Raw genomic sequence first — 56,203 nt, forward strand, 5'->3', positions numbered from 1 at the left:
AGCAACGCAAATCGCGCTTGAACCGTCATCCTGAGGAGCCGCGTAAGCGGCGTCTCGAAGGATGAATCGGCCACCAGCCGGGCCGTGCATCCTTCGAGACGCGCTGCGCGCTCCTCAGGATGACGGTCGGTCATTAGGTTGGTGAACTAGGCCTTCTCATCGCCCGCCGCCAGCTCGGCGAGCTTGGCGATGGTGTTGAGATTGCGCGCGGTGCCGCTCGCGGCGGCGGGGATCTTCAGCTTCGAACGGCCCATGCCGCTGCCATAGGCGACGTAGATCTCGCGCTTGCCGAGCCGCATCTGCTCGTCCTGCTGGCCCTTGACGTCCTTCAGGGCGTCCTTGGGCGGCGGCTCGTCGAGGAAGATCGCAACCGTAAAATTCGGCGGCGCTTTCGGAAACGGATTGGCCTTCAGCACCGCGGCGATCTCGTCTGCGCTCCTGACGGCAACGCCGACCGGCTTACCGGCATAGGCCTGCAGCCGCTGCTCCAGCGCGGCCTTGACCTTGGCCGCGCCGAGTTTGGACGAGAACACGACATTGCCGCTGGCGATATAGGTCTCGACGTCGGCAAATCCGGCGTCGACGCACGTCGCCTTCAATTCGGCCATCGGCAGCTTGCCGGTGCCGCCGACATTGACCGCGCGCAACAAAGCGACGTAACGCGGCATCACGGCCTCACGTCAGCAGCAGCGCCATGCCGGGATCGCCCTTCTGCATCGCGCGCTGATAGGCCGGGCGCGCGGCGATGCGGCCGAGATAGTTCCTGATGTTGGGGCAGCGGCCGAGGTCGTAGGGCAGGAAATAACGCATCGTCGTCAGCGAGAAGCCGATCATGATGTCGGCCGTCGTGAAGGCCTCGCCCGCGAGATATTGGGCGTCGCGCACCCGCGCCTCGATCAGGTCGAACGAACGGTCGACCCTTGCTTTGGTCGCGACCAGCATCGGATTGTCGGCCGCGAGATTGAGCCGATGCAGGATCATGCTGCGGCCCATCTGTGCCTGGAGCGTGCCGTTGGCGAAGTGTAACCAGTACAGGAACTGGGCGAAGTCGGGATGGTCGAGCTGCAGGGTCAGCCGTCCATTGCCGTATTTGGCGACGATGTATTCGACAACAGCGCCGGATTCGGCAAGCACCAACTCGCCGTCGGTGATGACGGGCGCAGCGCCGATCGGATGCAGCGCCTTGTAGTCGGCCGGCGCCAGCATCGTGACCGGATCGCGCGCGGTGCACTTCAGCTCATACGGGATCTCCAGCTCCTCGCACAGCCAGACGATCCGCTCCGATTGCGACTTACCGAGATGGTGGACGGTGAGCATGTGGGGCTGCCTCTCTTGCGTCCTATTTCTTCTTCGCCGGCTTCTTCTCGGATTTCTTGTCGGGTTTCATCTCAGATTTCTTCTGAGATTCCGTGGCCGGCGGCGGCTCTTCCATCGCCTTCTTCATGGCGCGGGCATAGGCGTCGGCGGCGTTCTCGGCCGAATTCTGCAACCGCTTGGCGGTCGCGGTCGCGGTCAGGATCGTGCTCTTGGCGAGGTGGCGGAAGCGCGCCTTGGTCTCCTTGTCCTTGGCCTTGGCGGCGCGCGCGACCCACACGGCCTGGCGCTTCTTGGCAGCCGCCATCACGGCCTTGGTCTGCGCTCTTGCGGTTTGCCGGATGACGGCGTCGAGGTCGGCTTCGGCCATTCAGATACACTCATTGACTGGACATGCGCCGAGCGGGCGCACGGAAGGAGGGGAGCTATCACTAGCTCAACCGGCGCGGTTTGAACATGCCGATCCTCTCGCGATGCCCCCGGGGGGCGGCCACACCAGCGGCTGGCGTGCCGGTCAAGCGAATGAACGCCCTACCGGGCGTACGGTTCAGCATGATATCACGCTCAACCGGTTCGCCTCCGGGTGCACCGGCAAGCGGCCGGCGGTGTTGATGCTGCACGGCTCGCGCGGCTTCGATCTCAGGCCGCAGGCCTATGAGCGTTATGCCAATGCGCTGACGGCAGGCGGCATCGACGCCTATTTCGTTCGTTACTACACGCCGGCGACGAGCAGGCGCTTGCGACGATGCACACGAGCGAGAGCCGGGCGCCCTATGAAGCCGGGCGGTTCGACGCCTGGCCCGCGCGCGTCTCGTCGGTGCTGTCAAGGGTGCTGGCGGGCGCGGACAGTGCCGGCCGGATCGGACTGCTCGGCTTTTCGCTTGGCGGTTACGTGGCGGCGGCCGCGGCGGCGCGTGACGAGCGGGTATCCGCGCTGGCCGTGCTGTACGGCGGCATGCCCGACAAGATCGCGCCTCAGGTGAAACATCTGCCGCCGATGATCGAGCTGCACGGCGAGGCCGATCGCAACGTGCCGCTTGCCAGCGGTGAGCAGCTTGTCAGGCTGGGCAAATCGGTCGGTGCCGCGGCGGAGATCGTCCGGTATCCGGGCAAGGCGCACGGTTTTGATTTTGCGGACAATGACCCAATGACCGCTGACGCGGTCAGCCGTGTTGCCGGATTCTTCCAGGCTCGCCTGCGCGCGGCGTAAGTCTATTCCGCGGACGGACCCGGCGGCACCTTGGCGCCGGCGAGCAGTCCGGCCAGCTCCACCTGCCGGCCGAGCCCGGTCTTCGCCAGCACGGCCTTGAGCTGGTTGCGTACCGTTTCGCGGGAGATTCCGAATGCGACGGCGATGGCCTCGACGGTGCGTCCCTCGCCGATGCCGCGCGCGACGCGCGCTTCTGCCGGCGTCAGGTCGAACAGGCCCTGCAACACTTCCGCGGTCGGCACCTCTGATGGCACCACCGGCGTCACGATCACGATCGCCACCGCGCGGTCAAACAGGTCGCGCGCCGCGCCCTGGATCGGGACCAGATGCACGATCAGTGGCGGACGATCGGCCTGTGCCGCGATCGGGACCGAGCGGACCTCCACGCTGATGAGGCCGTGATCGAGGGCTCCGACCGCCTGCGCGAACAGCGCATCGGCGGCAGGCACTGCCAGCGTCAGGCGATCGGTACGATCCTGCATCACATCGGGCACCAGGCGGTCGAACAGCGTGTTGGCCGCCATCAGGCGACCGCCGCGCCGCAGCACCGCCGCGGGCAGGCCGAGCATCGCCAGCGACTCGGTTGCCGCCCTGGCGCGCTCCATCCCGAGCCGGGCCGACAGCAGCGCGGCCCGCGCCAGGTGCGGGCGCAGCGCGTCGAGCTGTTCGATCGCTTTCGGCTCGATCGGCCCGTGCTGGTACTCGCGCTCGACGCTGAAGATCAGCACGTCGCCGCTCGGCACCGGGATCGCGGTACCGGCGCCCCATCCGAGCCCCCGCGGCCGGAAGAATTCGCGGATCTGGAAATCCTGCTGCACTTCCTCGGGCGTATCGAACACGTCGATGTCGCGCAGGAAGCCGGCATGATTGGCCGCGAGCAGGCGCGGCAACCGCCCGTTGCGCTCGTGCCAGCCGCCTTCGACATAGGCAACCGTGTCGTCGTGCATGTCGGGGGAGGCGACCCAGCGGACGTCGTGCGGGTCTGCCGTCAGCAGCACGATACCGCGCGCCCGCGCGATCCCACCGACCTGATGCAGGACGTTCGGCCACAACTCCGGGAAGACCGCGGCCTCATAGGCCAGCTCAATCAGATGCTCGTGCAGGTCGTTCGCCATCGGCCATTCCAGAAATGCTGTTGCCCAACAGATAACCCTTCGATCGCGGATTTATTGCCTAGAGCAATTCAGTGTGGCCCACGAGTCCGGGCTATTCCGGTGCGACCAGCCGTATCACGAGGAATTCCGGTGTTTGGCGGGTCTTGCGGGTGAGCGTCGCGGCGGCGTGTCGGGCCTCGCTCGCTTGGCGGCGACCCGGCGTGCGGCGGCCCGACGAGGTCCAGCCCTGAGCGCTCAACGTGCAGATCGGCTTCCAGAAGAAGCTCGATTTCGGCGACGCGCCGAATGCTCCGATACCAAGGTCACCGAGATCAAGCCGAAGACTTGATGACTCGATGGTCGGGACTTGGTGATCAAGCTCGATGGCTGGGACCTGACGATCGTCGGGGGTTGTGGCGAAATTGAACCGGCGTGACAGTCAGACATCTTTCCGAAGCGTCTCGAAACGCACTCGCCATGAATTGCCGCAGCGCCCGGCGCGGCAGCGTCACACGTTTGCAACGCTGCGCGCGATCGTTCGACCATGAACATCCTTTAATTTGTATCCGCGCGATTTGTTGCGCCTGCTAGGCGGCCATCTTGTGATAGTCAGTCGAGCCATCGCCGGCTCGGGGAGGGCCGATGATCAGCCGCAGGGCGCTTTCCGGATTGTTGATGACGCTGGTCGGCCCCTCATCGGTCACCGGCAACACGCTGGGGCTGGGGCATTGCCGGGGATCGTGCGCGAATGTCGATCTGCCGGCGCTCGGCTACGATACGTTCTGCCGGTCGTTCTTCGATATCGCGGCGAAGGGAAAACTGCGCGCGATCGCAACTGGCCCGGACATTCGGCGGGAGATGCGGTCGCTGTTCCGGGAGCGGCGGCTCTATCGGCCTTCCCGCGATGACATCCGGATTCTCTGGCGCGACACGGCGGACGGATTCTCGGTCGCGAAAGTCGAGTTCGATCTGGAATGCGGCGTGCCGGTGCGCGGATGTCTCGGGATTCCCGACGGCGCGTTCAAGGGATTGATCCTGCTCGGTCACGGCATGGCAAGCACGCCGGAGCGATGCTTCGATGATGCCGACAAGGACTACATGAACGCGCTCGGCAAGCAGCTTTGCCAGGACGGCTATGTCGTCTGGTGTCCCTACATCGTCCAGATCGGAAATCAGGAGAGCCAGAACAACATCGCCGCGATGCTGGCATCCCATGGCGTCTCCGCGCACAACGTGTCGTGCGCATCGGTCGACGCCGGCGAAACCGTCTGCCGGAAGCTGACCGGCGAGTCCGGTCTGAATATCGGCGTCTACGGGGTGTCCTCCGGCGCATTTCTCGCGCTGCATCTGGAAGCCGCGACGGGGCGGATGCGGCCGACCGTCGTCTCCGGATACATGCGTGACGAGAAGAAGTTTCTGATGTCGTCCACCATCAGCAAGAACCTCGGCATCGAACTTGCGGCCTACATTCATTTCGCCAACAGCCGCGCCAAATACACCGGCGCGGAGCTGGCGTACCTGGTCTCTCCGTGCCCGCTGTTCGTCGAGATCGGCAGCCGCGATAGTGCAAACGCGATCGAGCTCGGGCGCGACGAGAAGTTCGCCGAAATGCAGTCCGTCTACGCGGCGTCGGATCATCCGCATTCGATCGAGATGGCGGTGTTCGATGGCGTGCACGAGGTCAGCGGCAAGCGCGCGGCCATGGCTCTACGAGCAGCTGGCATCACCTGCCTACCAGGTCACCTCGCGCCTGAAGAACGCTGTTGCGTTGTGATGATCCGCGGGTGCCGTCCTTGCCGCGCCCCGCGGCGGATGGGGCATCGCCAAAACCGTTGATCATCGGTCGGCCGCGGCGCGCCGCCTGGCCAGGCTGGATTCGACCAGCGCGATCAGTTCCCGTCTGAACAGCGGCGAGGCGAGCAACCCGAGCCGTGTCGCATCGTGGACGGCGCCCGCCACCGCGGCAGCGAGGACCTGAGCGGCGATCGCGCTATCCACGGCGGTGTCGCCTCGCCTGTTGGCCGTGAAGAACGCGTCGCATCCCCTGCGATATTCGGTCTCGAACCGGCGGTGTGTGGCCTCGCTGGCTGTGTCGCGGGGGGCTTCCTCGAGCAGCACCCGGTGTGCGGCGGGAAAGCGACGATGCACCGCGATCATGCCGTCGACGAACGCGGCGACACGGCGTACCCGAGGCGTCGCGGCGTCGGTCGCTGCGCGCAGCACCGCCAGCACCTCGTCGAAGTGACGGCGTCGGACCGCCTCGACCAGCGCGAGCTTGTTGGGAAAATACTGATACAGCGACCCGATGCTGACGCCTGCCGTCGCGGCAACCGCGTTGGTGGTCGTCGCGGCCCAGCCGCGCTCGCCGAGAATGCGAGCCGCGCCCTCGAGGATGATCTCGATGGTGGCGCGCGAGCGGGCCTGTCGCGGGGCTTTCCGCATCGTGCTCGTCGGTTTCGGAATGCGAGTGGTCAGGCGCGCCTCTCCGCCGGTAATGTGAGCATAGTACTCACATTCTGTCCGACGGCGGATCAAGTCAAAGGATATTCATGATGGCGGGGGAGACCGCGCGCGAGGTCAGGCTGACGATCAGGCCCGAGGGACTGCCGGGGCCGCAGCATTTCGAGCTCGTGGAAGTGCCGCTGCCGGTTGCAGGCGCGGGTGAGGTGTTGGTGCGCAATCGCTGCTTCCTGGTCTCGGCTTCGCTCCGCCAGATGGTGAGCCAGGGCGCGGAGGATGTGCCGGGGGTTCCGTTTCCCGCGCTGTGCCCGGGCGACGGCCTGCGCGGCGAGGCGATCGGCGAGGTCGTGATGGCGCCGACAAGCAGCGGGCTGTCACCTGGTGACATGGTGCTGCACATGTTCGGCTGGCGCGATTACGCCGTTGTTCCGGCCGCCCAGTGCCTCCGGCTGGCTGCGCCGTTGCCCGATCCGCTCGGTTACCTCGGCTATCTCGGGCATGGCTGGACCGCCTACGCGGCGCTGACGCGTGGCGTGCAGATCCGGGCCGGCGACACCGTCTTCATATCGAGCGCGGCCGGAGCGATCGGCTCGATGGCCGGGCAGATCGCTCGACTGCTCGGGGCGGGGCGCGTGATCGGCAGCACCAGTGCATCGGCGAAAGCGGATCGGCTGGTCGCGAGCTCGGCTATGACGCCGCGGTGATCCGCGGCACCGACAAGTCGTTCGTTGCGCAACTGCGGGAGGCGGCGCCCGACGGCATCGATGTCTTTCTCGACAATGTGGGGGGCGAGCAGTTGCAGGCCGCCATGGCCGTCGCGCGCGAGCAGGCGCGCTTCGTCATCACGGGGACATTGTCGGGGCAGCTAGCCGCGGCCGGAACCGGGCGTGTGGCGCCTGTCGTGTTGGACTCCACCCAGATCCTGCTACGGAAGATCACCATCCGGGGCTATAGCGCCGACGACTATCCGCAAGCACGCGACGAGTGGTTCCGCCGTCTGGCCGATTGGTGCCGCTCCGGCGATATCGCTCTTCCCCATGTCGTGATCGACGGGCTGGAGCAAGCCACGCTTGCGTTGGCTGATACCGCACAGGGCCGCTACTTCGGTATGGTCGTCATCAGGCTTTGATGGCCTGTCGAGCCGACGGCACTCGATTCATGTCAATCGGTGCTCCGTTGTCGCCGCTCAAATCGAGGCGACTGTGTTGATCGGCGGCCGACACGCATGCTCATGCGGTCCGCCGTCCCTCCAATCCGCTGTCGTCGGCCTAAACCCGGAACCAGGGTTACAGGATTGTCGGATTGGACTCGTTATGATCTGCTGCAACGCATCTTGCCTATTCCTGGCCTTTCCGAGTCGGAGGGAACTCAACGTCATATCCGTCTCGTAGAGCTTGTTGGTAGCCGAAGGGTTGAACAGCATGAGTGGTACGGAACGAAGCTTCGGTGGACTGACGAGGTTTCTGGTATCGGCGGGATTGGCGGTGGCGGGAGTTTCAGCGGCCCATGCGCAGGCGGGGCCGCCCGGGCCTCCCGCCGTTGGCGTGTTCGAGGCCGTGAAGCGGCCGGTCACCGAAACCAATGAGTTTCTGGGGCGCATCGAGGCCCCCAACCGTGTCAATGTGGTGGCGCGTGTCACCGCGTTCCTGGACAAGCGGAACTTCGTCGAGGGCTCCGAGGTCAAGGCCGGCGACCTCTTGTATCAGCTCGAGCGCGGCCCGTTCGAGGCCGACCTCGCATCGAAGAAGGCGCAGGTCGCGCAGTTGCAGGCGACGCTGGTCAACGCCAAGCTGACCACCGACCGCGCCAAGGCCCTGATGGGCGGGCCGGCCGGCCAGCAATCGAACGTCGACGCCGCGGTCGCCAATCAGCAGAGCCTCGAGGCCCAGGTGCAGGCCGCGCAGGCGCAGGTCGACCTGTCCCAGATCAATCTCGACTACACCATGATCCACTCGCCGATCGACGGCAGGATCGGGCGCACCGCGGTCACCGAAGGCAACGTCGTAACGCCGAGTTCGGGAACCCTGACGACCATCGTCAGCCAGGATCCGATGTATGTCACGTTCCCGGTGCCGGTGCGCGAGGCGCTCGATCTGCGCGAGCGCTATGCGACGCGCGGCGGCTTCAAGGCCGTCGTGATCCGCCTGCGTTTGACGGACGGCCGGCTCTACGACAAGGTCGGCGAGCTGAATTTCGTCAACAACACGATCGCTCAGAACACCGACACCATTTCGCTGCGCGGCACGATTCCCAACCCGTCGACATACACCTCGGTCGCAACCGGCGGTGCGGTCCGCGAACTCACCGACAACGAGTTCGTCACCGTTCTGCTGGAAGGCGTGCAACCGGTCGAGGTGCTGGCGATCCCGCGCTCGGCGGTGCTGTCGGACCAGCAGGGCGAATACGTCTACGTCGTCGGCGCGGACAACAAGGCCGAGCAGAAGCGGATCCAGCTCGGGCAATCGACGTCGACGATTGCGGCAGTGACGAGCGGCATCGCGCTTGGCGACAAGGTCATCGTCGAAGGATTGCAGAAGGTCAAACCGGGCGAGGTGGTCGCGCCGGGGCCTGCAAGCGCGCTGATCCAGTCGAGCATGAAGGTCTCGGCGGATGGTGACGCCAGCAGCGCGCCGAAATCGACGGGCAATAACCCATGATTTCCGCTGTTTTCGTCGATCGTCCGCGGCTTGCGATCGTCATCGCGTTCGTGATCACGATCGCGGGCGCGCTGGCGCTGATGCAAATCCCTGTCGCCCAGTTCCCGGACATCGTGCCGCCGCAGGTCACGGTCTCGGCCGTGTTCCCCGGCGCTTCGGCCGAAGTCGTCGAATCGAGCGTCGCCCAGCCGCTGGAAGCGCAGGTCGTCGGCGTCGACAAGATGCTCTACATGAAGTCGACCAGCGGCAATGACGGCAGCTACACGCTGACGGTCTCGTTCGCACTCGGTACCGATCCCGACATCAACACCGTCAACGTCAACAACCGCGTGCAGAGCGCGCTGGCGCAATTGCCGACCGAGGTGCAGGCGCAAGGCCTGACCGTGCAGAAGAAATCCTCGGCCGTGCTGCAGTTCATCGTGCTGTACAGCAAGAGCGGCGAGCAGGACCCGCTGTTCATCACCAACTACGCCATCATCAACGTGCTGGACGCGATTTCGCGCACCCCGGGCGTCGGGCAGGCGTCGCTGTTCGCCAAGCTGAACTATTCGATGCGGATCTGGTTCGACACCCAGCGCCTGACCAGCCTCAATCTGGCGCCGTCGGACGTGATCGCTGCGATCCGTGCCCAGAGCGTGCAGGCGCCGGTCGGTCGCATCGGCGCGCGTCCGATCAGCAACGATCAGCAGTTCCAGTTCAACGTGCAGACCCAGGGCCGCCTGACCACATCCAAGCAGTTCGGCGACATCGTGCTGCGCGCCAATCCGGACGGATCGGTGCTGCGGATCAGGGACGTCGCCCGCGTCGAGATCGGCGCGCAGAATATGGATTCGGAGTCGCGGATCGACGGCAATCCCGGCGTGCCGATGGGCATCTATCTTGCGCCCGGCGCCAACGCCGTGACCACGGCCAAGGCCGTGCAGGCGACGCTTGCGAAATTGTCGGAGCGGTTCCCGCCGGGTCTGACCTACCTCGTGCAGTACGATTCCACGACCTTCGTCTCCGACACGATCAAGGAAGTGATCAAGACGCTCGGCGAGGCCTTCGTGCTCGTCGTGATCGTGGTGTTCCTGTTCCTCGGCAATCTGCGCGCCACGGTGATTCCGGCGGTCGCGGTTCCGGTCAGCCTGATCGGTGCCTTCGCGGTGCTGCTGGCGCTCGGCTATTCGGCCAACACGGTCTCGCTGCTGGCAATGGTGCTTGCGATCGGCATCGTGGTCGACGACGCCATCGTCGTGGTCGAGAACGTCGAACGCGTGATGGAAGAGGAACCTGAGCTGTCGCCGGCCGACGCCACCAAGAAGGCGATGGCGCAGATCACCGCGCCGATCATCGCGATCTCGCTGGTGCTGCTCTCGGTGTTCGTGCCGATTGCGTTCATCCCCGGCATCTCCGGCACGCTGTTCCGCCAGTTCGCGGTGACGATCAGTGCGGCGATGGTGATCTCGGCGCTGAACGCGCTGACCTTGTCGCCGGCGCTGTGCGCCGTGTTCCTGCGCCACGGCGGACCGCGCCGCGGCATGATGGGGCGGGTGCTCGACAGCATCGACTGGGTGCGCGACCGCTATGCCGGCGTGGTGCAGCGGCTGGTCCGCCTTGCGGTACTGTCGCTGGTCGCGGTGCTGGTGTTTGCCGGCGCGGTGTTCGGCGTGTCGAAGATCACGCCGACCGGCTTCCTGCCTGAAGAGGACCAGGGCGCCTTCTTCATCGCGGTGCAACTGCCCGACGGCGCCTCCGTGGCGCGCACCAGCGAGGTCACCAAGCAGGTCGAGGCGCTGTTGAAGAAGAACCCGGCGGTCGATCACGTGCTGTCGATCATCGGCTTCTCGTTGCTCGATGGTGCGAGCGAGCCGAATTCCGCCTTCATGGTGGCGCGCATGAAGGCGTTCGCCGACCGCAAGGCGGTCACCGAATCGGTGCAGGCCGCGATCGGGCAGACCTTCGTCGGCGGATCGCAGATCCGCCAGGCGTCGGTGCTGCCGTTCAACCTGCCGCCGATCATCGGGCTCTCGACATCAGGCGGCTTCGAGTATCAGCTCGAGGCGCTGGAAGGGCAGGACCCGGCGTCGCTCAGCAGCGTGATGGGCGGGCTGATCGGCGCCGCCAACCGCAATCCGAACCTGGCCCGCGTGTTCTCGACCTTCACCGCGACCAATCCATCGGTTTATCTCGACATCGATCGCGCCAAGGCACAGGCGCTCGGCCTCAACATGGCCGACGTCTTCACTGCGCTGCAGGCCACGCTCGGCGGCATCTATGTCAACAATTTCAACCTGTTTGGCCGCACCTGGCAGGTCAATGTGCAGGGCGATGCCGCCAATCGCCGCGACATTCCCGACATCTGGCAGATCTATGTGCGCAACACCGGCGGCGAGATGGTGCCGATCCGCTCGATCGCAAGTCTGCGGATCGTCACCGGCCCGCAGGTGATCACGCGCTACAACAACTATCGCTCGGTCACGGTGAACGGCAGCCCGGCGGCGGGCGTGTCGTCGGGCACCGCGATCGCGACGATGGCCGACCTCTCGAAGACGACGTTGCCGGCCGGCTACTCGTATGAGTGGACCGGCACCGCCTATCAGGAGCAGGCAGCCTCCGGCCAGACCGGCATCATCCTCGCGCTCGCGGTGCTGTTTGCCTATCTGTTCCTGGTGGCGCTGTATGAGAGCTGGACGATTCCGATTCCCGTGCTGCTGTCGGTCACGGTCGGCGTGTTCGGCTCCTATCTCGCGATCAAGCTCGCAGGGCTGAACCTCGATCTCTACGGCCAGATCGGCCTCGTGGTGCTGATCGCGCTCGCCGCCAAGAACGGCATCCTGATCGTCGAGTTCGCCAAGGAGCAGCGCGAAGCTGGCCAGCCGATCGCGGAAGCCGCGACGATGGGCGCGCAGATGCGCTTCCGCGCGGTGATGATGACCTCGATCGCGTTCATCCTCGGCCTGGTGCCGCTGGTGGTCGCGACCGGCGCCGCGGAAATCAGCCGCCGCGCGGTCGGCACCGCGGTGTTCGGCGGCATGCTCGCCGCGAGCTCGATCGGCATTTTCCTGGTGCCGATGCTCTTTGTCACCTTCCAGGGTTGGCGCGAAGCTGTGAAGAACCGCTTTGGCAGGCGGAGCAAGACGGAACAACCGGCGTCGCACTAGATCCGGCCTAATCCCATCGCGCATTAGCGGGACGCGTGAAGCGGGGCTATACTGCCCGCCTCACGATGGAGTTCCGGATTGAGCGTTGCCTTCACCAAGGAAGAAAGTGCCGAGACCGCGTCCGAAACGCTGTTGCCGGACCGTCCCATCTCGCCGCATCCCAATCTGGTGACCGAAGCGGGACGCAAGACGCTGGAGCGCCAGCTTCAGGAGGCGCGCGCCGCCTACGAGGCCGCGCAGCAGCTGGACGACGTCAACGAACGGCGGCGGCAGTCGGCGGTTCCGCTGCGCGATGCGCGCTATCTCGCCGAAAGGCTGCGCACCGCGCAGGTCGTGCCCGATCCTGCTTCGACCGAAACCGTTGCCTTCGGCAGCACCGTGACCTTCAGCCGCGCCGATGGCCGCGTGCAGACCTACCGCATCGTCGGTGAGGACGAAGCCGATCCGAAGGCGGGCTCGATTTCGTTTGTCTCGCCGGTGGCAAGGTCGTTGATGGGCAAGGCCCTGGGCGATGTCGTCGGCACTGGCGATCAGGAGCTGGAGATCGTGGCGATCGCCTAGCGGACAGTGACTCCCAATCACGCCGCCGGCAGCGCAAGCCGCTCGATGGTTTGAATATGCCGCGCGAGCAGGCTGCAGGCCTGCTCGATGTTGCGGGCGCGCAGCGCCTGCAGGATCACGCGATGATCCTGGCTCGGCCGTGGCCGCCAGCCGGCGTTGCGGGCCATCGCGAACACCAGGCGTGAGTTCGCCAGTTGCAGGCCGTCGAGGCTGGCGAGCAGACGCGGCATCGCACAGGGCGCCACCAGCGCGTGATGAAAGGCGCGATTGGCCATCTCGAAGTCCTGCACCGTCTCGGCATTGTCGCCTTCGACCAGCGCGACCTCGATCCGTGCCAGATGGGATGACGTGAATTTGGGCGCCGCATTGCGCAACGCGACCACCTCGAGCGCAGCGCGCATCTCGGCGATCTCCTTCACCGACTTGGTGTCGAGCGGCGCAACCCGCACCCCGCGGCGCGGCACCGCAACGACGAGGTGCTGCGCCTCCAATTGCCTGAAGGCCTCGCGCACCGGGACGTGGCTGGAATGGAATTCCCGCGCGACATGGTCCTGCCGCAGCGGCGCATCCGGCGCCAAGGCGCCGCTGATGATGCGCTCGCCGATCGCTTCGGCGATGCGCCCGGCGGTGGTCGTGTTCTCGCCCTCGTCCATCATAGATTATCTATCACAAAAACGAGTGCGCTCTCGCGGAGCCTCGGCTAGCATCATTCTAAGTCCAAGATCATAGATAATATACCAGATTATCTATAATTCACAGCAGAAGGCAAGCCAAATGGTTGATGTCGTAGAAATCGAACGGACCGAGCGCCGCATCAGCGTAGCGCCCCACAAGCACTGGGAGCGCGCCGAGGCTGAGGCGCTCTATAATTTGCCGTTCGCTGACCTGATGTTCCAGGCGCAGGGCGTTCACCGCGCCAATTTCAATCCGAATCACGTCGAAACCGCGAGCCTGCTCAGCATCAAGACCGGCGGCTGTCCGGAAGACTGCGGCTATTGCTCCCAGAGCGCGCAATACGACACCGGCCTAAAGGCGACGCGCCTGATGCCGCGCGACGAGGTGGTTGCGGTGGCGCAGCGCGCAAAGGACGCCGGCGCAACCCGGTTCTGCATGGCCGCGGCCTGGCGCAGTCCCAAGGACCGCGATCTCGATCAGGTCTGCGACATGGTCAGCTCGGTGAAGGGGCTCGGCATGGAGACCTGCGTCACGCTCGGCATGCTGACGCCGGACCAGGCCGAACGCCTCTCCGAGGCCGGGCTCGATTTCTACAACCACAACGTCGACACCTCGCCGGAGTACTACGACAAGATCATCACCACCCGCACCTTGCAGGACCGCATCGATACGCTGGCGCATGTGCGCGACGCCGGCATCAAGGTCTGCTGCGGCGGCATCATCGGGATGGGCGAACAGGTCGACGACCGCCTCGGCATGCTGATGCTGCTCGCCAACCTCCCGAGCCATCCCGAAAGCGTGCCGATCAATCTGTGGAACGAGGTCAAGGGCGTGCCGGTCAACGACACCGCGGAGCGTCCCGATCCGATCGCGCTGGTGCGATTGGTCGCCACCGCGCGGATCATGATGCCGAACAGCGTGGTGCGGCTGTCGGCAGGACGGCAATACATGACCGATGAGCTGCAGGCGCTGTGCTTCCTGGCCGGTGCGAATTCGATCTTCATCGGCGATGTGCTGCTGACCACCAAGAACCCGCAGCGCGACCGCGATGCCGATCTGCTGGATCGGCTCGGCATCAACTCCGCCCTCGCCTGATCTTCGCCTCCGGCACACGCGCGGCGTCATTCGCCGCGCGATCAACTGCAAATCTGTGAGTGAAGCATGAGCGCAATCCATGCGGCCAACGCCGCTGATTACGCCGCGGCCTTGCACGCCCTGAGCAAGGACGATCGGCTGCGCGGCCTCAAGCCGCGCGCGGGCATCGATTTCGTTTCGAACGACTACCTGGCGCTCGCGAATGCGCCGCGCATCAAGCAGGCGGTCGCGGCCGCGCTCGCAGCCGGCACGCCGATCGGCGCCGGCGGCTCGCGGCTTTTGCGCGGCAATTGCGAGGAGCACGAACGGCTGGAGGCGGAGGCCGCCGCGTTCTTCCGCGCCGAGACCGCATTGTTCTTCGGCGGCGGCTATGTCGCCAATTTTGCCCTGCTGACGACGCTGCCGCAGCGCGGCGATCTGCTCGTGCTCGATGCGCTGGTGCATGCCAGCATCCATGAAGGCGCGCGGGCCGGCCGGGCCGAATTCCGGTTCAGCGCGCACAACGATCCGCAATCGGTCGAGGACACCATTCGCGGCTGGCGCGCCGAGGGCGGAACGGGCCGGGTCTGGATCGTGGTCGAAAGCGTCTACAGCATGGACGGCGACATCGCGCCGCTCGACGACCTCGTCGCCATCGCCGAGCGGCACGACGCGTTCCTGATGGTGGATGAGGCGCACGGCACCGGCGTCTATGGCGAGCAGGGGCGAGGGCTGACAGCGCCCTATGAAGGGCGCGAGAATCTCGTGATCGTTCATACCTGCGGCAAGGCGCTGGGCGTCGCGGGCGCGCTGGTCACGGCCCCGACCGTACTGCGCGACTTCATGGTCAATCGCTGCCGCCCATTCATCTTCGCCACCGCGCCGTCGCCGCTCACGGCGGTTGCCGTGCGCGAGGCGCTGTTGATCCTGCAACAGGAACCTGAGCATCAACAGCGCCTGGCAAGTCTGGTCGCGTTAACGCATCGCGAGCTCGATCGGCGCGGCTGGCACAGCCCATCGCGCTCGCAGATCGTGCCCTATATCGTCGGTAACAATGCGCGCGCGATGCAGCTCGCATCTGCGCTGCAGGCGCGCGGCTTCGACGTCAGAGGCATCAGGCCGCCGACCGTGCCGGCGGGCACGGCCCGATTGCGGATTGCGCTGACCCTCAATGTCGACGAGGATGACGTGCGCGCGCTGCTCGACGCGCTCGTCGCGGAGACCAACGGGTGGCCGCAATGACCGGCCGGATCGTGGTGACCGGAACCGACACCGGGATCGGCAAGACGGTGTTCTCCGCGGGGCTCGCGAATTTTCTCGGCGCGCGCTACTGGAAACCGGTCCAGTCCGGCCTCGACGAGGAGACCGATGCGCAACTGGTGGCGCGGCTTGGCGGTCTGTCCGCCGATCGCATCGTGCCGGAATGCTACCGGCTTCGCACGCCGGCGTCGCCGCATCAGTCCGCCGCGATCGACGGCGTGCGCATCGACCCCGCCGCGCTCGACGTGCCCGACATCTCGGACCGGCCGCTGGTGATCGAAGGCGCCGGCGGGCTGATGGTGCCGCTGAACGACGACACGCTCTACATCGACATCTTCGAGCGATGGCGGCTTCCGGTCGTGCTCTGCGCACGCACCGCGCTCGGCACCATCAATCATTCGCTGCTGTCAGTCGAGGCGCTGCGCAAGCGCCAGATCGACATCCTTGGGATCGCGTTCATCGGCGAAAGCAACCCCGAGAGCGAGCGCGCCATCTGCGATTTTGGCCAGGTGCGCCGGTTGGGCCGGTTGCCCCGGCTTTCACGGCTTACGGAGGACACGCTGCGCATAGCGTTCGAGGCATCGTTCCGGAGCGAAGATTTCAACGCATGACATCGCCCAGGAAGTCGCCGGTCTGGCACCCCTTCACCCAGCACGCGCTGCACAGCGAGATGACGAGGATCGTGCGCGGCGAGGGCGCCTATCTCTACACGGCGGATGACCGTCGCATCATCGATGCGATCGCGTCCTGGTGGGTGGTGACCCATGGCCACTGCCATCCGCACATCGTGCGTGCGATCCAGGAGCAGGCGGAACAGCTCAACCAGATCATCTTCGCCGGCCACACCCACGATCCCGCCGAACAGGTTGCAGCGCAGCTTCTGAAGTTGGCGCCCCGTGGTCTCGACTACGTGTTCTTCTCCGATAGCGGCTCGACAAGCGTGGAAGTGGCGCTGAAGATGGCGCTCGGCTACTGGCACAATATCGGCGTGCCGCGCACGCAGATCATCGTCATGGAGCACTCCTACCATGGCGACACGGTGGGAACGATGTCGGTCGGCGCGCGCGGCGTCTTTAACAAGGCCTACGAGCCGCTGCTGTTCGATGTCGCATCGATCCCGTTTCCAGCCGCCGGCCGCGAGCAGGCGACGCTCGATGCGCTCGAAGCCGCGTGCAAGAACGAAACGGCGGCAGCGTTCATCGTCGAGCCGCTGATCCTGGGTGCGGGCGGGATGCTGATGTATCCGCCGTCGGTGCTCAAGGAAATGAAGCGCATCTGCGAGGCCTCTGGCGTGCTCTTCATCGCTGACGAGGTCATGACCGGCTGGGGCCGGACCGGCACCTTGTTCGCGTGCGAGCAGGCCGATGTCAGCCCGGATATCGCCTGTTACTCAAAGGGCCTCACCGGCGGATCCCTGCCGCTCGCGGTGACGCTGTGCCGCGCCGAGATCTACGACGCGCATTATTCCAATGATCGTTCGCGGACCTTCTTCCATTCGAGCTCCTATACGGCAAACCCGGTCGCCTGCGCCGCCGCCAGGGCGAACCTCGAACTCTGGCAACACGGCGCGAGCGATCGTGTCGCGTCGGTCGCCGCGATGCAGGAGCGCCTGATCGCACCATTCCGTGCCGACCCGCGCTTTGAAAACGTCCGCCGCACCGGGACCGTCACCGCAGTTGATCTGAAGGCAAGTGATGCCGGTTATCTCGCAGGCATCGGGCCGAAGCTTCAGGCTTTCTTCCAACGCAGAGACCTGCTGCTGCGGCCGCTGGGCAATACGATCTACGTCATGCCGCCTTACTGCGCCACGGAGGCGGACCTCGAGGAAATCTATGCCGCGATCGGGGATGCAGCCGACGAACTGGCGTGACGCCGCCGCCCAGAGCGGACGCGCCCTATGCGCAGGGCAAGCCTCGCAACTTCACGCTGGTCTATGCGGCGGGACAGGGAGACGGCAAGCACCGCGGCCTCAACCATTCCGCACATGAGGGACTGGTGCGGCGCGTGATCGGCGGCCATTGAGGAGCGGGTCATCGACTTGATCACGCTGACAGCCGAGCCCGGTGTGATCGGCGGCGTGCCGGCGAGCGGGATCGATTTCGGTGCCGCCGTGAACACGCAGGCGGTGATCGACCAGCCCTATCAGTTCGATTTCTATGACGGCGGCGGTCTCGATGCTGCGTTTCTCGGTCTTGCCCAGGTCGATCGCGCCGGCGATCTCAACGTCAGCAAATTTGGTCCCAAGCTCGCCGGTGCCGGAGGCTTCATCAACATCAGCCAGAACGCCAAGAAGGTGGTCTTCGTCGGCACGTTTGGTGCGGGACGCCAGCGCATTGGCGTCGCCGACGGCAAGCTGGTCATCGCTGAAGAAGCGCAGGCCCGCAAATTCGTCGAGGCCGTCGAGCATGTGACGTTCAGCGGCGCCGTTGCCGCCCGGCGTGGGCAGACCGTGCACTACGTTACCGAGCGCTGCGTCGAAGCCGGGCTCGCCCCGTAGCCGGACCGAAACGGGCACGCGGCGCAGCGTTTCCCCTGACGGAGCGGACACGGGCATTGCCAGGATCGGGATCCGGTTTCATACTCCGGTACAAGCCGGAGGCAACCAGCTAACCTGACGGTACGACCAACCCGAAGAATGAAAGAGACAAAGCCGGGTTGCTGAAAGCGGAGAGACGGCGATGTCGTTTCGTCTCGCATTTGCCCTTGTGTCGGTAGCGGCGCTGCTCGTTGATCCGACTGACGCTGTGTCGCAGGACATGCTGTACGGGGTCGATCTCAACGGTCCCGATATGACGGCGTCGGAAATGACGCGCGCCGAGGTCGACACGCTCCTCAAGGCGGTACCTCAAGGGGACCGAAATTCTGCAGATTTGGAGGGTAAGCGACTGTCGCACCTCGATCTCTCGGGCCTCGACTTCTCCGGTGGCAACCTTCATCTCGCAAGGCTCAACCGGACCAATCTGAAAGGCGCCCGCTTCGATCGGGCCAACCTGAACCAGGCTTGGCTCATTGAAGCAGATTTGACGGAGGCATCCCTCGCAAAGGCATCGCTGCTCGGCACGCAGATGCATCGCGCCAAGCTTGGTGGCGCCGATTTGCGCGGCGCTCGCATAACCGCCGATCTTTCCGGTGCCAGCCTGATCGGGGCCAAGCTGGCGGGCGCCGATTTGAGCGCGGATATGCGCAATCAATCGATGGGCCTGATGCGTGGCGTGCTCAAATCCGCCGATCTCCGCAATGCGGATTTGAGCGGCGCCAATCTCGCCCGCGCCGATCTCGAATTCGCGCGGCTGCAGAACGCCAATTTGACGAATTGCAACCTCAACAAGGCCGACCTTGCGGGCGCCGACTTATCCGACGCCAATGTGGCCGGCGCCGATTTCACCGAGACCGACCTTGCGTCGGCCCTCTTGCCGAGCGCGGCCGCGCTGGCTGAGGCCCGCAATCTGGACAAGGCCCGGAACTTGAACCTGGCGCGGCGCCCACGTTAGGGGCGTTTTCCGGCGAAGTACCCGTTCGCGTGAAGAAAACACGTCAAAACTGGAATCTGGAACCTCGTTCCGATTCAATCGGAACGAGGCTCTAGGGATCGAATTGCAGTGTCCTACGACAGGACTTATGCTCGGTCTTGGGAACTACGCAGCCGCTCATCGTGCGGCGGGGCGGGACCACGGTGGATGGTTGCATATCGCACCGGAGGTGACGCTATGACCATTTCGCCCACACTGCATAAATATCTCGCTGTCGAAAACATCGAGTACGACGAAATCCCGCACGTGCTGACGATGTCGTCCGCGCTTACCGCCCAGGCCTGTCACGTCCCGGGCGATCGGCTGGCCAAGGCCATAGTGCTGCGCCGCAACGGCGGCTATCTGCTCGCCGTGCTGCCGGCGTCGCATCGCCTCAGGCTGACGGATCTAAAGGCGAGATTCGGTGACGATATCGCCCTGGCCGCTGAAAGCGAGATCGATAGGCTGTTCGCAGACTGTGCGCATGGGGCGGTTCCAGCCGCCGGCATCTGCTATGGGCTCGAGGTTATCGTTGATGACAGCATTCAGACGCAGCCCGAAATCTATATCGAAGCCGGCGATCATGAGACGTTGCTTCATCTCGGTCGCGCGCAATTCGATCGCTTGACTGCCGGTTCTCTGCACGGCCGCTTCAGTACCCACGACTGAAACGGTATGATGCCTGGATCATCTGTCGGTGCGCCTGACCAAGGTGCAGCATGCAGTCGCGCCGGCTCTGTTGTATAATTGCCAGCGAGGGGGCTGTTGCCTTGAAAGGGAGGTCCTCCATGAAAGTCAAGGACGTGATGCATCGGGGCGTCGACTGGGTGAGCCCTGACACGCCAATCACCGAAATCGCGAAACTGATGCAAGGGCACGACGTCGGCTGCATTCCGATCGGCAAAGACGACCATTTGATCGGGATGGTGACCGATCGCGACATTGTCTGCAAAGGCCTCGCGAGCAAGGACTTCAACGCCGCGCGCATGACCGCGCGGGACGTGATGACCGAAGGCATTCATTGCTGCCGGGAGGACGACGATCTGGCGAAAGCCGTGCATCATATGGAGACGCTAAAAATCCGCAGGTTGCCTGTGATCAACAAGAGCAAGCGGATGGTCGGCATGATCAGCCTGGGCGATGTCGGCCAATCCGCCACCGTCGATCTGTTGACCCAGTGCGTCAAGGGCGTGTCGGCTCATCACCATTGAGACGTCGATGGCTCTCATATGAAATCGGCGTGCCCTTGCAGGCACGCCGATGAGTTGGATCATGCGTGCCGGTGTGGCGCCGGCCTCGCAGCGGGATGCTGCGGCCGTGGCGCAGGATGAGGCCGCGGTGCCGGCCGCGACACGTGCGGTGCTGCAGGCCGGGGCGGCGGAGCACGATGTACGGCCGCTTGCGCGACGTGCGGTGCCGGCGGATGCGCAGGCGGGTGTGGCGCAGGCGGTGGCGGTGCATGCCGTGCGATCTGCGGCGTCGGCGCATGCACGGCCGGCGCGGCGATGTGCGGCGCCGGGGCAGGATGGTTGCCCGCGGCGGGCAAGGCGTGCTGCCGGGGGCGCGTGCCCTGTCGTTTGAGCGTGTTCCGTCGGTGGAGCGTGCACTGCCGGCAGAGCGTTTCCTGTCGGGAGAGCGTGTCCTGCCGGCGGAGCATTCCCTGCCGGTTGAGTGTGTCCTGCCGGCAGAGCATTTCCTGACGGGAGAGCGTGACCCGTCGTTTGAGCGTGGTCTGCCGGTGCGGCGTGCACGGGCGGCAATGCGTTTCCGGTCGGCAGAGCGTGTCCGGGCGGCACGGCATTCCCCGTCGGCAGAGCGTGGCTTGCTGTCGGCTGCGCATGCCCGGGCGGCGGCGCCGCGATCGGCTTGCCCGGTCGCGCGGCGATCACGCCCGCGCCGCTGAATTGTGCGGCGTGTGCGGTCGCGGCGACCGCCGGATGACCATGGTTGTTGGCGAGCGTCAGCGCCGGGTCTTTCATCGCCGCTGCCGCGTGCCGCGTCTGCTCGGCGGTCGCAGCCACATGCTGCCCGTTCTGGGCGGCGAGCTGCTGCGGCGTCGGCCTCACCGTGGTGCCGCCAGTGCCGCCATTGTAGCTGACGTTGGTCGTGTTGTTGATGACGGTCTTGTTGTAGACGTTGGTGACCGAGACGTTGGAGATGTTGTTGACGGAGCTGTTGTAGAAGAAGCTGCCGCCGCGCCAGTAGCCGCCCTCATAGCCGACGCCGGTGTAGCCGAAGCCGTAGGAGATGCCGCCGTAGAAGCCGACGGTCGCTCCCCAATATCCGGCGTGGAACGCGTAGACGCCATCGTTCCAGCCCCAATAGCCGGGCGTCCACAGCAACTCAGGTGCGGGCGGAAGCACCCATGTGCCGGGCACCCAGTAGTAACCGATATCGTCGCTCCAGGCCCAATAGCCGGGGGTCCAGATGTAGCCGACCGCGGGCATCGGCGGCTGCACATAGACGGGCAAAGGCGGCGGTGCCGCATTCACGGTGATGCCGATGCCGAGCTGCGCGTGTGCAGCGTCGGGCAGCGAGAGACAGCAGAGGCTGAGAGCTAAGGCGAGAGGCAGTCCGGCGATGCGGCGCATGGCACATACTCCAATCTTCTTCCCCCAGCGTTGGAGTCGAATAGTGGCGGCGACATGAACTCGTTGTGAATGTTTGTGGCGATCCGCGATCATCAGGCTGCGTCACTGCGAAATTTTTCGCAGTGGTGAATGCAGTTCAGCTTGGTGTCAGGATGGAACGCGATCGCGCCGGTGCGTAAGCCCTTCGATCCGGCACCGCGAGCCGCCCGCATCATCGACGTTGTGCAGCACCAGTGCGGCTACGCACAATCTCGCATCTCTTGAAATGCCGAGATCCTTTCACAGGCCTGTACGGCAGCCGACCGCTGGTTCCCCGCAGCAACGAATTCCTAACCAACCGTGTTCACCCAATTGAAGGCCGAGGGCAGTATTCCTGTCGCGAGAGGCATGGCGCGACAGTTAAAAAATCCACATAGAAGATGACCCGCGCCAAATTGAGCACATGTCCAACTGGGATTTCGCATTCCTGCAATTGAAACGTAGGGGGACGGCCAACGTAGACGGTCTGAACGGGGACACAGGCATGCTGCACACGCTCGAAGGCGCGCGTGGCAGCTTTGACAGGAGGCTGTCGCTCCGGTTTGCTCTGGTGATCGTATGCACTGCGTTTCTGGCCTTCGTCATCGTCGCGCCAACGTATCGGGACTACACGCTCGCGCGCCACAATCTCTTTGATATGCAGCGTTTTCGGCTGATGCTCGATACCGCCACCCTTCTGGCGGCTGAGCGGGGACCGGCCAACAATGCGATGTCGACCGGCTCCTCGCCCGACGGCGAGAAGGCGCGCCGGCTGGCGGAGTTCCGGGCACGCAGCGATGCCGCGCTTGCACAGTTGACCAACGCGGCCGACGTGCCGCTTGGTCTGCACGACGACGAACTCCCTTTGGAACTGCTGCAAAGCGTACGCGAACAGCTCGCGGTTGCGAGAGCCGAGGTCGACCGTGTCGTGGCTCGCGCCGCAGCCGGGCCATCCCGGGAGGAGTTTCAGCGGGCCATCGACAGCATGTTCGAAGTTTCGAACCGGTTTCGCACCATCGTCGCCTGGAAGGCTAATCACCTTGTGGAGCAGGATAGCGGTCTTGCTGCACCTGCCCTCGTCGGGCCGATGTTGAGTGATCTTCGGGATTATGGCGGCAGGATCGCCTCGCAAATCATGGCGTCGATCGCCGTGGGAGAGCGGCTGCCGCTCGACAACGTGATCGAGGCGAGACGCATCGAGGGCCGCTTGCTCGAGCTCTGGCAGGTGAGCAATAACCACGCCGGGTTGTTCAACAATCCCTCCCTTCAAACGAGCCGCGCCGAAATTCAGCAGCGCTTTTTTGGCGAAGGCTCGGGCTGGTCGACAGTTTGATGCGGGAAGGGCGGCGGGATGCGCGGTATTCGCTGACATCCACTGAACTCACCGAGCGTTTCGTTCCGACGATGCGACCGATCGAAGCCTATCGCCGCGCGTTTCTCGATGCCGCGGTCGATCATTATGCAAAGGCGCGCGACAAGGCCCTCGCGATCCTGGCGACAGTCGCGCTGTTCGCGACCTGCGCACTGGGAATACTGGCTTGCCTGATGGTCTCCATCCGCAAGAACATCTTCCAGCCGTTGATCCGCGTGCATGACGAAGTCATTCGGCTTGCGGAAGACAGACCGGCAGAGCCATTGTCCCTCACCGGCAAGGCAGGGGAAATTCGCAGCCTGTTCAGAGCCATCGAGGTATTGCAGGACAAGCTGCAGGAGCGCGCCTCGATCACGGCGTCAATCACCAGTGAGTTGCAGGCCCAGGCCGACACCGACGGGTTGACCGCGCTTCTCAATCGTCGCGCTCTGGACCGCTACGCCCGGCGCGTCGCTGAAGCAGAGCCTGCGGTCGATGCGGCCTGCCTGATCCTGCTGGATATTGATCATTTCAAATCGGTCAATGACACCTATGGTCACCCGACGGGTGATCGCGTGCTCATTCAGACCGCTGAACTCCTGCGCTCCCACTTGCGCGCCAGCGACCTGGTTGCACGCTTCGGCGGAGAGGAATTCGCCATCCTCGTTCCAGGGAATGACCTCCCGGGGACCGTCGCGATCGCCAGGAAGATCCGGCTCGCGATCCAGGCCGAGCGCTTCACGACGCCGGATGGAACACCGATTCATGTCACGGCGAGCTTTGGTGTGGCGCGCGGTCAGCGCGGCGAGCGCACGTGGCCGGAGTTGGTTGAGCTTGCAGATGAGGCGCTCTACCGGGCCAAATCAGACGGTCGTAATCGTGTGCGCTGTGCGCAAACGGTTGCGGTCGCTGATCTCGGCGCTCCGGACGAAGCTTCCGTTGCGCTGGTTGGAGCTGAGCAGGGCTGAGGTGGCCCGCCACCCCGATGTCGATGATATCTCCATGTGCGGCCCGCGCCTGCTTCGCGTTCAGCGAGGCTCGAAGTGAGGGATTCAAGCTGGGTCCACGCTCCAAGGGTGCACGCCACATGCCGGTCAGACTGTGCTGACGTTTCGCGCAATGCGATGCCGGTCTCAGCTTCATCACTGCGCCAAATAGTCGAATTTTTGTTTTGAATTGGACGACGACCCCCTGCGCGTCATCAATCGATGACCGAAACATCCGGCTCGCGCAAGGCCGGGCAGGGAGGTCTCGAATGACGCGAACCGCCGACATCGACATCAACGCGGGCGCACGCCTCGACAGGCTTCCGATCTGCGGATTCCATTGGCGCATCCTGGCCCTGATCGGGGCCGGCATGTTCCTCGACGCGTTCGATATCTATCTGGCCGGCGGTGTGCTGGGAGCCGTGCTCAAGGAGGGATGGTCGACGCTCGAACTCAACGCCGCTTTCGTCTCCGCGACCTTTGTCGGGATGACGATCGGTGCCTGGTTCTCCGGCATCCTTGGCGACCGCTTCGGCCGCCGCTTCTCCTACCAGATGAACCTTGCGATCTTTGGCCTCGCGTCGATCGCGGCGGCCTTCGCTCCGAGCATGACCGTCCTGATCGGCCTGCGCTTCATCATCGGCATCGGGCTCGGCGCGGAGATCGTCGTGGGTTACGCGACCCTGACGGAGTTCGTGCCGGCGTCTTCGCGCGGCCGCTGGATCGGGCTCTTGGCCGTGATCACCAACTTCTCGCTGTTCGCGTCGTCCATGATCGGCCTGTGGGTGATCCCGACGCTTGGATGGCGCTACATGTTCGCCCTTGTCGGCCTCCTCGCGATGGTCGTCTGGATCCTGCGCAAGTCGATGCCGGAGTCGCCGCGCTGGCTTGCTGCCAACGGGCGCGCCGATGAAGCCGAGACAATTCTATCGGCGATCGAGGCGGAGGCGGCGCGCAAGGGGCCACTCGCTCCCGTCGCCGCCGGCGCGCCGGCGCAGGAACCTCCCGGATCGGTCTGGCGTCTATTCCAGCCGCCATATCTCGCGCGCACGCTGCTCGGCAGCCTGTTGCACGTCGTCGTCGGTTTCAGCCTCTACGGATTCATCGGCTGGCTGCCGACCTTCATGGTCAAGGGCGGCCACAGCGTGGTGTCCTCGCTGGGCTACACCACCGTGATGGCGCTGGGCGGGCCGGTCGGATCGCTGATCGGGCTCGTACTGGCGGACCGGCTCGGACGCCGGCTCTCGATCGTCGGCTCGTCGATCGCAGCCGCCGCGCTCGGCATCGCCTATCCGCACATGGCGGACGGTATTGCGCTCGCGGGCGTGGGTTTCCTGCTCGTCACCGCAATCTACGTCATGCTGGCGACCGGGTTCGCGATGCACGTCCCCGAATTGTTCCCGACGCGCTATCGGCTTCGCGGCACGGCGATCTGCGCCACGTCCGGACGGATCGCGACCGCGCTGGTGCAGTACGTCGTGGTCGCGATCTTTGCCTGGCAAGGGTTGACCGGCGTGCTGACGACCCTGGCCGGCATCCTCGTGTTCCAGGCGGCGGTCTTTCTCATGTTCGGATTCGAGACCAAGGGACGGTCGCTGGAGGACGCATCGGCGGTCACGGAGGCCGAAGCAGGAAGCCAGTCGTCGATCGCGCGAAGGCCGGCGGACATCGGTGCCTAGCCCAGATCGGAGCACGCCGCCCTGAGCCGATCGCGGAGCCAGCGGTTCGCGTTGCTCTGATCGTATCTGCGATGCCAGTACAACATCCAGTCGAACGGCGCGGACTCGAACGGCAGGTCCTCCATCCGCAGGCCGTCGTCCATCAGCACGGCGGCGAGATGTCGCGGCATCACGGCGAGCAGATCGGTGCTCTTCAAGACATGCGGCACGACGAGCCAATGCGGCACATTCAGCGTGATGCGCCTTCGATGACCGCGCTCAGCGAGCACATCGTCGACGAAGCGAAGATCGGTCGGGCTGATCGAGACCTTCATGTGCTCCTAGGCGATGAAGCGCTCGAAAGTCAATTTTCCGCGCTTGATTGGGTGACCGCTCCGCATCAGGCAGACCATGCGGTCGCGCAGCAGCGTCTCGGAACGGATCGATGCCGAATGGTCGAGCCCCATGCTGACCGCGACGTCGATCTCGTCCCGCTCCAGCGCATCGATCGTCAAGGCAGGCGGCAGATGGATGACATTGTAGGAGGTCCGCGCGTCGGGCGATCGCGCCGCGGCGAGCCTCGGCAGCAGCAGGCAGGCGAGAATGTCCGACATCCTGATCGTGAAGCTGCGCTCGGTGCGGGTTGGATCGAAGCCGGCGTCGCTTGCCATCACGCGCTCGACCTGACGCAGCACCTGGCGCAGCGGCTCCGCCAGTTCGGTGGCACGCGGCGTGGGCTTCATCCCGGCCGTCGTCCGCACCAGCAACTCGTCCTCGAACATCGCGCGCAACCGGTTGAGCGCATTGCTCATCGCCGGTTGACTGAGGCCGACCCGGTCGGCCGCCTTGGTGACATGACGCTCGGTCAGCAGTGCGTCCAGCGCGACAAGCAGGTTGAGGTCGATGGATCGAAGGTTCATTCTTCATTCATATCGTGAATAGCGAAAGACCACAAATCCATTTCATCCATGATGGTGCAGGGCGTATCAATCGATCCGAACCAAGGAGGCATCAATGAGCTTTGAGACGATCAAGCGCGACGTGAAGATCTGCATGTTCGACCAGTACGGCACGGTGGTCGACATGCAGGGCGGCCTGACCAAAATCGCCGCGCCGTTCCTTGCAAAAAAGGGATGGAAGGGCGATCCGAATTCCTTCGTCACCTGGTGGCGCCGCACGCATTTCGAGAACTCGATGATCGATGCGCTGCTGCATCGCGAGCACACGCCCTATCGCGAGATCGGGCACCGCGCGGTTGCCCACGTGATGGACCGGGCGAAGATCGACTACACGATGGAAGATGTGCGCTATCTCGTTGGCGAGATCGAGAAGCTGGTGCCGTTTCCGGAAGTGCCGGACGCGCTCGCGCGGCTGCAAAGCAAGTACAAGCTCGTCGTGCTCTCGAACGGCGATCCCGACATGCTCGAGACCGCGAAGCAGTACCACAAGGTCCCGTTCGACCGCGTGATCTCGGTGGCCGAAGCCAATTCGTTCAAGCCGCATGTCGCGACCTATACGAAGGCCGCCGAGATCATGGGCGTGAAGCCGGATGAGGTGCTGTTCGTGGCCAATCACGCGTTCGACTGCATCGGCGCCAAATCTGCCGGCATGCGGACGGCGTTCATCGACCGGCGCAGCCGCCCGTTCGGCATCACGCCGCACCAGCCCGATATCCTGGTGCCGTCGATGAAGGACCTTGCCGATGCGATCGTCTGATCGCGAGCCGCTGTCCAGCATCAGGGTTCTCGACCTCTGCCGGGTGGTCTCCGGTCCGTTTGCGACGATGCAGCTCGGCGATCTCGGCGCGGATATCGTGAAGATCGAGGATCCCAGGCAAGGCGATGAAAGCCGCCGCTACGGGCCACCCTTCGTCGGCGGCGAGAGCGCGTATTTCCTCTCGGTGAACCGCAACAAGCGCAGTTGCGCCATCGATCTGAAGTCGCCGGCGGGGCGCGACGCGGTGCTCGACCTCGCATCCGTCGCCGACGTCGTGATCGAGAATTTTCGCCCGGGCACACTCGACAAATGGGGGCTCGGTTTCGACGCGCTGCGGGCGCGCCGGCCTGACATCATCCTATGCAGCATCTCGGGGTTCGGCCGCACCGGTGCGGACGCCTCGCGCCCCGGCTACGATCTGATCCTGCAGGGCGAATCCGGCGTGATGGACATCACCGGCGATCCGGATGGACCGCCGACCAAGGTCGGCACCTCGATCGCCGATCTCGTCACCGGCCTGTATGCGTCGCATTCGGTGCTGGCTGCCTTGATGCGGAAGAGCCGGACCGGCGAGGGCGGCCGGGTCGACATCTCGATGCTCGACGCCATGGCATCGCTGCTGACGTTCAACGCCGGCATGTACTTCGCATCGGGACAAAGCCCGCGGCGCCGGGGCAACGTGCATCCGACCATCAGCCCGTACGAGCCGTTCGAATCCAGTGATGGCTGGATCAATGTCGGGGTCGCGAACGATAAATTCTGGGCGGCCTTCTGCGACGTCATCGGCCGTCCGGACTTGCGCGAAGACGCGCGCTTCGAAACCGCGCCAAAACGCGCGGCCAGCCGGGACGAACTGGTCGTGATCCTGGCTCCCATCTTTGCCCGGAGAAGCCGCGCCGATTGGCTGCAGGCGCTGGGCGCGGCGGGCATTCCCTGCGGCGCGATCAAGTCGGTCGGCGAGGTCTGCGAAACGCCGCAACTCACGCAGCGCGGCATGGTTCAGACCGTCCGCCATCCGGCCGCGGGAGACGTGAAGTTTATCGCCCGGCCGACACGGTTCGGCGACGAGCCGCCGGCGCCTTCCTCGCCGCCGCCGATGCTCGGCGAACACACGCGCGAGGTGCTTGCGGAATGGCTCGGCTGGACCGACGATCGGCTCGAAAGAGTAGCGGTCGAAGGCGTGTTCGGAGACTTTGGACGGAGCTTCGTGCGACCGGCCATGTGAGTATCGTCAAGAGAATATCGTCATGAGAGAAATCGCCGAGCAGATGATGCGCCGCGCCGTCGAAGACGAGCGGCAGGAATTCGGGTCGTTCTTCCTGTCGCGTCTGTTCGGACTGGAGATCGCCTACCAGGGCGAGACGTGCATCGTGTCCTTTGACGTCGTGAGGCCGCTGTTCAACCCGCAAGGCTCGCTGCACGGCGGGGTGCTGGCGACGGCGCTCGACATCTCGATGGGGCATCTCGTCAACCACGTCGCGGGTGCCGGCACCACGCTCGAGATGAAGGTGCAGTATCTCGCCGCGATCCGCGAAGGTCGCGTCACCTGCCATGCGAGCTTCCTGAAGCGGGGCCGCAAGACCTTCTTCGTGCAGTCGCAGGCATCCAGCGCCGCCGGCGAGCCGATCGCGCATGCCACATCGACCTGGCAGCTGCTGAACCGAAGCTGAAAGCGCGGGCCGGGCGCTCAACGTACCGCAACCTGTGCAGGGCCGGGAAGCGGGGCCGCGTAGGCTACGCCCCCGTGATCTTACGGTAGGGGAAAACGGGACGAGCGTCACCCTTGGAAGCTATTCCGTCGTTGTCGGGCGCTCGCCTCGGTTGCGCTCAGGCGCTATGTTGCGGGGTCACTCATTGGAAGCTTTGAGGGGTGAATACGTGCGAGTCATAAGAAATGGGTTTCTATCGCTTCTGGCCCTGGGAGCGTTGGCTCCGGAAGGTCACGCGCAAACGACGGTCGCAGCATTGGAGTGCGATTTTCCACTCGCTTCAACTGATGACTGGAACATGGCCGCGTCGACCCTGCAATACTACATCGATACGGCAGGAGGCTGGAAAGTAGGCCAGGATTCGTTCTCCTTCGATGGCCCGACAAACGTTACGATCGATGGCAAGGATCGCGTCGCTTCGCTGTCGATCGTTATTTCCCGACAGTCGGGCAAAGCCACCAAGACGCTTTCGTCGGGAGGGAAATCCCTGACTGTCAGCGGGGAATGCAAAAAAATGGAATCCACCGGACGAAAGTTCTGAGCGCGTGTGATGTCGAGCCGCCGACCCATGGCGTTGAGGCCTCGCCGGGGGCGGCGGCGAAATGACCTCGAACAAATGGCATCCCAGCGATGGATGTCTGATGAGACTCGGGCGGTCATCTGACTGGCGATGGCGACAGGATCGCCATCAGCGCTCTCGTCAATCCCATTCGCGGATGTCTCGAATCAAAATGCGGTGTATCCGTGCCCTCAACGGCAACCTTCAGTGGCTGAGCCGTTTTGGCGATGCCGGTTGCGGCAAAAGGCCGTGTTTGGCGCACCCGACACGATTCGAACGTGTGACCTTTGCCTTCGGAGGGCAACGCTCTATCCAGCTGAGCTACGGGTGCGTGCAGGGGTTCATTTAGCTGATTGGCTCCGGGTCGGCAACGGCGTTGTCCGGCCGGTTGAGGGCTGTAGACTGCCTGCGCCAATATGACAGGTCCAAGGAAAAGGGCCGTCTTTCGAGGGAGTTTGCCCATGCGTCCGCTGGAATTCGGCTGGTATCTGCCCACGCACGGCGACACCACGGCCTATGGGCTGATGGAGGCGCAAATCGCCGGGTCGCCGGAACTCTGCGATCGCGTGGTCAAGGCGGCCGAGGATGCCGGGTTTGAATATCTGCTGATCCCGGTCGGCTCGGTGTGCTGGGAGGCCTGGATATCGGGCGCCTTCATGGCGGCGCGCTCGGCGCGGATCAAGCCGCTGATCGCAGCAAGACCCGGCTATATCAACCCGGTGCTGATGGCCAAGATGATCTCGACCTTCGACCAGATGTCCGGCGGGCGGATCTGCATCAATCTGATCGCCGGCCAGAACGAGAGCGAGGTCGAGGCCGAGGGCGTCCGCTACGCCAAGGAGGAGCGCTACGCGCTGATGGAGGAGGAGGTCTCGATCCTGAAGGCGCTGTGGACGACGCGCGGGCCGGTGAACTTCCAGGGCAGGTTTCACACGATCTCGGGCGCGCATATCAGGCCGCGTCCGTTGCAGCAGCCGTTTCCGAAATTCTATCTCGGCGGCGGCTCGCGGCAGGCCTGGGAGGTGTCGGCGAAGCATTCCGACGTCCATCTGTTCTGGGGCGATCTGCCGGAGCGCATCGCGGAGAACATCGCCGAGATCCGGCGGATGGCGCGCGACCATGATCGTGAGGATGCGATCGGCTTCGGCATGCGGCTGCAGGTGATCTGCCGCGAGAACGAGGCCGATGCCTGGGAGGCCGCCGACCAGCTGGTGCGCCACGCCACCGAGCGGCAGAAGCAGGAGATGAAGACGCTCTATAACCGCTCGGAGGCCAACCAGCGCGTGCAGCAGCTCGCGCGCGACTATGGCGATCTCCTGATGCCGCATCTGTGGACCGGCATCACCAAGGTGCGGCCCGGCGCCGGCATCGCCGTGGTCGGCAATCCCGAACAATGCGCCGCGACCTTGCAGCAGTTCATCTATGCCGGCTGTCATTCCTTCTGCCTGTCCGGCTATCTGCACGACGAGGAGGCCGAGCGGTTCGGCCGCCTGATCCGCCCGATCCTTGCCGCGAACAATCGCGGACGGCTTGCCGCGTGAGCGTCGTCCCTTTCCGAAATTTCATGCATGAAGTGAAGTCCAATGCGCCATGATCCGGCCGGATTGCATCGCCGCTCGCGGCACCAACGGAGTTGAACCATGCATCATCGGGGCTGGCTTGCGGCACTGACGCTGCTCATCGCGACCGTTCACGCGCCGGTCGCGTCGGCAACGCAGGCGCAGATCGAGCGCGACAAGAAGCCGGTCAAGGAGGTCGCGAGCGGGCGGATCGCCGTCGACAGCGCGACCTTCCCCGTTTATCTCTCGGCCGACTGGTCCAATCCGCTGCCGGACGTCACCCGCGCGGTGCTGGTGCTGCACGGGGTGCTGCGCAATGCCGACGATTATTTCCGCGCGGCGCTGAGCGCACAGGCTGCGGCCGGCGATGTCGGCAAGAGCACACTGATGATCGCGCCGCAGTTTTTGATCGAGCCCGATGTTGCGGCATTCAAGCTGTCGGCGGAGACGCTGCGCTGGAGCCTCTATGGCTGGCAAGGCGGCGAGCCTGCGCTCGCGCCCAATCCGGCGAGCTCGTTCGAGGCGCTCGACGCCATTCTGGCGAAGCTCGGCGACCGCAAGCTGTTTCCGAACCTGAAGCAGGTCGTCGTGTTCGGCCATTCCGGCGGCGGCCAGGTCGTGCAGCGTTATGCGATCGCGGTGAAGGGCGACCAGGTGCTGCTGCGCGAAGGCATCGGCGTGCGCTACGTGGTCGCCAATCCCTCTTCCTACGCCTATTTCACCAAGGAGCGGCCGGAGCCCGCGATCGCGGCGGCATGCGAGGGCTACAACAGCTGGAAGTTCGGCATGGACGATCGCCCGCCCTATCTCGCCGAGCCTTCGCCGGCTGCGCTGGAACAGGCCTATGTTGCGCGTCGCGTGATCTATCTCTTGGGAACGCTCGACACTAATCCCAATCATCCCGCGCTCGACAAGTCCTGCATGGCGGAAGCCGAAGGGCCGTATCGTTACGCACGCGGGCATTCCTATGTCGCGGCGATGCAGGCCCGCGATGGCGGCACGCCGAACCATAGTGTGTGGGATGTGCCCGGCGTCGGCCATGAGGGCGGCAAGATGCTCAACTCGCCCTGCGGCCTGACCGCGGTGTTCGACATTCCCGGCTGCGAGGCGGCGCGCTAGAGCATGATCCGGAAAAGCGGAGACCGGTTTTCCGAGAAAATCATGCTCCAACAATGAGATGCGATCATGATGCGATGCCATGGAATTGCATCATGGTCATATCGCGCACACTGGAATGTGTGCGGCGGCTCGGTGGCGAGCCGCATCGAGATAGCCTACGCTCAGGTTGCGAATGAAGCATCACGACCGGCAGCTTGATGGAGACCATCATGAGAGCATGTTTGTTCGCGGTTCTGACTGCAGGTGCGTTTCTCGGGCTGACCCCGGCCAACGCCGCGGAGGGGTGTGGCGACGGTTGCCACAGGACCTCAGGAGGCGCCTGCGTGATTGACGGGTGGGGCACCAGCGCGCGAGTCAGGAACGAATGCCCCGCCACCACCCGCGCCCGGCCCCCATGCGGTGGCCATGGATATATCTGGCGGCGTGACCTCCAGGCCTGCTCCCAGACGACGAAGGATTGGCTGTAGAGCACGATCCGGACAGCTGCGAAGCGGTTTCCCTTGCGACAAACGCAAGGCGTTTGCGCGCAGATCATGCTCAAGCAACGAACGAGAGCGGGATGAGGATTCAACCAAATCTCGTCGCGCTCTAGCTTTCCGCGACACCGACCAGTCCGTGTTACGCCGGCACGATCACCTTGCCGATCGGCCACAGTGCGATGCCGGCAAGCTTGAGATGCGCCCAGGCGAAGGGAATGCCGATGATGGTGACCGCGAGCAGGATGGCCGTGATCACGTGGCCGATCGCGAGCCACCAGCCGGCCAGGATGAACCAGACCAGATTGCCGATCACGCCGAGCGGTCCGGTGCCGATATCGGACATGCCGGTGACTTCATCGCGGCGGACCGCACGCGAACCGAACGGCAGCAGCGATAGACCGCAATGTTGAACGCGGCGCGCGCCCAGGGCAGCCCGATAATGGTGATGGCCATGATCACCGCGGCGACCAGCCAGCCGAACGCCATCCACGCGCCGCCGATCAGGATCCAGAGGACGTTCAGGAGGATAGACACAGGCTGCATGGCAGGCACCTTTGCTCCGCGTGACACGGCCTCAATATAGGCCGGCGGCCGGCGCCGCGGTAGGGTGCAGCGAGGCGCACGAGCGCCGTCAGTCGTGGTCACCTTGCGCGCGGCGGCGGTCTTCACCATCGGTCGCATAATTGTCGCAGAGGCAGCCGCGTCGCAAAGGGGAGAACGAAAATGAGAAGAAGACTTGCGACAAGGGTTCTTGGTGCAGGGGTCTTGGCAGTGCTGGAATTTTCAGTGCAAGCCGCGCGCAGCGAGGACGCCGTGCGGTTTGCGCCGCTCAAGGCCGAGGAACTGTCGCCGCCGCAAAAGGCCTGGGCCGACCTGATCAGTGCGCCGCCGCGCAACGCCAAGTTCACCGCGCCGCCCTACCGCGCCTATATCCGCAATCCCGACCTGGCACCGAAGCTGTCGAACCTGTCGGAGTACCTGCGCTGGAACACCTCGCTGCCGGCGCGGCTCAGCGAGATGGCGATTCTGATCACGGCGCGGCATTGGACCGCGCAATATGAATGGTCCGCGCATTATCCGCTGGCGATGAAGGGCGGGCTCGATCCGAAGATCGCGGACGCGATCGCCAAGGGCACGCGGCCCGAGGGCATGAAGGATGACGAGGCCGCGCTGTACGATCTCGGCATCGCGCTTTATCGCGACAGGAAGGTCTCAGACGCCGTCTACAAGGCCGCGCAGGAGAAGTTCGGCGAGCGCGGCATCATGGATATCATCGGCATCATGGGCTACTACGATCTGGTCTCGATGACGCTGATCACAATGCAGGCCGGCGCGGCGAACAATGGCGTCGCGCCGTTGCCGGTGCTGGAGAAGTGAGACTGTAGGTTTGTCGAGCATCAGCCGCGACGGGACCGCGCTCCCTCGCCCCGCTCTTGCGGGGAGAGGGTTGGAGTGAGGGGCTATCTCCGCAGATTCGTTGACAGATGGATTCGCGGAGGCTCCCCCTCACCCGGAACGCATCTGGCGATGCGTTCGACCTCTCCCCGCACGCGGGGCGAGGTGAGAAGGGACATCACTTGCTCGAAAATGAAGTAGTCTCTACCGCCTGAAGCCGTTGGCGCGCGAATAGCTCTGGCGGCTGTCCTGGGACGGACGCGCCGCCATGCTGGCGCGGCTCTCGCTTGCGACCGGCGTCGCGGGCTTCAGGTCCTCGAGGAAGATCGGCTTGGCGAAGTAATAGCCCTGGGCATAGCGGATCTTGGTCGCCGCCTGCAGATAGGTGAGCTCCTCGTAGGACTCGATGCCCTCGGCGATCACGGTCATGCCGAGCGCCTCGCTCAGCGATTCGATCGCGCGCAGGATGCCCTGGCTGCGCGGCCGCTGATGGATGTCGGTGATGAAGGAGCGGTCGATCTTGATCTCGTCGGCGGTGATGTCGGCGAGCGCCGACAGCGACGAATAGCCGATGCCGAAATCGTCGATCGAGATGCCGACGCCGATGCCGCGCAGGATCGGCAGGATCTGGTCCTGGAAGTGCGACCGGGTCACGAACGCATCTTCGGTGACCTCGATCATGAAGCGTTTCGGGAAGCCGGTCTCCTCGATCGCGCGCGCGAAGCGGCGCATGAACTCGAGATTGCCGGCCTGCTTGGCCGCGACATTGATGCTGATCGTCGCCGTGGGGCCGAACGTGTCGTTGATCAGATCGATCGACTTGACGATCTCCGCCAGCACCAGAAACGTCAGCTCGTCGATCAGGCCGAGCTCGACGGCGAGGTTGATGAAGGTGCCCGGTGCCTGGATCACGCCCTCGTCGTCGCGCAGCCGCACCAGCGCCTCGATACCCTTGACCTCGTGGGTGCGGATATCGACCTTGGCCTGGAATGCGCAGCAGAAACGCTTTTCCAGGATCGCCAGCCGCAGCGATTGCTCGACCTTCATCCGCGCCAGCGCCTCGCGCTCCATGCTGTTGTCGAAGAACGCGGTCGAGCCCTTACCGTTGTTCTTGACGCGGTACATCGCGATATCGGCATTCTGGCGCAGCGCCTCATAGCTCCTGCCGTGCATCGGGTAGAGGCTGACGCCGATCGAGGTGGAGGCGAAGATCTCGGAGTCCTCGATGAAGAACGGCGCCTTCAGCCGCTCCTGCATGACGTGGATGAATTCGGCAACCGCGTCATTGCCGCTGATCGGGTTCAGCAGCAGCAGGAATTCGTCGCCGGAGATCCGCGACAGGATGTCGGTTTCGCGCAACGCATGGCCGAGCCGCTTGGACAGTTCGACCAGCAGCGCATCGCCGATCGCGTGGCCGTAATAGTCGTTGATGTGCTTGAAGTTGTCGACGTCGAGAAAGGCGAGCGCGAAATGGCTCTGCGCAGTGTCGCGGATCAGGCCGTTGACGCGATGTTCGATCACCCGCCGGGTCGGCAGGCCGGTCAGTTCATCGTAATAGGCCGAGCGGAACAGCTGGTCCTCGAACGCCTTCTGCTCGCTGATGTCGGTCGAGGTCGAGATCAGGAGATTGCGGCCGGCGATCTGGACCGGCCGGTGCGAGGTGAGAAACACGTATTTGGATGCGCCGCAGGAGAGCACTTCCTCGAGTACCACCGGGCGCCCGCTGCGCAGCATGTCCAGATTGGCGGCGTGACGATCATCGACCGGCGCCGGCTGGCTCGCGCTCGCTGCCAGCTGCAGCTGGCTCGCTGCCGCTTCGTTCACCAGGATGAACTGGCCCTGCTCGTCCTGCACCGTCACACCTGCCGGCAGCAGCTGGAGAAGATCACGCAAGATGCGCAGTTCATTTCCGGAAATGTCGTCTTGGCCGGTCGCTGCCGCGCCTGCCTGAAAATCGCTTTTGTTGAAACTATGCATGTGCCGACCTTGGCAAAGTCCGTTGTAGTTTTGGTTAAGCGGACCTGCGAAATGCCGTGACAGAATGAGACCCGGGCTGCTTTCGCAAGCCGTCGCGGCAATCGTCATTAACAGAGTATCAATGTCGGGCTCAGTCGCTGGTGAAAGCGATTGCGGCGCGCACGGTTGCACCGGAAAATGCGCCTGTGCCGGAAAGCGTACTTATCAACAGTTGGGAAGCTTGCACTGCATGGTGCAGTGAACGCCGGTCTTCAGGTAACTGATCTCGGTCTTGCCGTCGAACGGCCGCAGCGCCGACTTCAGCAGCTTAGTGCCGAAGCCGGGTTCGCCGAGCACCTCGACCACCGGTCCCTCGGTTTCGTCCCAGATCACGTTGAGACGTCCATCGTCCACTGTCCACGACACCTGCAGAAACCCGCGCGGCGAGGAGAAGGCGCCGTACTTTCCTGCGTTGGTTGCGAGCTCGTGGAAGATCAGCGCCAGCGAGACGGCGAGCTTGGCAGGCAGGAACAATTGCTCGCCGTTGAGATTGAACCGCACGTGGCCGTAGGGGCCGAGCTCCGAGCGCAGCAAATCCTTGATATCGCAGCCATAGCCGTCGACCCGCGCGATCAGATCGTCGGTCGCCGAGAGCGCGCGGATGCGATGGTCGATGCGCTGCCAGACATCGGGCCGGTCCTGCAGCGCCTGATGCAGCACGGCATGAATGGTCGAGGATTTGTTCTTCAGCCTGTGCTGCAATTCGTCGACCACGATCTTGCGGTATTGCTCCTCCTCGATCAGCCGCTTGGATACCTCGCGCTGCTGGGCGACCAGGGAACGGTAGTGCTCCACGCCCCAGATCGCGATGCCGCACACCGCCCAGAAGATCATCAGCAGTGCAAAGCGCGCCGGATCGGCGTGCCCGCTGCTGAAATTGATGATGACGCCGAGCAGGCCGCTCGCCAGCGCGGTCGCGATCCCGATCCGGAAGCCGCCAAGGGCGGTCGCGAAGAACACCGCCGGGAAATAGGGCGTGAAGAACACATCCGGCCTGATCTGGGCGAGCCCGAAGCGCGCGGCCGTGGCCAAAACGAGACAGAGTACCGCAAAGCTCGCCGCAAGCAGCATCGAAGGCTGGGAATCGCCCCGCCAACCCGCCCTGAATTCGTCGATCCATTTCGCCATCGGTCGTTCCAGTTCACGTGAACAGGCGACCCAAAATAAGGCCGCTGCGACCGAAAAACCGCAGTTGTGGCCTTCTGGCCACAGGTGGACCTTGACCACCGTTAACCGCGCCTCCGCTTGCTTGGTGGAAGCAGCTGGGGAATATCTGCAACATCAAACGTTAATTGGGGGACCGGCATGGGACGGCTGGATGGCAAGGTCGCGGTGATCACCGGGGCGACCAGCGGCATCGGGTTGCGCACGGCGGAGGTCTTTGTCGCCGAGGGCGCGCGGATCGTGATCGCCGGACGCCGCGCGCCGGAGGGCGAGGCGCTGGCGCAACAGCTCGGCGAGGCTTGCGTGTTTCGGCAGACCGACGTCACGGTCGAGGACCAGATGCAGGCGCTGATCGCGCTTGCGGTGGAGAAGTTCGGCCGGATCGACTGCCTGTTCAACAACGCCGGCGGTCCGGCGCAGACCGGTGGCATCGAGGGCCTCGACGTCGAGCGGTTCGACGCCGCGATGGCAACCCTGGTGCGCAGCGTGATGCTCGGCATGAAGCATGCGGCGCCGTACATGCGCAAGCAGGGCTCCGGCAGCATCATCAACAATGGAAGCATCGCCGGACGGCTCGCCGGCTTCTCCTCGTCGATGGTCTATGGTGCGGCGAAGGCCGCGGTGATTCATTTCACCAAATGCGTGGCGATGGAGCTCGGCGAGTCCGGCATCCGCGTCAACTCGATCTCGCCCGGTGCAATCGCCACAGGCATTTTCGGCAAGGCGCTCGGGTTGTCGACCGACGCGGCCGAGAAAACCGCTTCCGTGATGCGGGAGGTCTACAAGGCGGCGCAGCCGATCCCGCGCGCCGGCCTGCCCGACGACATCGCGCATGCCGCGGTGTTCCTGGCGAGCGACGAATCGAGCTTCATCAACGGTCATGACCTCGTCGTCGACGGCGCCATCACCGGCGGCCGCAACTGGAGCCAGCAGCAGGCGGGCTATGTGTCGCTGCGCAAGGCGTTCGATCAGGGGGCGTAGCTGGGACAGTCGCCGGGGCAGAAAGCATGAACGCCAGGCTCGAGCGGAAGCTGCAACGTCTTGCCGCCGTCCTTGTCGCCGGAATCCTCTCCGGTGTCGCGATCACGCTGAGCGTCTTCGGCGGCGGGGTTGCCCAGTTGACTGTCGGCATCACCTACGGATTCCTGCTTGCTGGCGTGATCGGCTCGATCGAGCTGTTCGTCCTTGAAGATTGGGATTGGCTCAAACGCCTGTCCTTCCTCTCCAATCTGGCCGTGCGCAGCGCCATCTACGCGGCCATCATCATCGGCATCCAGCTGCTGCAGCCGGGCGAACGCATCGCAGGGGTGGCGCCGCAGGATTCGCTGCAGGATTTCTGGTCGAGCTTCGCGCGCTCCGCGATCGTCTCGGTGCTGGTCAATCTGGGATTCGGCATCGCCAATCTGATCGGCTCGCGCGCGCTGATGAACTTCGTCACCGGGCGCTACCACGCGCCGGTCGAGGAAGACCGCTTCGTGCTGTTCGTCGATATCGCCGGATCGACCGGGCTCGCCGAGCGTCTCGGCGGCATCGGCATTCATCGTTTTCTCGACCGCACCTTCCGCTTGCTGACGCGGTCGGTGGTCGATTATCGCGGCGAGGTGCTCAACTATGTCGGCGACGAGATCATCGTGACCTGGGCCGAACAGAGCGGCGCGGTCGATTGCCGGCCGCTGCGCTGCTTCGTGGCGATGCGCCTCGCGCTGCAGAAGGCCGCGCCGCAGTTCGAGCGCGAATTCGGCGCAGTGCCGCAGATTCGCGGCAGCCTGCATTTCGGCCCAGTGATCGTGGGCGAGATCGGCGACGTCAAGCGCGCGATCGTGTTCAACGGCGATGTCATGAACACCGCGGCGCGGCTGGAGGAGCTGAGCCGCAAGGTCGATGGCGGCTTCCTCGCCTCGCGCGCCGCGATGGCGCGCTTCGCCGCACCGCCGCCATTTCCGGTGAGCGATCTCGGCACGCTCCCGATCCGCGGCCGCGTCGACGGCATCGACGTCGTCGGGATCGGAGCGGTGGCGTAGCCTTTACGCATCGAAGTCCACCTCAGCCAAGAACCGTGACGTCGGCTGGCTCGATGAGGATGCATGCCGGCTTTGGATCGGCCGCCATCACCTTCGGTGAAGGTCACGTACCGATCCCGCGCCGAGGTGACATTCCTTCGACGCCAAATCGAAAACGACTTCCAAAAATGACTTGCAAGTTAGTTTCTGAAAAATGAGTCAGCTTCGCTGTCGTGGCATGGGAGAGCTGCGCTAAAAAAAACGGAGATGGCTTGGGACATTCCGCGCTGCTCGGCGTTCTCTGCTCGCGGCGACCAAACCACCAATGGCAAGGGGATGGTCAATGCGCACCCATGGAGCGTCGGCCGATGCTGGCGCTTCGCAATTCAGCAAGCAACTGCAATGCGCAAAATCGTCTTCAAAGGAGTGCAGAGATGAAGCACGTGTTAGTCTCTCTCGCTATCGGCGCCTGCCTGCTGCTTCCGTCCGCGGGCGTGGTGTTTGGCGCGGGTCCTCCCGTCAAGCCTGCTCAAAATCCCACGACAGGCCAGCATGGCTCCAATCACGGCTTTAGCTGTACCACCAGCGGTGCAGGTATTAACACGCCGGGGAATGCTATGGCAGCGCCCGGATCACCGTTCAATCCAAGTGGGCAAGCAGGCAACGTCTATGCGGGAAATCCGGGCACGGCATCGGCAGAGCACGCAAATTCGACGGCTGCCGTTTCCCAATATGACGTCGCTTGCTCGCACCAAGCTCCCTAGCCCTGAAGAGTGCAGGGCCTGATTTGCCTGTTGTGGCCGAAAGCACTAATGCCTCGGACGAGCCGGCAATGCGTTGAAGCAGGATAACAGCCACATGCGTTTCGTCGGCGTGGCATTTCTGTTGTGCGCCTTGATGGTCGGGCTGGGCTATACCTATGGTCAAGATAGCTCGGCCCCGACCTTCCTCACGGCCCCGGTTGAACGGGGCAGCATCTCTACCCTGGTCAAGGCCAGCGGCACCGTTGAGGCGGTCGTAAACGTTGATGTCAGCTCGCAATTGTCGGGACAGATTGCCGAGGTGTTCGTCAATTTCAACGACAGCGTAACGGCGGGGCAGCCGATCGCGCGAATAGATCAGGAGATTTTTGCGGCCCGCGTCAAGGAAGCAAGAGCCGCCCTGAGAGTGGCGAGCGCCACCGCTCAAGTGGAAAAGGCAGCGCTGGAACGAGCGAAGGTCGCAGTGACGAATGCGCGGACTGCCGAAAAGCTGGCGGAAGATCAATCGACTGCGAGCAAGGTCAGACAAGAAGAAGCGGAGAGGGAATTCCAGCGAAAGCTCGCATTGGCACGCAGTGGAAGCGGTACCGAGAGAGACTTGAGCCAGGCGCGCTCGCTGCGCGATGCGGGAGCTGCCGACCTGCGCGCCTCCCTCGAGCAAATCCAGATGAAAGCTGAGGCCATTGCGATTGCAGAGGCGGAAAGCCAAATGGCCGAGGCCAATCTCGAGAATGCACAGGCGGTTATCGAGCAGCGGCAGGCGGCCGTCGATCAGGCCGAAGTCGATCTCGGTCGGACCGTGCTCCGTGCGCCGATCAACGGAATCATCATCAAGCGGGATGTCAATCCGGGACAAACGGTCGCCGTCAGTCTCGAAGCCAAGACGTTGTTCAAGATTGCGGACGATCTGCGTGAGATGGAAGTCCATGGCAAGATCGACGAGGCCGATGTCGGGCAATTGAAAGTGGGCCAGACGGTCCAGTTCACGGTGGACGCTTATCCTGACCGGACCTTCAGCGGGCAAATTCTCCAGATCCGCAAGTCCCCCGAAGTCGTACAGAACGTCGTCACCTATACGACAATCGTTTCCGCGCCAAATCCGGACCTTTTGCTGCTGCCGGGAATGACTGCCCAGCTTCGGATTGTGGTGAGCGATACGCGCGGGATCCTCAAAATTCCTAACCAGGCGCTGCGCTTCCGGCCGAACGATGCCGGTGCTTCGACGGGTCACCAGAGTGCGGACAAGGCCGCCTCGTCCCAACCTTCTGCGACGGTATGGCTGGTCGGTGACGGTGGGCGACCGCAACCCGTTGCAGTGAGACTGGGGGCGAGCGACGACAACAGCGCCGAACTGCTGGAGGGCGCGCTCGCTGAGGACCAGCACGTGATCATCGGGATTGCGAACTCGCAAAAGCAAAGCGGCTATTTCGGCGTGCGCCTCGGATTTTGAGATCGGATTCTAGGATGCAGCCCCTGGTTCGAACCGTTGGAATTTCAAAAAGCTATCCTTCCGGCGGCACGATCGTCCGCGCAGTATCGAATGTGTCGCTCGCAATCGAGCACGGTGAGTTTGTTGCAATACGGGGCCGGTCCGGTTCGGGAAAGTCGACCCTGATGAACCTTTTGGGTCTATTGGATCGGCCCGATTCCGGCACATACACGTTCAATGGTCAAGAAGTCGCAATGCTGAGCGAAGACGGACGCGCGACCGTCAGGAGCCACGACATCGGATTCATATTCCAGCAGCCCGCCCTTCTGCCGCGGGCAACCGCGCTGGAAAATGTCGAGCTTCCGCTTATCTACGCCGGCATTTCTCCCTCCAGGCGTCGTCGCACGGCCAGGGATGCGCTTGACCGCGTGGGCCTGGGCGACCGCGGCCATCATTGGCCGAACCAACTCTCGGGAGGAGAGCAGCAGCGGGTTGTCATTGCCCGTGCGACAGTGAACGATCCTGCGCTCATTCTCGCCGACGAGCCGACCGGATCGCTCGATAGTGCAACCGGCAACGAGATCCTGTCGCTGTTCGAGGCTCTGCATCACGATGGGCGTACGATCATCGTGGTTACGCATGCCACCGAGGTTGCCAATCGTGCGCGGCGACTGATCACCTTGCACGATGGACAAATCGTCGAAGACTCCTCGGCATCATCAGACAATTTGCGTCCGGCCGCCCTCGCTATGGATTCCTTGCCATGAGTCCTCTGGAGAGCTTGCGAATCGCTGCTCGGGCGCTCCGGGTCAACAAGCTGCGGAGCGCCTTGACTGTGCTCGGGATCGTTGTTGGCGTCGGAGCGGTGGTCTGCATGGTCTCTGTCGGAGCTGGCGCACAAGCGGAAGTCTCCGAGAAGATCCGCACGCTCGGAGCCAACCTCCTGCTCGTCATGCCCGGAGCCAGGAATTCGGGAGGGGCGAGGCTTGAATCGGGAACGCAGCCGACGCTGACGATAGAGGACGCCGCTTCTATTCGCCGCGAACTGGCGGACGTTCAGGTCGCGGCTCCGCTGTTGTCGCGTTCCCTCCCGCTCGTGGCCGCAAACAGGAACTGGGTAACCGTGGTGGCCGGAATAAATCCCGACTATCTGGTGGCTCGCGAATGGCAGGTTGCCGGCGGCCGATTGTTTACGAGTGATGAGATTGCATCCGGCGCGAAAGTTGCCATCGTGGGCGCGGTTATCGTCGAGGAGCTCTTCAATGGGGGCTCGGGAATCGGCGAGACGCTTCGGATTGGCAACGTCCCCTTCACCGTGATTGGCGTGCTGGACAAAAAGGGGTTGGGCGCGGCCGGCCGCAGCCAGGACGACGTGGTGTTCATTCCGCTGTCGGCTGCGAAAAGCCGCGTGCTCGGAGCCGTGCGCGGCACGACCCGCGAAGCATTGGATTTCATCTCGATCAAGGTTTCGGACACGACTGCAATGTCGGAGATCCAGCGCGACGTCGAGGCCCTGCTTCGACAGCGGCACCGCATTCGCGGGGATGCCCCCAGCGATTTCAGGATCGAGAATCCAGCGGATGTTCTGTTTGCGCGCGGAGCCGCAATGCGGCTGCTCGCCAGTTTGTTGATTGCGGTGGCTGCGGTCTCGCTGGTCGTTGGCGGCATCAGCATCATGAACATCATGCTGGTTTCGGTAACCGAACGCACCCGCGAAATCGGTTTGCGCATTGCCGTCGGAGCTCGCCGCCGCGAAATACGATGGCAATTTCTTATCGAAGCCGCGATCCTGGCGTTGGTCGGAGGGCTTGTGGGCGCGTTCTTGGGAGCTGCCGCGGCAGTCGCAATCGCTTGGAAAGCTGGTTGGCCAGTTCTGATCAGCCCCTGGGCCATCGTCTTGGCTTGCGGATTTGCGGGTTTCATCGGAATTTCGTTTGGCCTCTATCCCGCGCATCGGGCCGCGCGGCTTGATCCGATTGTCGCATTGCGTTTCGAATAGGCGAAGGCCATCACGCACAAGCCAGCGCCGCCGGGACGTCAGGCTGCGACAAATTAGCCCGACGGACAAATTGGCGCTTCCGTTGCCGAGCAAATCATGTCGCGGGAATGCGAAGCTATGCCCCACCCACGCTCGTCATCGCCCGGCTCGTGGCGATCCAGTACGCCGCGGCCTCTCGGCTCAAGCATAAACGCCTCTGGAATACTGGATCACCCGCATGCGCATGCGCGGGTGATGACATCACGTTGTTTGGTATCTTGTGGCGTAACCTTCACTCCGGAAGCGGTGACCAATCGCAGGATATCTGATCGCGCTCGACGCCTAAGCTGTCATGCTCGGGCGTGAAGCGATGGAATCGTACCAGCGGCGCGACGCCCCGTTTTCCTGTGGAGTGGATAGTCCCAATGCCTTGCTCGCGAAGTCGATTGCGACGATTGCCGTGATGTCGGCGATGCTGAACTTGTCACCCGCTACGAAGGGCATCTCGGACAAGCGTACCTCGAGATCGCTATAGAAGTCAGCGATCCGGCGCTGACCGCGGGTGACCAATTCGGGGATCTGGTCGTAGCCGTGGGGACCTGCGATCGCGCGCCCTTTCAGGCCGGCGGCCCCATTGCGTACGGTCTCCATGACCGAAGCGAAGCCCTCCAACTCCATCCGGCGCTCCCACATGGTGACCGTTGCCTTTTCCTTGGGCGAAGTTCCGAGCAACGGCGGATTCGGCTGCACTTCTTCGAGATAACGGATGATCGCCGGCACCTCCGCGATGACCGTCCCGTCGTCAAGAACGAGGGCGGGCACGACGCGCCGCGGGTTGATCGCCGCATAGGCGTCCGAGAACTGTTCCCGCGCACCGAGATCGACCGGCACGAAGGGCATCGTTATGCCCTTCTCTGCCAAATAAATCCTGACGCGACGCGAATTGGGCGAACCGGAAGACTGGTAGAGTTTCATGGCAGATCTCCCGAACTCAAAGCTTTGAGCCGCCGCCGACCTGGATGGTATCGCCGGTCACCCAGCGCGCGGAATACGAGGCGAGAAAGGTCACCGCGTCCGCGACGTCGTCGGCATGACCGATCCGTTGCAAGGCCTGCATCTTGAGCGCGTAATCGCGGCCCTCATCCGTCCTGGCGAATTCGGACATGTCGGTGTCGATGATGCCCGGCGCCACGGCATTGACGCGGATGCCGCGGGGCCCGAGCAGCGACGCGAAGTGCTTCACCATCGTGTCGATCGCACCCTTGGTGGCAGAATAGGCCGACAACTGGCCCACAGCAGCCCGCGCCGCCAATGACGATGTCATCACGATACTGGAGCCGTCGCCCAACAAGGGGAGCAACTGCTGCACCAGGAAGAACGGCGCGCGGACGTTGACCGCGAACATCCGGTCGAAATCCTCGACGGTCTGCTCTTCGATGGTCGCAGGCACCGCAATTCCCGCATTGGCGACAAGAATATCGAGCTGGCCGACGACGAGTTTGCGCACCTCGGTGGCGAGCCTCTGCGCGCCATCGGATGCGGACAGATCGGCACCGACGGCGTCGGCCTGTCCGCCGGCTTCGCGAATTTCCGCGACCAGGGAATGCGCATCGTCGGCGGAATTTCCGTAGTGAACGATAACGCGGGCGCCAGCGAGAGCGAGCGCGCGGGCGGTGGCGCGGCCGATGCCTCGGGAGGCACCTGTGACGAGGGCGGTTCGGCTGATGAGGTCGGTCATGGTTGTTCTCCTGTTTGGATTTGTGATCGGGGTGTCTTCACGCAGCGGTCTTGCCGCCGTTGACGCTGATAATCTGGCCGGTGATGAACGATGCCTTGCTCGACGCCGCGAACAGGATGGCGTCCGCGAGCTCCTCCGGGCGGCCCGCTCGCTTCATGGGAATTCCCGCAACCATCCCGGCCTTGCGATCGGCGGAGCCCGTGAACCTGTCGAGCATTGCGGTCTCTATCGGACCGGGCGCGATCGCGTTGACGCGGACGCCAAAGGCGGCCGCTTCCAGAGCGGCGGATTTGGTCAAGCCTTCAACGGCATGTTTGCTGGCGACGTAGAGCGAAGCATTCGGCGCTCCGCGGCTGCCCATGGTCGACGATATATTCACGATGCTACCGAAGCCCTGGGACTGCATGATCCTGAGTTCGTGCTTCATCGAGAGGAGGACACCGAGAACGTTGGTGTCGAAAGTCGCCGCGTAGCTTTCCGCGGTTTGCTCGGTCACTGGTCCGGGTGTGCCTTCCGTGCCGGCATTGTTGACCGCGACGTCGAGACGGCTGAACCGCTCGATCGTCCGCTCGACCAGTGCCGAAACGTCGCTCTCTTGCCGGACGTCGGCGCGGACGAATTCTGCTTCGACGCCGAGCGACCGGAGCTCTTCAGACAGCGCGCGGCCGGCGTCGTCGTGGCGGCCAGAAACAACGACGCTCGCTCCTTCGCGGGCGAAGGCAAGCGCGGTGGCGCGGCCGATACCAGTGAGGGCACCTGTGATCAGGACGACTGAGTTGCTCATTTTTACTCTCCAGCGGATGCGGCCGGTATGCTCGATCGGCCTGGTTCGCCAATTTCCACCGCAGCCGGGTCTCAAAGGCGCTGCGAGGTTTTGGCTTCATTGACTGGAGATTTAGGAGAGGCTGGCTTCTTTGAGAAAGACTTCGTAGGGTATGAGGTATACTTTTGAGGAATGGCTATGGAGCTGCGACACCTCCGTTATTTCGTCGCCGTGGCCGAAGAGGGCAGCCTTTCGGTCGCGGCCCAAAAGCGCCTGCACACCGCGCAGCCGTCACTGAGCCGCCAGATCCACGATCTGGAGATGGAACTCGGCGTGCAGTTATTCGTGCGCGGACCGCGCGGCATCGAACTGACGCCATCGGGGCGTGTGTTTCTTGACCATGCGCGAGTGGCTCTGCTGCAGGTCGAGGCCGCCGGCGAAGCCGCCAGGCGCGCCGCCCAGCCGGCGAAATCGGCCTTCTCGATCGGGTTTCTTACCGGGTACGAGATGGACTGGCTTCCGGCGGTAATGGGTATCTTACGTGGCAAGCTGCCGAGCACGGAAATCACCATCCGTAGCGAGGACTCTCCCGACCTCGCTGCGGGACTGATGCGGGGCAAGATCGACCTTGCGTTCATGCGCCCGGAGAGGAGCGCGGCGGGCATTCAGTTCAAGTTGCTCCGTCATGATCCGATCCTGGTCATGATGCCGCGAGACCATCCGCTCGCGGCGCGCTCCTCCGTTCGTCCGAAGGATTTGGTGGGACAGAGCTACATCGGCGTATCTGCGGCGAGAGCGCCAACGCTGCGCTCGGCGATCAATGACTTTTTCACGCGACACGGGTTGGCGATAGAAGCGGCGCACCAGGCGGAGAATCTAGCCATGGCTATTTCGCTGATCGCCTCCACTGGGGGCATCTGCCTTCTGCCGCTCTACGCGCAGAACTTGCTCCCGAAAACCATCGTCTGCCGTCCGATTCAGGGTGCGCCGCCGCTGGTCGATCTGGTGATCGGCTACAATGAAGGTAACCGTTCGCCGCTGCTGGAGTTTGTTCTTTCGAGGGTTGACGAGATCAAGTTTCAGGCGTTGAGGCACGAGGGCGGATGATGCTCGAGGAGAGCGCTCCGCTTGAAGAGAAGGCGTCAACGCAGAAGTCCGCGGTTCCGTTCTGATTCTGGAGCTTGGAAATCAGGCTGCGACAAATCAATCCGACGGGCAAATCAGCGCTGCCGTCGTCGGGCAAATCATGTCGCGAGAATGCGAAGCTGCGTCCTCATCCTCACCGTCGTCCTGGCGAAAGCCAGGACCCATTACCCCGAAGGGTCATTCATGGGTGACACTGGAGCTACGATCCCATTCACAATCAAATGCGCTGGTTATGGGTCCTGGCTTTCGCCAGGACGACGATTGTGAATGTGGCGCGATGTGCGTTCCCCCACGAGGCGAACGCCACAACTCACACCTTCTGCTTCGCGGCTTCCTTCGCAAGGTCGGGCGCATTCACGGCCGGGATGGCGACGCGGCCTGTGCCGGTTTGCTGGAGCGCCGCGGCGGCCTTGTCGTTCTGCATGATCTTGGCCATCACGGCCTGGCCGGCGCGCTCGAACACGGCGCGGTTGTCGACCAGGAACTGGCGCGACTTGCGCAGGCCGTCGATATAGCCGTTGATCTCCGGCACGACATAGCGCGCGACCAGGTCCCAGCTGCGGCGGGTGTTTTCGATGTTGGCCCAGTCGTGGGCGAAGCCGATGATTGAGCCGACGCCGCCGGAGACGTCGACCAGATTCTTGATCATCTTGATCAGATCATCTGGTGTGCCGATGGTGGACGCGGCGCCTTCGACGAAGGCGGTCTTGTCGACCGCTTCATCCGCAGAGGCGAACGCGGTCAGGCCCGGCCGCATCAAGGTGCCGACGTTATATTCGTTGTGCCAGCGCAGCAGCCCAGCGCCGGCCTCGCGCCGCGCCTGCTCGCGGGTCTCGGCGATGTGCCAGGACAGCAGCACGCGCCAGTTGGCGCGGCTCACCGTGGTGCCGGCCTTCGCGGCGGCGTCTTCGGCGAATTGCCACTGCTGCGGCAGCGCCATCAGGCCTTGCGTCGACATCGAGCCCAGCGAGATGATGCCGATGCCGTATTTGCCGGCGAGCGTCATGCCCGACGGCGAGATCTGCGAGGCCACCACGAACGGCATGTCCTCCTGCAGCGGCAGGATCTGCAGCGCGGCGTCGTGCATCTCGAACCAGTCGGTCTTGGCGGTGACGCGCTCGCCGTTGAACAGGCGGCGGATCACCGCGATCGCCTCGTCCTGGCGGTCGCGCTGGGTCATCGGGTCGATGCCGAGCGTATGCGCATCGGAGGCGAGCGCGCCGGGGCCGGAGCCGAAGATGGCGCGGCCGCCGGTCATGTGGTCGAGCTGCACCATGCGCTGCGCGACGTTGAAGGGGTGGTGATAGGGCAGCGAGATCACGCCGGTGCCGAGCTTGATGCGCTTGGTGCGCTCGCCGGCGGCGGCCAGGAACATTTCCGGCGAGGCGATAGTCTCCCAGCCCGAGGAATGGTGCTCGCCGCACCAGAATTCGTCGTAACCGAGCGCGTCGAGCTGCTCGACGAAATCGAGGTCGCGGCGGAATTGCAGCATCGGATGCTCGCCGATCGGGTGATGCGGGGCGAGGAAGGCTCCGAACTTGAGGCGCGCCATTGGTCGTTCTCTCCAACTTATTGTTATCGGGGGCTTTCCGCCAACCTACGGGGTGGGCGAAAGCAAGGCAATGCTCCGGGGTTGCGGCGCCCGCATGGTTGTTGCGCAAATCGGCGGCGATTGCCGCCCTCCGGAATGTTTCCCAGCGCATCAACGCAAGTTGCGCGGGGAGCACGGGCAGATGCGGCATGGCGAGGGATGACGTGCCCGTGAACCAACGCTTACGTCCGAGGTAATCGAAGCGATGACCGGAATCTGCTGATGTCGGCCGTACCGTCATTTCGGGCAGGACAAGGCATGCACCAGATCGTTGCGACGCGCGCGGAGACCTCCCGCCGCTGGTGGGTGCTGGCGATCGTCGTCGCTGCCCAGTTCATGTTCGGCGTCGATGCCTTCATCGTCAACGTCGCGATCCCGACGATCGCCGCGGAGCTGCACGCAACGCCGGCGCAGATCGAGGCCGTCATCGCGATCTATCTGATCGCCTATGCCACGCTGGTGGTCACCGGCGGCCGCCTCGGCGATATCCACGGCACCAGGAACGTGTTCGTCGCCGGCGTCGCGGGCTTCTCGGTGACGTCGCTGTGGTGCGGTCTGGCGCAGTCCGGACCGGAGCTGATCGTCGCACGGCTGGCGCAGGGCGCGACCGCGGCGTTGATGGTGCCGCAGGTGCTGGCGACGCTGCATCTGTTGTTCTCCGACGCCGCGCGTGCGCGGGCGTTCGGCATCTACGGCATCGTGCTGGGCCTCGCCGGCGCCGCCGGCTTCATGCTCGGCGGCGTGCTGGTGACACTCGATCTCGCCGGCCTCGGCTGGCGCGCGGTGTTCTTCGTCAACGTGCCGTTTGGCGTCGTCATCATCGCGGCGGCACTGAAGATCATGCCGACGGTGCCGCGCCGCGCCGGAACGCGGCTCGATATTCCCGGCGCGATCGTGCTGTTCGTGGGCCTGCTCTGCCTGATCGGCCCGCTGCTGTTCGGACACGATCTCGGCTGGACGGCGTGGGTGTGGCTGACGATGGCGGCGGGTGTCGCCGTGATCGCGGCCTTCGTGCGGCTCGAGCGCAGCGTCGCGCGCCGCGGCGGCATGCCGCTGATCGATCTGTCGCTGCTGTCGGATCTCGCCTTCATGCGCGGGCTGGTGGCGGTGTTTTTCTTCTTCTTCGCCAATCTGTCGTTCTATCTGATCATGACCGTGTTCATGCAGAAGGGTCTGCAGATTCCACCGCTGCAGGCGGGACCGGTGTTCGTGCCGCTGGCGCTGACCTTCGTGATTGCCTCGCGGCACAGCGGCATCCGCGCCAGGCATCGCGGCACCCTGGTGTTGATCGAGGGCTGCGCGCTGCAGATCGTTGGTCTCGGTGTGCTGGTCGCGACGGTTCAAGCGATCGCAGCGCCGTCGGCGCTGCTGCTCGCGCTGGTGCTGATGATCTTCGGCTACGGCCAGGGCCTGGTGATGGCGCCGCTGTCGAGCGCGGTGCTGTCGAGCGTGAAGCCGGCAAGCGCGGGAGCCGGCTCCGGCATGTATGGCACCACGACGCAGATCGGCAATGCGGCCGGTGTCGCCGCGATCGGCGCGGTCTTCTTCGCCATCGAGAGCGCGAGATCAGCACATCTGGCGTTGTTTGCGGCATGCGCATTGTTTGTGCTGTCGATATCAATTTCAGCCGCATTTCTGTCATGGATGCGCCGCGCCACTGCATGAATTCGCAGGCGATGGCGCGTCATTTTCGAAAAGTTCATGCTCAAACAAGGTGCTAAGGCAACTATTTCGAGCAATCCGCACTTCGGCCGGTTCCGATCACGCGTTAACGCCGAATCTCACTATTCCGCGGGGCAAGACAGCACACGGCCTTTTCATTTCGCAGTGCAGCAATTATCTGATCGGGTGACACACAAGAACAAATCACCTCAGGAGTTGCTGTTGTCGCTGGTCAACAACATCGAATTTCTGCGTCATCTGCCCAAGATGAACGCGTTCAACGGCCTCGGTGCGCTTGCGCCAGCCGTGCCGACGCCGCTTGTCGAGACAACCGAATTCGGCGCCAATCCCGGTGCGCTGAAGATGTTCTCATACGTGCCCGAGCAGCTGGCGCGATCGCCCGCGCTCGTCGTCGTGCTGCATGGTTGCGGCCAGACCGCAGCGTCGTACGATCTCGGTGCCGGCTGGTCGACGCTGGCGAAGCATTACGGCTTCGCGCTGTTGATGCCCGAGCAGCAGTCCGCCAACAACGCCAACACCTGCTTCAACTGGTTCGATCCGGAAGACACCGCGCGCGGCCAGGGCGAAGCCGCGTCGATCAGGGAGATGGTCGGTCACATCGCCGGCGCGCACAAGATCGATCCGCGCCGGATCTTCGTGACGGGTCTCTCCGCCGGCGGTGCGATGGCGACCGTGATGCTCGCGACCTATCCGGATGTGTTTGCGGCCGGCGCCATCATCGCCGGGCTGCCGTTCGGTGTCGCCGGCAATCTGCGTGAGGCGCTCGGCGCGATGATGCAGGGCAGCGCATTGTCGGCGCCGGAGCTCGGCGACCTCGTACGCAAGCCCTCAACGCACAAGGGCGATTGGCCGAGGATCTCGGTGTGGCACGGCAGCGCCGACCGCACCGTGCATCCGGGCAATGCCGACGCGATCGTCCGGCAGTGGCTCGATCTGCACGGCCTGCCGCTTGCGGCGATGTCGAAAGCCGACGTCGATGGCCATCCGCGTGAGGTGTGGTGGAATGCCGACGGCGAAACACTGGTCGAATCCTACTCGATCACCGACATGGCGCACGGCACGCCGCTCGGGCTTGCCGGCAATGACGAGCGTTACGGTGTCGAGGGTGCGTTCCTGATCGAGGCCGGGATCTCCTCGTCCTATCACATCGCGAGCTTCTTCGGCCTGACCGACAAGGTCCGTCAGCCGCAGATCGCGCCGACCGGCGTGCCGCGCGAGAACGCCGACACGATCTCGATGACGATACCGGTGCCTGCGGACAAGCCCGAGCCTGCAACCGCTCGCAGCAGCGGCCGGCCGGGTAAGAAGCAAGCCAGGCAGCAGGGCAAGCCGCGGAGCAACAGCGTCAATGTCAGCCGCGTCATCACGCGGGCGCTGACCGCCGCGGGGCTGATGAAGCAGCCGTGAGGTCAAAGCATGATCCGGAAAAGTGCGAAGCGGTTTTCCGAAAAGATCATGCGCAAACGAGGAGCTACATCTCGCCGGTCAGGAACGGGTTCGTCATCCGCTCCTGGCCGATGCTCGATCCGGCGCCATGGCCGCAGATGAAGCCGACATCGTCGCCGAGCGGCAGCAGCTTCTGCTTGATCGACTGGATCAAGGTCGGGTGGCTGCCGCCGGGCAGGTCGGTGCGCCCGACCGAGCCGGCGAACAGGACGTCGCCGACATGGGCGAAGCGCAGCTCCTTGTTGAAGAACACCACGCTGCCCGGCGAATGGCCGGGGCAGTGCAGGAGGTCGAAGGTGAGATCGCCGATCGAGACCTGATCGCCCTCGTCGAGCCAGCGGTCCGGGCCGAAATTGCGCACCCCGGTCATGCCGAAGCGCTCGCCGCTCGAGACGACGTTGTCGAGCAGATACTTGTCCGCGATATGCGGGCCCTCGATCTTGACTTGCAACGCGTCGCGCAGTTCGGCGGCGCCGCGACATGGTCGATATGGCCGTGGGTCAGCCAGATCTTTTCGACCGTCACGCCGGTCTGCTTGATCGCGGCCTGGATCTTCGCCACGTCGCCGCCGGGGTCGATCACCACGGCCTTCTTGGTGGGCTCGTGCCAGATGATGGTGCAGTTCTGTTCGAACAGCGTCACCGGCACGATGATCGCGCCGGCCTTCGGTTTGGTATCGGTTGTCTCGTTCATGAGGGCACCATAGGCTACCGGACAATGCCGTCAACACGCACGGGAAATGCGCCTGACCCGGCGTGTGATCCCAAAACGGACCGTGATAAGGTCACCTCCAGCAAACAAGTTCGTGAGCCGACTGGTAGGCGGTTGCTCTCGATTACGCGTCAAGCCCTCGCAGTCCGGAACTTCATGACCCAGGCTCCCAACTCACCGCTCGGCGGACCCCGGACCACCGCCCGCGCCTTCTTCGTCGCGGACCGCATCAACACGTCCGGCCTCGAGCGCGGCGACGTGCTGGCCACGACGCCGCTGGCGTTTCGCGTCAATGACAATGGTGTCGCGGTCCTGTTCCGCTATGGCGTCGTCGTCCTGATCGGACTCAATGCGTTGGAGGAGGATGAATTCCTGCGCAGCCTGCAGTCGCGCATGACCGGTTTGTTCTCCCGACGAGAAGAGGAGATCGCGATCATCGAGCTCGCCGCGGAGAGGGAAGACCAGATTCCGCCGGGCGGTCCGATCTATCTGCAGAGCCTGGCGCCGGAGCGGCTGATCCTGGTCGGTGAGGCGCTGGCGAAAAGCGTGGTGCTGGCGCGGCATGAGCGCGAGGTCCGGGCGGTGTTCGACACCACCGAGCCGCTTGCACGCGAGCTCGCCAAGGGCGGCCGGGTCAATGGCGGCCGTGTTGCGATCCTCAAGCACATCGGCAACGCGCTGCTGGTGCGGCATCGCGTGGCCGGTCCGGTCGAGGTGTCGGAGAAGCCCGACATCCTCTGGGACAAGCCGCAGCTCGAGCGGCTCTATGCCCGGCTCGAGGACGAATACGAATTGAAGGAGCGCGCGGAATCGCTGAACCGCAAGCTCGCGGTCGTCGCCGAGACATCGCAGGTGCTGACCGATATCATCGACACCAGCCGTTCGCTGCGGCTCGAGCTGATCATCGTCTTCCTGATCCTGTTCGAGGTGCTGATCACCATCTATCAGCTGGCGATGGCCCGCCACTGACGCGCTGCAGCGCCATTTTTCTGTCCCGAATTGTGCGTCATCCCTGAACTCGGACAACCCCGGGGACACGGGGCGACGAACGAGGGGGAATGGGATGGATCAGGACGAGCAGGACTGGTGGCGGCGCGGCATCTTCTATCAGGTCTATCCGCGCTCGTTTCAGGACAGCGACGGCGATGGCGTCGGCGATCTCCGGGGCATCATCGCGCGGCTGCCTTATCTGACGCGGCTTGGCGTGGACGCGGTCTGGCTGTCGCCGATCTTCACCTCGCCAATGGCCGATTTCGGTTACGACATCTCCGATTACACCGGCATCGATCCCTTGTTCGGCACGATGGAGGATTTCGACGCGCTGGTCGCAGCCGCCCACGATTCCGGTCTCAAGCTGATCCTCGATCTGGTGCCGAACCATACATCCGACCAGCATCCCTGGTTCATCGAGGCGAAGAGCTCGCGCGATAATCCGAAGCGCGACTGGTACATCTGGCGCGATCCGGCGCCGGATGGCGGTCCGCCCAACAACTGGCTGTCGGAATTCGGCGGCAGCGCCTGGGCCTATGACGAAGCTTCCGGCCAGTACTATTATCACGCCTTCCTTGCGCAGCAGCCCGATCTGAACTGGCGCAATCGCGAGGTCAGGGATGCGATCTATGAGGTGATGCGCGTCTGGCTGCGCAAGGGCATCGACGGATTCCGTGTCGACGTGATCTGGCACCTGATCAAGGATGCCGAATTCCGTGACAATCCGCCCAACCCGCATTACCGCGAGGGCCGGCCACCGCACGAGAAGGTGCTGACGCAATATTCGACCGACCAGCTCGAAGTGCACGCCGTCATCACCGAGATGCGCCGCGTTACCGAGGAGTTCGACAACCGCGTGCTGATCGGCGAGATCTATCTGCCGCTGCACCGGCTGGTCGCCTATTACGGCAACGATCTGCGCGGCGCGCAGATGCCGTTCAATTTCGCGCTGCTGTCGACCTTGTGGAGCGCACGCTCGGTCGAGCACATCATCGCCGATTACGAGAAGGCGTTGCCGCCTGGGGCGTGGCCGAACTGGGTGCTCGGCAATCACGACCGACCGCGGGTGGCGAGCCGGGTGGGGCCGGCGCAGGCGGGCGTGGCCGCCATGCTGCTGCTGACGCTGCGCGGCACGCCGACGCTCTATTACGGCGACGAGATCGGCATGCATCAGGTTGCGATCGCCCCTGGCCAGGTGCGCGATCCCTTCGAGAAGAATGTGCCCGGTATCGGCGTCGGCCGCGACGGCTGCCGCACGCCGATGCAATGGAGCGCCGAGCCTCATGCCGGCTTCTCGACGGCGACACCGTGGCTGCCGCTCGCGCAGGATTTCGCAAGCGACAACGTCGCAAGCCTCGAGGCGGAGCGGGCGTCGATCCTCAACCTCTACAAGGCGCTGATCGCGCTGCGGCGAAAGCTCCCGCAGCTCGTCCGTGGCAGCTATGAGCCTGTGGCGGCGCATGGCGATGTGCTGCTGTTCCGGCGCCGCGCCGCCGAAGGTGTTGCCGTGATCGCGCTGAATTTCGGCGCAGCCCCCGCGTCGGTCTCCTCCAGCGCGATCGGCTTCAGCAACGAGGTTCTGCTGTCGACCTTCATGGATCGCCAGGGCGAGAAGATCGAGGGCGTCCTCGACCTGCGCGCCAATGAAGGTGTGATCCTGGGGCCGCCGATGGAAGTGAGTGAGTGAGGTGAGCACATCGCCCGGGCTCCCTCCCCCCTTGTGGGGGAGGGTGGGGAGAGGGGTAGGCCGCGGGCCCCGTCGAAGTCATCTGCGAGCCTGCTCAGCATGGTTCTTGAGACCGTCACCCAGTCGCGCAAGCGGCACCCCCCTCCCTGACCCTCCCCCACAAGGGGGAGGGAACGGAGAGAGCGTGCCGCGCGAGGCAAGAGACGGACCGTATCCTGATCGCTGAAGGAGAGGCAGCTGTCGGCTAATCCCTACCGCTTGATCTGCGCCTTCAACGTGTCCTCGACCACACGATCGAACGACGACGCCTTCGGCGCGCTCTTGCGGTGCTCGGCGACATATTTGTCGCGCTTGGCGACGAGGGCGGCGAGCTTCTCGTTCAGCGCCTTGCGCTGGGTGATTTGCTTGTCGATCTCGGCGCTGCGTGCCTCCGGCTTCATGGCGCGGAGATTGTCGGGCAGGTCCTCATCCCTGACCTTGGCGATCTCGTTGCGGCCGGCCGCGACGTCGGCGACCAGGTCGCCATCGCCGGTGACCGCCTCCGACGTCACCTTGGCGCGTTTGTTGATGAAGCTCGCCATCTCCGAGGCCCGCGACGGCGAGGCCGCAGCGACGCTGGCGAGCTGCTGGGTCTTGGATTCCGTGCGCTTCTGCAGCGCGCGCGGCCCGTAGGGGATCACGGTGCCGTTGATCTCGCGCTGCAGGATGATGATGTCCTCGTCGTACGGCGTCTCGATGGTGACGATCTGGCCGCCATCCTGCGGGATCGCGATGAACTCGCCATTGCCGTGTTGCGCGATATCGCGCCATACAAGCGCGGTATCCTCGGCGTTGCCGGCGAGCACGGCGTTGACGATGATGTCCTTCTGTTTGGCGACCGCAAGCGTGACCGGGTATTTGGTGTCCTGCGCATAGTCCATGTGCGGCGGGGCGTCCCCGACCAGGAACACGATGCGCGTGCCGTCGCGTCCCTGCGTCCACTGCATCTTGTTGACGGCGACGT

General features: G+C 64.1%; 49 protein-coding genes, 1 tRNA gene and 5 pseudogenes (1 of these 55 cut by a window edge). 37 read left to right on the plus strand and 18 right to left on the minus strand.

Annotation, left to right across the window (positions count from 1 at the left end):
• Positions 1–146: 146 nt before the first annotated feature.
• The 3 genes from AKN84_RS33190 to AKN84_RS33200 are packed head-to-tail and all read right to left on the minus strand — an operon-like array spanning position 147 to position 1,684.
• Positions 147–668, minus strand: a complete 522-nt coding sequence (locus AKN84_RS33190) for a DUF1697 domain-containing protein (RefSeq protein ID WP_050424681.1) — start codon at positions 666–668, stop codon at positions 147–149.
• A gap of 7 nt (positions 669–675) precedes the next feature.
• Positions 676–1,317, minus strand: a complete 642-nt coding sequence (locus AKN84_RS33195; RefSeq protein ID WP_050424682.1) for a glutathione S-transferase family protein — start codon at positions 1,315–1,317, stop codon at positions 676–678.
• Positions 1,318–1,339: 22 nt separating this feature from the next.
• Positions 1,340–1,684, minus strand: a complete 345-nt coding sequence (locus AKN84_RS33200; protein ID WP_050424684.1) for a hypothetical protein — start codon at positions 1,682–1,684, stop codon at positions 1,340–1,342.
• Positions 1,685–2,059: 375 nt separating this feature from the next.
• On the opposite strand from AKN84_RS33200, the gene AKN84_RS33205 reads away from it, so the two are divergent.
• On the plus strand, positions 2,060–2,524 hold the full coding sequence (locus AKN84_RS33205; protein ID WP_050424685.1) for a dienelactone hydrolase family protein: 465 nt from the start codon (positions 2,060–2,062) through the stop codon (positions 2,522–2,524).
• Positions 2,525–2,526: 2 nt separating this feature from the next.
• Here AKN84_RS33205 and AKN84_RS33210 read toward each other — a convergent pair whose 3' ends face one another.
• Complete coding sequence (locus tag AKN84_RS33210) at positions 2,527–3,639, minus strand: helix-turn-helix transcriptional regulator (RefSeq protein WP_050424686.1); 1,113 nt, start codon at positions 3,637–3,639, stop codon at positions 2,527–2,529.
• Between the two features lie 621 nt (positions 3,640–4,260).
• Here AKN84_RS33210 and AKN84_RS33215 point away from each other — a divergent pair.
• Positions 4,261–5,454, plus strand: coding sequence for a hypothetical protein (locus AKN84_RS33215; protein WP_128971376.1), 1,194 nt, complete (start codon positions 4,261–4,263; stop codon positions 5,452–5,454).
• Here the strand turns inward: AKN84_RS33215 and AKN84_RS33220 are convergent, their stop codons facing one another.
• Complete coding sequence (locus AKN84_RS33220; protein ID WP_050424688.1) at positions 5,455–6,060, minus strand: TetR/AcrR family transcriptional regulator; 606 nt, start codon at positions 6,058–6,060, stop codon at positions 5,455–5,457. It abuts the gene before it with no gap.
• Positions 6,061–6,170: 110 nt separating this feature from the next.
• On the opposite strand from AKN84_RS33220, the gene AKN84_RS48580 reads away from it, so the two are divergent.
• From AKN84_RS48580 to greA, 5 genes are all read left to right on the plus strand, one after another.
• Complete coding sequence (locus AKN84_RS48580) at positions 6,171–6,782, plus strand: MDR/zinc-dependent alcohol dehydrogenase-like family protein (RefSeq protein ID WP_202814714.1); 612 nt, start codon at positions 6,171–6,173, stop codon at positions 6,780–6,782.
• A complete protein-coding gene (locus AKN84_RS48585; RefSeq protein WP_202814715.1) occupies positions 6,779–7,207 on the plus strand; it encodes a zinc-binding dehydrogenase in 429 nt (142 codons plus the stop codon). The genes AKN84_RS48580 and AKN84_RS48585 overlap by 4 nt, the downstream gene beginning before the upstream one ends.
• A gap of 292 nt (positions 7,208–7,499) precedes the next feature.
• Positions 7,500–8,735: an efflux RND transporter periplasmic adaptor subunit gene (locus AKN84_RS33230; RefSeq protein WP_244485650.1), complete on the plus strand. Its 1,236-nt coding sequence runs from the start codon at positions 7,500–7,502 to the stop codon at positions 8,733–8,735.
• Complete coding sequence (locus AKN84_RS33235) at positions 8,732–11,878, plus strand: efflux RND transporter permease subunit (protein WP_050424691.1); 3,147 nt, start codon at positions 8,732–8,734, stop codon at positions 11,876–11,878. The genes AKN84_RS33230 and AKN84_RS33235 overlap by 4 nt, the downstream gene beginning before the upstream one ends.
• Positions 11,879–11,956: 78 nt before the next feature.
• Entirely contained in the window at positions 11,957–12,439 is a 483-nt protein-coding gene (gene greA, locus AKN84_RS33240) for a transcription elongation factor GreA (RefSeq protein ID WP_050424693.1), read from the plus strand.
• A 17-nt stretch (positions 12,440–12,456) separates the two neighbouring features.
• Here the strand turns inward: greA and AKN84_RS33245 are convergent, their stop codons facing one another.
• Positions 12,457–13,095, minus strand: a complete 639-nt coding sequence (locus AKN84_RS33245; protein WP_050424694.1) for a GntR family transcriptional regulator — start codon at positions 13,093–13,095, stop codon at positions 12,457–12,459.
• A 118-nt stretch (positions 13,096–13,213) separates the two neighbouring features.
• On the opposite strand from AKN84_RS33245, the gene bioB reads away from it, so the two are divergent.
• The 9 genes and pseudogenes from bioB to AKN84_RS49445 all read left to right on the plus strand — a co-directional run bounded on the left by bioB (position 13,214) and on the right by AKN84_RS49445 (position 20,168).
• Positions 13,214–14,209 carry a biotin synthase BioB gene (gene bioB / locus AKN84_RS33250; protein WP_050424695.1) on the plus strand — a complete coding sequence of 332 codons (996 nt, stop codon included), beginning with the start codon at positions 13,214–13,216 and terminating at the stop codon, positions 14,207–14,209.
• A 66-nt stretch (positions 14,210–14,275) separates the two neighbouring features.
• Positions 14,276–15,430, plus strand: a complete 1,155-nt coding sequence (locus AKN84_RS33255) for an 8-amino-7-oxononanoate synthase (RefSeq protein WP_050424696.1) — start codon at positions 14,276–14,278, stop codon at positions 15,428–15,430.
• Complete coding sequence (gene bioD / locus AKN84_RS33260; RefSeq protein WP_050424697.1) at positions 15,427–16,059, plus strand: dethiobiotin synthase; 633 nt, start codon at positions 15,427–15,429, stop codon at positions 16,057–16,059. Before AKN84_RS33255 ends, bioD begins: the two co-directional genes overlap by 4 nt.
• Positions 16,056–17,318 (plus strand): adenosylmethionine--8-amino-7-oxononanoate transaminase, encoded by a 1,263-nt coding sequence (locus AKN84_RS33265; protein ID WP_050424698.1) that lies wholly within the window; start codon positions 16,056–16,058, stop codon positions 17,316–17,318. The genes bioD and AKN84_RS33265 overlap by 4 nt, the downstream gene beginning before the upstream one ends.
• Positions 17,315–17,470 (plus strand): hypothetical protein, encoded by a 156-nt coding sequence (locus AKN84_RS47520; RefSeq protein WP_157863372.1) that lies wholly within the window; start codon positions 17,315–17,317, stop codon positions 17,468–17,470. The genes AKN84_RS33265 and AKN84_RS47520 overlap by 4 nt, the downstream gene beginning before the upstream one ends.
• Positions 17,457–17,924, plus strand: a pseudogene (locus tag AKN84_RS33270) (acyl CoA:acetate/3-ketoacid CoA transferase); the annotation flags it as partial. The gene AKN84_RS47520 and the pseudogene AKN84_RS33270, both read left to right, overlap by 14 nt.
• Before the next feature lie 202 nt (positions 17,925–18,126).
• On the plus strand, positions 18,127–18,939 hold the full coding sequence (locus AKN84_RS33275; RefSeq protein WP_050424699.1) for a pentapeptide repeat-containing protein: 813 nt from the start codon (positions 18,127–18,129) through the stop codon (positions 18,937–18,939).
• 216 nt (positions 18,940–19,155) lie between these two features.
• Positions 19,156–19,626 (plus strand): aminoacyl-tRNA deacylase, encoded by a 471-nt coding sequence (locus AKN84_RS33280; protein WP_193399702.1) that lies wholly within the window; start codon positions 19,156–19,158, stop codon positions 19,624–19,626.
• A 119-nt stretch (positions 19,627–19,745) separates the two neighbouring features.
• Positions 19,746–20,168, plus strand: coding sequence for a CBS domain-containing protein (locus tag AKN84_RS49445; protein WP_128971382.1), 423 nt, complete (start codon positions 19,746–19,748; stop codon positions 20,166–20,168).
• Between the two features lie 1,068 nt (positions 20,169–21,236).
• Here AKN84_RS49445 and AKN84_RS50495 read toward each other — a convergent pair.
• Positions 21,237–21,641, minus strand: a pseudogene (locus AKN84_RS50495) (YXWGXW repeat-containing protein); the annotation flags it as partial.
• Between the two features lie 430 nt (positions 21,642–22,071).
• On the opposite strand from AKN84_RS50495, the gene AKN84_RS33295 reads away from it, so the two are divergent.
• From AKN84_RS33295 to AKN84_RS33305, 3 genes are all read left to right on the plus strand, one after another.
• Positions 22,072–22,899: a hypothetical protein gene (locus tag AKN84_RS33295; protein ID WP_128971378.1), complete on the plus strand. Its 828-nt coding sequence runs from the start codon at positions 22,072–22,074 to the stop codon at positions 22,897–22,899.
• The gene (locus AKN84_RS33300; protein ID WP_050424703.1) at positions 22,899–23,885 is read left to right on the plus strand and encodes a GGDEF domain-containing protein; all 987 of its coding nucleotides are present in this window, start codon (positions 22,899–22,901) and stop codon (positions 23,883–23,885) included. Before AKN84_RS33295 ends, AKN84_RS33300 begins: the two co-directional genes overlap by 1 nt.
• Before the next feature lie 287 nt (positions 23,886–24,172).
• Positions 24,173–25,582, plus strand: coding sequence for an MFS transporter (locus tag AKN84_RS33305; RefSeq protein ID WP_050424704.1), 1,410 nt, complete (start codon positions 24,173–24,175; stop codon positions 25,580–25,582).
• Here the strand turns inward: AKN84_RS33305 and AKN84_RS33310 are convergent.
• Positions 25,579–26,481 (minus strand): annotated as a pseudogene (locus tag AKN84_RS33310) (LysR family transcriptional regulator). The gene AKN84_RS33305 and the pseudogene AKN84_RS33310 overlap by 4 nt on opposite strands.
• 94 nt (positions 26,482–26,575) lie before the next feature.
• Here AKN84_RS33310 and AKN84_RS33315 point away from each other — a divergent pair.
• The 4 genes from AKN84_RS33315 to AKN84_RS33330 all read left to right on the plus strand — a co-directional run bounded on the left by AKN84_RS33315 (position 26,576) and on the right by AKN84_RS33330 (position 29,527).
• The gene (locus tag AKN84_RS33315; protein ID WP_050424705.1) at positions 26,576–27,277 is read left to right on the plus strand and encodes a haloacid dehalogenase type II; all 702 of its coding nucleotides are present in this window, start codon (positions 26,576–26,578) and stop codon (positions 27,275–27,277) included.
• The gene (locus AKN84_RS33320; protein ID WP_050424706.1) at positions 27,264–28,502 is read left to right on the plus strand and encodes a CaiB/BaiF CoA transferase family protein; all 1,239 of its coding nucleotides are present in this window, start codon (positions 27,264–27,266) and stop codon (positions 28,500–28,502) included. The genes AKN84_RS33315 and AKN84_RS33320 overlap by 14 nt, the downstream gene beginning before the upstream one ends.
• A 22-nt stretch (positions 28,503–28,524) precedes the next feature.
• On the plus strand, positions 28,525–28,947 hold the full coding sequence (locus AKN84_RS33325; protein WP_128971379.1) for a PaaI family thioesterase: 423 nt from the start codon (positions 28,525–28,527) through the stop codon (positions 28,945–28,947).
• A 337-nt stretch (positions 28,948–29,284) separates the two neighbouring features.
• Positions 29,285–29,527 carry a hypothetical protein gene (locus tag AKN84_RS33330; protein WP_050424707.1) on the plus strand — a complete coding sequence of 81 codons (243 nt, stop codon included), beginning with the start codon at positions 29,285–29,287 and terminating at the stop codon, positions 29,525–29,527.
• Between the two features lie 272 nt (positions 29,528–29,799).
• Here AKN84_RS33330 and AKN84_RS33335 read toward each other — a convergent pair.
• Positions 29,800–29,876, minus strand: a tRNA-Arg gene (locus AKN84_RS33335).
• Positions 29,877–30,006: 130 nt separating this feature from the next.
• Between AKN84_RS33335 and AKN84_RS33340 the strand changes: the two genes are divergently transcribed.
• The 3 genes from AKN84_RS33340 (at position 30,007) to AKN84_RS50815 (ending at position 32,690) form a co-directional block, all read left to right on the plus strand.
• Positions 30,007–31,086 carry an LLM class flavin-dependent oxidoreductase gene (locus AKN84_RS33340; RefSeq protein WP_050424708.1) on the plus strand — a complete coding sequence of 360 codons (1,080 nt, stop codon included), beginning with the start codon at positions 30,007–30,009 and terminating at the stop codon, positions 31,084–31,086.
• A 99-nt stretch (positions 31,087–31,185) separates the two neighbouring features.
• Positions 31,186–32,223: an alpha/beta fold hydrolase gene (locus AKN84_RS33345; protein ID WP_050424709.1), complete on the plus strand. Its 1,038-nt coding sequence runs from the start codon at positions 31,186–31,188 to the stop codon at positions 32,221–32,223.
• 209 nt (positions 32,224–32,432) lie between these two features.
• The gene (locus tag AKN84_RS50815; RefSeq protein ID WP_430649950.1) at positions 32,433–32,690 is read left to right on the plus strand and encodes a GCG_CRPN prefix-to-repeats domain-containing protein; all 258 of its coding nucleotides are present in this window, start codon (positions 32,433–32,435) and stop codon (positions 32,688–32,690) included.
• Positions 32,691–32,841: 151 nt separating this feature from the next.
• On the opposite strand, the pseudogene AKN84_RS33350 reads toward AKN84_RS50815, so the two are convergent.
• A pseudogene (locus tag AKN84_RS33350) lies at positions 32,842–33,245 on the minus strand (YccF domain-containing protein).
• Between the two features lie 228 nt (positions 33,246–33,473).
• On the opposite strand from AKN84_RS33350, the gene AKN84_RS33355 reads away from it, so the two are divergent.
• Positions 33,474–34,079, plus strand: coding sequence for a carboxymuconolactone decarboxylase family protein (locus AKN84_RS33355; RefSeq protein WP_244485651.1), 606 nt, complete (start codon positions 33,474–33,476; stop codon positions 34,077–34,079).
• Between the two features lie 222 nt (positions 34,080–34,301).
• Here the strand turns inward: AKN84_RS33355 and AKN84_RS33360 are convergent, their stop codons facing one another.
• Both AKN84_RS33360 and AKN84_RS33365 read right to left on the minus strand, forming a co-directional pair.
• Positions 34,302–36,074, minus strand: coding sequence for a putative bifunctional diguanylate cyclase/phosphodiesterase (locus tag AKN84_RS33360; protein ID WP_050424711.1), 1,773 nt, complete (start codon positions 36,072–36,074; stop codon positions 34,302–34,304).
• Positions 36,075–36,278: 204 nt separating this feature from the next.
• The gene (locus tag AKN84_RS33365) at positions 36,279–37,241 is read right to left on the minus strand and encodes a sensor histidine kinase (protein ID WP_050424712.1); all 963 of its coding nucleotides are present in this window, start codon (positions 37,239–37,241) and stop codon (positions 36,279–36,281) included.
• 177 nt (positions 37,242–37,418) lie between these two features.
• Between AKN84_RS33365 and AKN84_RS33370 the strand changes: the two genes are divergently transcribed.
• The 5 genes from AKN84_RS33370 to AKN84_RS33390 all read left to right on the plus strand — a co-directional run bounded on the left by AKN84_RS33370 (position 37,419) and on the right by AKN84_RS33390 (position 43,466).
• Positions 37,419–38,258, plus strand: a complete 840-nt coding sequence (locus AKN84_RS33370; RefSeq protein WP_050424713.1) for an SDR family NAD(P)-dependent oxidoreductase — start codon at positions 37,419–37,421, stop codon at positions 38,256–38,258.
• 26 nt (positions 38,259–38,284) lie between these two features.
• Positions 38,285–39,298, plus strand: coding sequence for an adenylate/guanylate cyclase domain-containing protein (locus tag AKN84_RS33375; RefSeq protein WP_050424714.1), 1,014 nt, complete (start codon positions 38,285–38,287; stop codon positions 39,296–39,298).
• A gap of 837 nt (positions 39,299–40,135) precedes the next feature.
• The gene (locus AKN84_RS33380; protein WP_128971380.1) at positions 40,136–41,488 is read left to right on the plus strand and encodes an efflux RND transporter periplasmic adaptor subunit; all 1,353 of its coding nucleotides are present in this window, start codon (positions 40,136–40,138) and stop codon (positions 41,486–41,488) included.
• A 14-nt stretch (positions 41,489–41,502) separates the two neighbouring features.
• Positions 41,503–42,234, plus strand: a complete 732-nt coding sequence (locus AKN84_RS33385) for an ABC transporter ATP-binding protein (RefSeq protein WP_050424716.1) — start codon at positions 41,503–41,505, stop codon at positions 42,232–42,234.
• Entirely contained in the window at positions 42,231–43,466 is a 1,236-nt protein-coding gene (locus AKN84_RS33390) for an ABC transporter permease (protein WP_050424717.1), read from the plus strand. Before AKN84_RS33385 ends, AKN84_RS33390 begins: the two co-directional genes overlap by 4 nt.
• 321 nt (positions 43,467–43,787) lie before the next feature.
• Here AKN84_RS33390 and AKN84_RS33395 read toward each other — a convergent pair whose 3' ends face one another.
• Genes AKN84_RS33395 through AKN84_RS33405 form a run of 3 tightly spaced genes read right to left on the minus strand, consistent with a single transcriptional unit; the run spans position 43,788 to position 45,967 of the window.
• Complete coding sequence (locus tag AKN84_RS33395) at positions 43,788–44,420, minus strand: glutathione S-transferase family protein (protein WP_050424718.1); 633 nt, start codon at positions 44,418–44,420, stop codon at positions 43,788–43,790.
• Between the two features lie 16 nt (positions 44,421–44,436).
• Entirely contained in the window at positions 44,437–45,183 is a 747-nt protein-coding gene (locus AKN84_RS33400; RefSeq protein ID WP_050424719.1) for an SDR family oxidoreductase, read from the minus strand.
• A gap of 37 nt (positions 45,184–45,220) precedes the next feature.
• Positions 45,221–45,967: an SDR family NAD(P)-dependent oxidoreductase gene (locus AKN84_RS33405; protein ID WP_050424720.1), complete on the minus strand. Its 747-nt coding sequence runs from the start codon at positions 45,965–45,967 to the stop codon at positions 45,221–45,223.
• Between the two features lie 177 nt (positions 45,968–46,144).
• Between AKN84_RS33405 and AKN84_RS33410 the strand changes: the two genes are divergently transcribed.
• Positions 46,145–47,053, plus strand: coding sequence for a LysR family transcriptional regulator (locus AKN84_RS33410; protein ID WP_050424721.1), 909 nt, complete (start codon positions 46,145–46,147; stop codon positions 47,051–47,053).
• 349 nt (positions 47,054–47,402) lie between these two features.
• On the opposite strand, the gene AKN84_RS33415 is transcribed toward AKN84_RS33410, so the two are convergent.
• Positions 47,403–48,644 (minus strand): LLM class flavin-dependent oxidoreductase, encoded by a 1,242-nt coding sequence (locus AKN84_RS33415; protein WP_050424722.1) that lies wholly within the window; start codon positions 48,642–48,644, stop codon positions 47,403–47,405.
• 297 nt (positions 48,645–48,941) lie between these two features.
• Here AKN84_RS33415 and AKN84_RS33420 point away from each other — a divergent pair, with 297 nt between their 5' ends.
• Together AKN84_RS33420 and AKN84_RS33425 are read left to right on the plus strand one after the other, a co-directional pair.
• Positions 48,942–50,348, plus strand: coding sequence for an MFS transporter (locus tag AKN84_RS33420; RefSeq protein ID WP_050424723.1), 1,407 nt, complete (start codon positions 48,942–48,944; stop codon positions 50,346–50,348).
• 219 nt (positions 50,349–50,567) lie between these two features.
• Positions 50,568–51,773, plus strand: a complete 1,206-nt coding sequence (locus AKN84_RS33425; RefSeq protein WP_050424730.1) for an extracellular catalytic domain type 1 short-chain-length polyhydroxyalkanoate depolymerase — start codon at positions 50,568–50,570, stop codon at positions 51,771–51,773.
• 64 nt (positions 51,774–51,837) lie between these two features.
• Here the strand turns inward: AKN84_RS33425 and AKN84_RS33430 are convergent.
• Positions 51,838–52,505, minus strand: a pseudogene (locus AKN84_RS33430) (MBL fold metallo-hydrolase).
• A 174-nt stretch (positions 52,506–52,679) separates the two neighbouring features.
• Here AKN84_RS33430 and AKN84_RS33435 point away from each other — a divergent pair.
• Together AKN84_RS33435 and AKN84_RS33440 are read left to right on the plus strand one after the other, a co-directional pair.
• Entirely contained in the window at positions 52,680–53,492 is an 813-nt protein-coding gene (locus AKN84_RS33435; RefSeq protein ID WP_050424724.1) for an RMD1 family protein, read from the plus strand.
• Positions 53,493–53,586: 94 nt separating this feature from the next.
• Positions 53,587–55,200, plus strand: coding sequence for an alpha-amylase family glycosyl hydrolase (locus AKN84_RS33440; protein ID WP_050424725.1), 1,614 nt, complete (start codon positions 53,587–53,589; stop codon positions 55,198–55,200).
• Between the two features lie 251 nt (positions 55,201–55,451).
• Here AKN84_RS33440 and AKN84_RS33445 read toward each other — a convergent pair whose 3' ends face one another.
• Positions 55,452–56,203, minus strand: the 3' portion of a protein-coding gene (locus AKN84_RS33445) for a vWA domain-containing protein (protein WP_050424726.1). Its footprint extends 367 nt past the window's final position; 752 of the gene's 1,119 nt are visible here — the last part of the coding sequence; the start codon falls outside the window, past its right edge; it ends in the stop codon at positions 55,452–55,454.

Source organism: Bradyrhizobium tropiciagri (genome assembly GCF_001189845.1).
Classification (GTDB): domain Bacteria; phylum Pseudomonadota; class Alphaproteobacteria; order Rhizobiales; family Xanthobacteraceae; genus Bradyrhizobium; species Bradyrhizobium tropiciagri.

What these genes read in the sequence shown, in the direction of transcription:
- AKN84_RS33190 (WP_050424681.1), bottom strand. Translation starts at nt 668, where the DNA reads ATGCCGCGTTACGTCGCTTTGTTGCGCGCGGTCAATGTCGGCGGCACC.
- AKN84_RS33195 (WP_050424682.1), bottom strand. Translation starts at nt 1,317, where the DNA reads ATGCTCACCGTCCACCATCTCGGTAAGTCGCAATCGGAGCGGATCGTC.
- AKN84_RS33200 (WP_050424684.1), bottom strand. Translation starts at nt 1,684, where the DNA reads ATGGCCGAAGCCGACCTCGACGCCGTCATCCGGCAAACCGCAAGAGCG.
- AKN84_RS33205 (WP_050424685.1), top strand. Translation starts at nt 2,060, where the DNA reads ATGCACACGAGCGAGAGCCGGGCGCCCTATGAAGCCGGGCGGTTCGAC.
- AKN84_RS33210 (WP_050424686.1), bottom strand. Translation starts at nt 3,639, where the DNA reads ATGGCGAACGACCTGCACGAGCATCTGATTGAGCTGGCCTATGAGGCC.
- AKN84_RS33215 (WP_128971376.1), top strand. Translation starts at nt 4,261, where the DNA reads ATGATCAGCCGCAGGGCGCTTTCCGGATTGTTGATGACGCTGGTCGGC.
- AKN84_RS33220 (WP_050424688.1), bottom strand. Translation starts at nt 6,060, where the DNA reads ATGCGGAAAGCCCCGCGACAGGCCCGCTCGCGCGCCACCATCGAGATC.
- AKN84_RS48580 (WP_202814714.1), top strand. Translation starts at nt 6,171, where the DNA reads ATGGCGGGGGAGACCGCGCGCGAGGTCAGGCTGACGATCAGGCCCGAG.
- AKN84_RS33230 (WP_244485650.1), top strand. Translation starts at nt 7,500, where the DNA reads ATGAGTGGTACGGAACGAAGCTTCGGTGGACTGACGAGGTTTCTGGTA.
- AKN84_RS33235 (WP_050424691.1), top strand. Translation starts at nt 8,732, where the DNA reads ATGATTTCCGCTGTTTTCGTCGATCGTCCGCGGCTTGCGATCGTCATC.
- AKN84_RS33245 (WP_050424694.1), bottom strand. Translation starts at nt 13,095, where the DNA reads ATGATGGACGAGGGCGAGAACACGACCACCGCCGGGCGCATCGCCGAA.
- bioB (WP_050424695.1), top strand. Translation starts at nt 13,214, where the DNA reads ATGGTTGATGTCGTAGAAATCGAACGGACCGAGCGCCGCATCAGCGTA.
- AKN84_RS33255 (WP_050424696.1), top strand. Translation starts at nt 14,276, where the DNA reads ATGAGCGCAATCCATGCGGCCAACGCCGCTGATTACGCCGCGGCCTTG.
- bioD (WP_050424697.1), top strand. Translation starts at nt 15,427, where the DNA reads ATGACCGGCCGGATCGTGGTGACCGGAACCGACACCGGGATCGGCAAG.
- AKN84_RS33265 (WP_050424698.1), top strand. Translation starts at nt 16,056, where the DNA reads ATGACATCGCCCAGGAAGTCGCCGGTCTGGCACCCCTTCACCCAGCAC.
- AKN84_RS33275 (WP_050424699.1), top strand. Translation starts at nt 18,127, where the DNA reads ATGTCGTTTCGTCTCGCATTTGCCCTTGTGTCGGTAGCGGCGCTGCTC.
- AKN84_RS33280 (WP_193399702.1), top strand. Translation starts at nt 19,156, where the DNA reads ATGACCATTTCGCCCACACTGCATAAATATCTCGCTGTCGAAAACATC.
- AKN84_RS49445 (WP_128971382.1), top strand. Translation starts at nt 19,746, where the DNA reads ATGAAAGTCAAGGACGTGATGCATCGGGGCGTCGACTGGGTGAGCCCT.
- AKN84_RS33295 (WP_128971378.1), top strand. Translation starts at nt 22,072, where the DNA reads ATGCTGCACACGCTCGAAGGCGCGCGTGGCAGCTTTGACAGGAGGCTG.
- AKN84_RS33300 (WP_050424703.1), top strand. Translation starts at nt 22,899, where the DNA reads ATGCGGGAAGGGCGGCGGGATGCGCGGTATTCGCTGACATCCACTGAA.
- AKN84_RS33305 (WP_050424704.1), top strand. Translation starts at nt 24,173, where the DNA reads ATGACGCGAACCGCCGACATCGACATCAACGCGGGCGCACGCCTCGAC.
- AKN84_RS33315 (WP_050424705.1), top strand. Translation starts at nt 26,576, where the DNA reads ATGAGCTTTGAGACGATCAAGCGCGACGTGAAGATCTGCATGTTCGAC.
- AKN84_RS33320 (WP_050424706.1), top strand. Translation starts at nt 27,264, where the DNA reads ATGCGATCGTCTGATCGCGAGCCGCTGTCCAGCATCAGGGTTCTCGAC.
- AKN84_RS33325 (WP_128971379.1), top strand. Translation starts at nt 28,525, where the DNA reads ATGAGAGAAATCGCCGAGCAGATGATGCGCCGCGCCGTCGAAGACGAG.
- AKN84_RS33330 (WP_050424707.1), top strand. Translation starts at nt 29,285, where the DNA reads ATGGCCGCGTCGACCCTGCAATACTACATCGATACGGCAGGAGGCTGG.
- AKN84_RS33340 (WP_050424708.1), top strand. Translation starts at nt 30,007, where the DNA reads ATGCGTCCGCTGGAATTCGGCTGGTATCTGCCCACGCACGGCGACACC.
- AKN84_RS33345 (WP_050424709.1), top strand. Translation starts at nt 31,186, where the DNA reads ATGCATCATCGGGGCTGGCTTGCGGCACTGACGCTGCTCATCGCGACC.
- AKN84_RS50815 (WP_430649950.1), top strand. Translation starts at nt 32,433, where the DNA reads ATGAGAGCATGTTTGTTCGCGGTTCTGACTGCAGGTGCGTTTCTCGGG.
- AKN84_RS33360 (WP_050424711.1), bottom strand. Translation starts at nt 36,074, where the DNA reads ATGCATAGTTTCAACAAAAGCGATTTTCAGGCAGGCGCGGCAGCGACC.
- AKN84_RS33365 (WP_050424712.1), bottom strand. Translation starts at nt 37,241, where the DNA reads ATGGCGAAATGGATCGACGAATTCAGGGCGGGTTGGCGGGGCGATTCC.
- AKN84_RS33370 (WP_050424713.1), top strand. Translation starts at nt 37,419, where the DNA reads ATGGGACGGCTGGATGGCAAGGTCGCGGTGATCACCGGGGCGACCAGC.
- AKN84_RS33375 (WP_050424714.1), top strand. Translation starts at nt 38,285, where the DNA reads ATGAACGCCAGGCTCGAGCGGAAGCTGCAACGTCTTGCCGCCGTCCTT.
- AKN84_RS33380 (WP_128971380.1), top strand. Translation starts at nt 40,136, where the DNA reads ATGCGTTTCGTCGGCGTGGCATTTCTGTTGTGCGCCTTGATGGTCGGG.
- AKN84_RS33385 (WP_050424716.1), top strand. Translation starts at nt 41,503, where the DNA reads ATGCAGCCCCTGGTTCGAACCGTTGGAATTTCAAAAAGCTATCCTTCC.
- AKN84_RS33390 (WP_050424717.1), top strand. Translation starts at nt 42,231, where the DNA reads ATGAGTCCTCTGGAGAGCTTGCGAATCGCTGCTCGGGCGCTCCGGGTC.
- AKN84_RS33395 (WP_050424718.1), bottom strand. Translation starts at nt 44,420, where the DNA reads ATGAAACTCTACCAGTCTTCCGGTTCGCCCAATTCGCGTCGCGTCAGG.
- AKN84_RS33400 (WP_050424719.1), bottom strand. Translation starts at nt 45,183, where the DNA reads ATGACCGACCTCATCAGCCGAACCGCCCTCGTCACAGGTGCCTCCCGA.
- AKN84_RS33405 (WP_050424720.1), bottom strand. Translation starts at nt 45,967, where the DNA reads ATGAGCAACTCAGTCGTCCTGATCACAGGTGCCCTCACTGGTATCGGC.
- AKN84_RS33410 (WP_050424721.1), top strand. Translation starts at nt 46,145, where the DNA reads ATGGAGCTGCGACACCTCCGTTATTTCGTCGCCGTGGCCGAAGAGGGC.
- AKN84_RS33415 (WP_050424722.1), bottom strand. Translation starts at nt 48,644, where the DNA reads ATGGCGCGCCTCAAGTTCGGAGCCTTCCTCGCCCCGCATCACCCGATC.
- AKN84_RS33420 (WP_050424723.1), top strand. Translation starts at nt 48,942, where the DNA reads ATGCACCAGATCGTTGCGACGCGCGCGGAGACCTCCCGCCGCTGGTGG.
- AKN84_RS33435 (WP_050424724.1), top strand. Translation starts at nt 52,680, where the DNA reads ATGACCCAGGCTCCCAACTCACCGCTCGGCGGACCCCGGACCACCGCC.
- AKN84_RS33440 (WP_050424725.1), top strand. Translation starts at nt 53,587, where the DNA reads ATGGATCAGGACGAGCAGGACTGGTGGCGGCGCGGCATCTTCTATCAG.